This window comes from Streptomyces sp. NPDC059247, from assembly GCF_042754005.1.
GTDB lineage: Bacteria > Actinomycetota > Actinomycetes > Streptomycetales > Streptomycetaceae > Streptomyces.
On the sequence record NZ_JBHYZW010000021.1, the window covers coordinates 1 to 55340 of the forward strand.

Below are 55340 nucleotides of genomic sequence, written 5' to 3' on the forward strand. Positions count from 1 at the left end.
TTTGTTGGTGGTTGTTTTTTTTTTATATCCCCGGCCCCGCCCCCGCCCCCCCCGCCCCCCGGCCCCCCCCCCCCCCGCGCCCCCCCCCCCCCCCCGGGGGGGGGGGCCCCGCCCTTCTCCGTTCACGACGGCCTTTCCGCTCACGGCGGTCTCTCCGGCCATGGCGGCCCGCTCGGCCGGGGAACGGCCCAGGGTCTTCTCGCTCCCTGGCCCGGAGGCCACGCGTCCGCCGCCGCCGACGCGGTCACGGTCGACGGTCGCGGGACCCTCGGCGCGGACGCCACGGTGACCCTGTCCGGGACCTACCGCTGCCTCGGCGACGGCGCGGGCCCCGTCCTCGTCGGCTCCAACCTCACGCAGGGGAACCGCTCCGCCGGGATCGGCGGCACCCGGGCGATCTGCGACGGCCGTCCGCACCCATGGACCAACACGGGGGTCGTGAAGGACCCCGCCTACCGGCCGGGCGCCGCCCGGGTGCGCGCCACGCTCACCCAGATCGCCACCGGCCCGGAGGGCCTCCCGGTCCCCACGATCAGGGCCGTCCGGGAGGCGCCCGTCACGCTGGGCTGAACGCCCGGAAGCCCCGGGCCGGGGCGGGCGGGACCCGGGCGGGCCGGGACCGGGCCGAGTGGCGCCGGGCCGGGCGGCGCTGGTACGTGCCCCCTACCCGGCCCCGGCACGTCACGGAGGCCGTACGGCACCCCGCATCCGGCCCACTGTGACGGCCCGGACTCCCTCTCAGCTCAGGAGTTCCGTCAGGCCCTCGCGTCCCAGGGACGCCAGCGCGTCCAGGGCGGCGACGGCGCGTTCCGCCGCCTCCGGGTCGGAGGCGGCGAGCCCGCTCGCCGCGAACTCGTCCTCGTCCAGCCGCAGCACCTCGCTCCCGTCCGCCGACACCCACAGGTCCAGGTCCAGGTCCTCGACCACCACCCCCGCGTCCCCGATCACGGCGGGCCGGGTGATGTCGCAGTACCAGCCCTTGCGGGTGCCGTCGGCCGACCACACCTCCTTGACCGTGAACCAGCGGTCGCGCCAGTAGTGCTCCACGAAGACGTCGCCCGGCTCGAACCGCACGAAGCCGAAGTCCCGTATCCCCTCGGCGGCCCACGGGGCACGGACCGAGAGCCGGTCACCGTGCTCCCCGAGCACCTCCGCCGGGTAACGGATCTTCGTCCGGCCGGCCTTCGTCAGGGTGATCTCAACCGAGCGTCCTGGCATGGCGCACCTCCCGCGCGACGACCTCGTAGCCGAACCACTCGTTGATCGCGAGCATCGGCCCGTTCTCCGTGTCGTTCCCGGTGAACGCCTCCGTACAGCCCGCCGCGCGGGCCCGGTGCAGCGAGGCGTTCTTCGCGAGCTTGGCGAGTCCGCGCCCCCGGAACCCGGGCGCCGTGCCCGTCATCCCGCTGCCGAACCGGCCGAGCCCGTCCGTCTGCGCCGCGCTGAACGAGGCGGGCACCCCGTCCACCACCGCGACCGTCGTCAGCGCCCGGTCGAGCAGCGGATGCTCCCACGTGGTCGTCCGCCAGTGGTCGTAGTCGGCCAGCTCCGCCACCACGTCACCCGGCTCGTCGGCGGTCGTCACCGCGTCCAGCTCGAACAGCGGCCGGGGATCGGCCGCGAAGTCCTCGCCGGTGAGCAGTTCGACCCCGGCGGGCGGCGCCTGGAGCGGCGGCAGCCCGGCCGAGGCCAGGTCGAGCCGGAGGAAGTACGCGGACCGGCTGGGGGAATAGCCCCGGCGCCCGGCCCAGGCCAGGTTCTCCGGCGCGTCCAGGACCCAGCTGTACAGGGTCCGCGCACCCCGCTCGGCCAGGTGCTCCTCGGCGGCGCGCACCAGCAGCGTGCCCGCCCCCCGGCCCAGGTGCGCGGGGTCCACGTACACGTTGACGAAGCCGACGTCGGGCTCGGGGGAGTCATGGGCGATGCCCTGCTGAGCCGTCCCCACGACCTCGCCGTCCTCCGTCACGGCGACGAGCGGACGGGCATGGGCCCCGGGGTGGGCACGCGCCCAGTCGAAGGCGCATTGTTCGGCGGTCGTGAGCATGAAGGGGAGGGCGGCGCGCCGGACCCGGGCGAACCCCTCGGCGTCTTCGGAGCGCACATCACGGACGATCACAGTCATGTGGCCGGACGCTACGGGCGAGGGACGCTCCGCCGCCTCCCATTTTCCGGTGGCATGGGGGCAGAATCGGCGGGGTGACACTCACCATCGCCGTGGACCACGCATCCACCACCGCGCCCTACGAACAACTGCGTGCCCAGATCTCGGAGCGGGCCCGGTCGGGCGGACTGCCGGTCGGATACAAGCTGCCGACGGTACGCGGGCTCGCGGAGCAACTGGGGCTCGCCGCGAACACGGTCGCCAAGGCGTACAAGGCCCTGGAGGCGGACGGGGTGATCGAGACGCGCGGGCGTCACGGCACCTTCGTCGCCGCCGCCGGGGACGCGGCGACCCGCCGGGCCGCCACCGCCGCCGCCCAGTACGCCGAGGAGGCCCACCGCCTCGGCCTCAGCAGAGAGGCGGCGGAGGCGGCGCTCAGCGAGGCGCTGCGCGCGGCCTACGACGACTGACCCTCCCCGGGCCCCACCGCCCCAGAGACCGGGGCCCGCGCCGAAAGGGCCTACAGATACAGGCCCGCCCCCGCCGCACGGGGTTCCGGGAGTTCCAGCGGGGGCGTGCCGCGCCGCAGGGCGAACAGCTCCGCGAGCGTCGCGCCCTCGCGCGGCACGTCCTCCTCCCGGCCGAGCCACCGCACCGACTCGTCCCGGGTCAGCGGCCCGACCTCGATCCGGGCCAGGCAGCGGCCCGGCCGGACCACGGCCGGGTGCATCCGCTCCAGGTCCTCGTTGGTGGTGATCCCGACCAGGACGTTCCGGCCCTGCCCGAGCAGCCCGTCGGTCAGGTTGAGCAGCCGCGACAGGGCCTGCCCCGCCGTGTGCTTGGCCTCGCCCCGGATCAGCTCGTCGCAGTCCTCCAGGAGCAGCAGCCGCCAGCGTCCCTTCGCGGTGCCCTCGTCCTCGCCGATGGCGATGTCCATCAGATAGCCGACGTCGTTGAAGAGGCGCTCCGGGTCGAGCACGCAGTCCACCTGGCACCAGTCGCGCCACGACCGGGCGAGGGTCCGCAGCGCGGACGTCTTGCCGGTGCCCGGCGGACCGTGCAGCAGCAGGAGACGGCCGCTCACGGAGTCGGACGTGACCTTCATCAGCCGGTCCATGGAATCGGCCACCGGCGCCGAGTAGTTCGGCCGGACCTCGTCCCAGGTCCCCGCGCTGATCTGCCGGGTCGTCCGGTGCGGACCGCGCCGGGGCGACATGTACCAGAAGCCCATCGTCACGTCCTCCGGCTGGGGCTCCGGCTCGTCCTTGGCCCCGTCGGTGGCCTCCTTCAGGACGCGTTCGGCGAGATCGGTGTCGACGGCCGTCACGGTGACGTCCGCGCCCCTGCTCCAGCGGGTGACCAGCAGGGTCCAGCCCTCGCCCTCGGCGAGCAGGGCGCTGCGGTCGTCGTCCTTCGAGGCCCGCAGCACGGTGGCCCCGGCCGGGAGCAGCGTCGCCTCGGGCCGGACCCGGTCCAGGGTGGTGCTGTGCGAGTGCGGCTGCTCCCCGGTCGCGAAGCGGCCGAGGAACAGCGCGTCGATGACGTCCGAGGGCGAGTCGCTGTCGTCGAGGTTGAGCCGGATCGGCAGCGCGTGCTGCGGCGCCGGGGGGACCGGAGGGGTGTCAGCCATGGCGTCCATGATCCGGCAAGGGGTCGGGCCGCGCACCGGGTTTTGCCGGGGCCGCGCCCCGGCCGGGGCGTCAGATCCAGTGGCCCCGCACCGCGCCCCGGGCCCGCCGGACGACCGCGTACCCCTTGGTCATGGCCCGGTCGAGGGCGAAGTTCCGTCCGATCGCCCGGCCCTCCACGAGCCGGGTGAACTCCTCGGTGCCGGTGGAGCGGCGCACGGTGACCCGTTCGAGGGCGTACGGCCCCTGGCGGCGTCCGGCCCGCGCGTTGCCGACCGCGACCGCCTGGGTGAAGCCCGCCTCCCGGACGGCGCGGCGGACCCGGCGGCTGGAGTAGCCGTAGGGGTACGCGAAGGAGACCGGGGCGGCGGCGACCTCCTCGGCCACGATCTCGCGGCAGCGCAGGGTCTCGAAGCGGAGCCGCCGCGCGTCGAGCTGGTCGAGCTGCGGATGGGTGTGGCTGTGGCCGCCGATCTCCGTTCCCGCGTCGGCGAGTTCGCGCACCTGGGCCCAGTCGAGCATGGTGTCGGGCGCGCCGCCGGTGCCGTGCGGGCCGGGCAGCCAGCCGGTGGAGACGAAGACGGTGCCGCTGAAGGAGTGCCGGGCCAGGACCGGGAGGGCGTACCGGTGCACGCCCTCGTAGCCGTCGTCGAAGGTGATGAGCAGGGGACGGGCGGGCAGCGGGCCGCCGGTGCGCCAGGCGGCGGCCAGGGCGGCGGTGGTCAGCGGGGTGAATCCGCGGTCGGCGACGATCCCCATCTGCGCGGCGAAGGCCTCGGGCGTGACGGAGAGCCCCAGGGCCGCGGGCGCCGGGTCGGGGCCTATGGCGTGGTACATGAGGATGGGCACGGCGACGGAACACGGGTCGGGGCCGGAGAGGGCGCCGCCGGGGGTGCCGGTGCCGGTCGCGGTCCGGGGCGTGGCCCCGGGCGCGGGGTCGGTCCCGGGGGTGGTGCCGGGGGTGGTGCCGCTCATCGGGAGGCCCCCTCGGTGGTGGAGGCTCCGGAGGGCCCGGCCCCGTGGGGGCTCCCGGCTCCCGGTCCGGTCGCGGCGGTTCCGGTCGATACGGTTCCGACGGCACCGACGGCACCGACGGCACCGACGGCACCGGCTGCTCCGGCCGCGACCGCTCCGGCTCCGGCGGTTCCGGTCGGTACGGTTCCGGCGACCGCGTCCGGGGTGGTCTCGATCGGGCCCCAGGCGAAGGCCGTTCCGGCGCGCCTGGCCCGCAGGGTGCCCAGGGCGTAGCCCCCGGCGGCCACGGCGACTCCGGTGACGATGGCCCCGGCCCGGCCCGCGCCGCCGGGACGGCCGCGCAGTGCGTCCCGGAGCCCGCGCAGGACCCCGGCGGGCAACACCCGTGTGGTGTAGCGCCGTTCGGACTCAAGCCCTTTCTGCGCGCCGACGCTGCGGGCGACCAGGGCCTTGGAGAGGCCCTCGGCGTAGACCCGGGTGCGGAAGTAGCCGAAGCGCTCGCGGGCGGCGGGCACCTTGTGGTGGATGACGGCCCGGTCGTCGATGAGGAGGATCGCGTCGGGCCGGGCGGCGGCGAGCCGGATGCACAGTTCGGTCTCCTCGCCGCCGAGGGGCCGCCGGTCGCCGTCCCGGCCGATGCCGGTGGCGAAGCCGCCCGCCGCGTCGAAGGCGGTACGGCGGAAGGAGGCGTTGCCGCCGAGCACGTTCCGTACCCGGACGCGGCCGGGGGGCAGCCCCCGGTAGGTGCAGCCGACGACCCAGTCGAACTCCTCGGGGAACCAGGCGGGGCGTCGGCCGGACGCCCAGGCGGGCAGGGTCCGGCCGCCGACGGCCAGCACGCGCGGATCGTCGTAGGCGGCGGCGAAGTGGTGGAGCCAGTCCCGTTCGGCGACGGCGTCGTCGTCGAGGAAGGCGACGAACGCGCCGAGGGCGGCGGCGATGCCGGTGTTGCGTCCGGCGGAGAGACCTCGGGGGCCCGTGTTGGCGAGCACCCGCACCTCCCTGGTGGGCCGCCGGGCGTACTCCTCGGTGAGCCGGGAGCGGAGCCGCTCGTTGTGGTCGACCACGAGCAGGATCTCCAGCGGCGGCAGCGACTGGTTCCGTACGGAGGCGACGGCGGCGAGGGTGTCCTCCCAGCGCTCCTCCGTGTAGGCGCAGATCACCACCGAGAAGCCGGGCGGGGCCGTGCGGTCGTTCGACGGGGCCGTGCGGTCGTTCAAGAGGTCTCTCCCCGGGGGACGTTCACCGAGAACGGGGCGGGGCGGCGGCGGTCGGCCTTGCCGGGGGACTTCTCCCTGAGGATGACCTTGAGGACCCGTATCCCGTCGCGGACGGCGTTGAGGTTGCTGACGCCGTGGATGCGCAGGTATTCGTGACTCGGCACCTCCTGCACCTTGAGTCCCGCCTTGACGACCCGGATGTTGATGAGGGTCTCGATCTCGAAACCGGTGCAGTCGAGCGTGATCTTGTCGAGGCAGTGGCGCCAGAAGGCGTTGTATCCGTAGCAGAGGTCGGTGTACCGGGCGCCGAACTTGCGGTTGACGAGGGTGCACAGGGCCCAGTTGCCGAGTCTTCGGACGGTCGTCATGTCGTCCGTGCCGCCGCCGTTGGCGAAGCGGGAGCCCTTGGCGAAGTCGGCGCCCCCGACGAGGGCGGAGACATAGGAGACGATCTCCTGGCCGTCGGCCGAGCCGTCCGCGTCGACCATGACGATGATGTCACCGGTACAGGCGGCGAAACCGCTGATCAGGGCATCGCCCTTGCCCTTGCCGACCTGCTTGACGACCTTGACGTCCGGCCACAGGGCCCGCGCGACGTCCACGGTGTCATCGGTGGAATTTCCGTCGACGAGGACGACTTCGTGAATCCATTTCGGAAGCGTCTGGAAGACGTACGGAAGATTTTCTGCCTCGTTCATCGCGGGAATGACGACGCTCACCGGCGGAGTGATCGCCAGATGAGAGGTGATCGCCCGGTATTCGGCGGCTATTCGACTCGGCTCGGTCAATTCCTGATCCGTGGCGGTCGGGCGCGGGAACGAGCTCATGGGTCCGGTCTCCCTCTCGTCCGGTGGACCGCCCACCCCTTGGGCGGTCCGACGGTGTGTCCGGTGCGAAAGGGGGCTGCCCGCTCCGCCCGCGCAGGATCGATCTCCTTGCGGGACAAGCAAGTTGGCACGTCCGGCCGCGCGGTACCCGCGCCCCGGCGCATGTGCTGACACCGGTCACGGCACCCCCCTACCGCGCCCCGCCACGGAACCACCGGCGATGCCGGAGCCCTCCCCTGAGCCACTTCCACGCGATGGGCCGGTGCGGGTGATATGTACGACGGTATTGATGAGGGGGACTGTAGGGCAAGGACCGGATGCATGGTCCGCTTTTCCGAACTTTGACGAAGCTTCTATGGTCAGTTGGGCAACCGCCCCGATCGGATCGGGTCAATCCGTTTGTGTGCGGGGGTCGGTGGCGAGGGGCTTCCGGGTGTCTCTGCGGGTGTTTGTCGCGCCCCTGTCCGGACGCCGAGCGGGAGCGGAGTCTCCGCTTCCCCAACTGGCTGAAAAGTGATGCGTTTTGTCCGATGGCCGGAAGATCTTCACTTCTAGTTTTGACATGGACACTTCCGGTCTGGCCCATCCGCTGCTACTACCTGGTAACGCAGAGATCCTGCTACAGGGAGATGTCATGAGACTGCCTCGAATCACCGCCCTCTCCGCCTCGCTCCTGCTCGGTGCCGCTCTCGCCCTCACCGGGGCGGGCACCGCCCAGGCCGCCGGAACCGCCGCGATCGACTATGTGGCGCTGGGGGACTCGTACTCCTCCGGCGTCGGCTCCGGCAGCTACGACAGCGCGAGCGGCGACTGCAAGCGCTCCACGAAGGCGTACCCGGTGCTGTGGAAGAACGCGAACGCCCCCTCCTCGTTCGCGTTCACCGCCTGCTCGGGCGCCCGAACGGGTGATGTCACCGCCAACCAGCTCGGACCGCTCTCGGCCGCCACCGACCTGGTCTCCGTCACGATCGGGGGAAATGACGCCGGTTTCGCGGACGTCATGACCACCTGTGTGCTTCAGTCCGAAGCCACCTGCATCAACCGCGTGAATCAGGCCAAGGGGTACGTGGACACCACGCTGCCCGGCAAGCTCGACACCGTCTACACCGCGATCCGCGGCAAGGCGCCCTCCGCCCGCGTGGTCGTCCTCGGCTACCCGCGCTTCTACCAGCTGGGCGGCAGCTGTGCCGCAGGGCTGAGCGAGGCCGAGCGCAGCGCCATCAACGGAGCCTCCGACTACCTCAACGCCGCCGTCGCCAAGCGGGCGGCCGACCACGGCTTCACCTTCGCCAGCGTCGTCCCGGCCTTCACCGGCCACGAGATCTGCTCCGGCTCCCCCTGGCTGAACAGCGTCAACTGGCTCAACATCGGGGAGTCCTACCACCCGACGGCCGCCGGACAGTCCGGCGGCTACCTGCCCACCTTCAGGAACGCGGCCTGACCGGACGGCTCGCCCCCGGCGCCGGACCCGGCGCGACGGGTGCGCCCCGCACCCCGAGAACCGGGCCCGGCGTCAGCCCCGTACCGCGTGGTACGCCAGTGCCCCCGCGATCAGCAGGGCGCCGACCAGACCGGCCAGGAGCACGACCGCCCGGCGCGGTCCCGCCCCCCGGGCCGGTCGTCCGCCCCCGCGCGCGGCCGGTGGTCCGCCCCCGCGCGCGGCCGTACGGGCGCCGCCGCTCCCGGCGCCCTCCGGCTCCCGCCGCCCCCGCGTCCCGTCGGCGTCGCTCCCCGGGGTCCGGCCGCCGGGGGCGCCCCCGCCCGGCGCGGGCCCGTCCGTCCGCCGCTCCGCACGGGCGCCCCGCGCCCCGCCCGTGGCCAGCCGTCGCAGTTCCCGCTCGAACCGGTCCGCCGTCGGGGGCCGCCCGGGGGCCGGTCGGCGCACCTCGTCGACCAGGGCGCGCAGCGCCTCCGCGTCGTCGGCCGGTGTCTTCGCCCCGGCACCGGCGAGGAGTTCCGCCACGGACGCCAGGTCCTCCGCCTCCCCGGGAGCCTCCTCCGGCGCCGTGCCGAAGCCCGTCACGACGGTCCGCCCGTCGTTGGCGAGCAGCACGTGCCCCGGTTCGACGCCCCGGTGCGCGACGCCCTCCCCGCGCGCCGCCCGCAGCGCCCCGAGGACCTCCGCCCCGATCCGCGCCGCCTCGCGCGGCGGCAGCGGTCCGGCCGCCTCCAGCGTCTCCGCGAGGGTGAGTCCGCGCACCAGCTCCGTCACCAGCCACGGCCTGCCGTCCTCGGTGGCCACGCCGAGGGTCCGTACGACGGAGGGGTGCGAGATCCGGGCGGTCGCGCGGGCCGCGCTCTCCCGCCGCGCGTACAGCGGGGGCGCCTCGTCGGCGGGGAGCCCGTCCGGCACCCGGAACTCCTTGAGGGCCACCTCCCGGCCGTCCGTCTCGTCCAGGGCGCGCCAGACGGTGCCGGTCGCCCCCTCGGCGAGGACGTCCAGGAGCCGGTACCGACCCGCGATCACCGTCATGGATCCAGACGTAGCCCGGAGGCGGCCGTTCGAAACCCCGTCCGGCGGTCCGGCGCCACTCGAACGATCACTGGTGGCGGAGATCACACGCACCGGGGTCTCCGCAAGGGCGCACACCGGGGGCAGGATGGTGTGCGACGGTTCGGCAGGTGTTCGAAACCTGCCCGGTCCTGTCCAAGTCGCCCTGAAATCAGATGGATTCGGACAGTGGGCGTCAACCCCCGTACGCGTTCGACGGATACCGCCGCCGGGATACACGGGTGTCATGGCGGGGCGATAGGGTTAACCTGCCCTGGGTCGGGTGCCCTTGTACGGGTGGGGAGTGACATGGAACAGACAGCGATGCGTGGCAGGCCGCGAGTGCCTGCCATCACCTGCGGGAGCGGTGCGACCAGTTCGCGCCTCGACCGTCATCTCGCGGTGCTCGGCGGACCGGCGATACCGCAGCGCGAGGCGGCCGAGGCGACCCTGCTGATGCGGGAACTGACGACGCGTACGCACGAGGCGCCGGTGCACGGTCACCGCAGCCGCAGTGCGCGGGTCTCGCTCTTCGCCCCGCTCCGCCGTCTCCGCCGCTCCCTCTTCGGTACGCGCCGCTGACGACCGGGCGTGCCGGGCGGACGTGACCCCGAGCGTTCCCGCCCGCTCCCGCCCGGCCGCCCCGGCCCGTACCTCCGCAGACGACTAGTGAGAGCGCCGGACGCGTCCCCGCCCGTCCGGCGCTTCGCCCTGCCCGCCCGGAGACCGCCGCGCCGAGGCCGTCGGCTCGATGCCCGGTGCCTCTCGTGCCTCTCGTGCCTCCGGCGGGCTGCCCCCGCTCCGGACGGTCTCCGGCGGCCTTCCTCCGGGCGGACCCGGCGGCCCGCCCCCGGCCGCCTCTGCCCGGCCGCCCGTCGCCGGGGCGTCCTCAGGCGACCACCCCCGCGTCCCTCAGCTCCCGCACCTCCGCCTCCGGCACGCCGAGACCGCCGAGGACCGTGTCCGTGTCCTGTCCGAGCGCCGGAATCCGGTCCATGCGCGGCCCGGGACCGTCCGGGAAGACGATCGGCGGCAGCAGCGCGCGCAGCGGCCCCACCGGCGACTCCACCTCCCGCCACCGGTCGCGGGCCGTCAGCTGTGGATGGTCCGCCAGCTCCGCGACCGAGTTGAGCCGGGCGCAGGCGATGCCCGCCGCGTCGAGCAGGGCCAGCGCCCCGGACGCCGACAGCGGGGCCAGCGCCGCCGCGACCACGGCGTCCGTCGCCGCCCGCCCGGCCACCCGCGCCGTGTTCGTCGCGAAGGCCGGGTCACCGGCCAGCTCCGGACGCCCGAGGACCCGCTCCGCGAGCCGCCGCCACTCCCGGTCGTTCTGCACCGACAGCAGCACCAGCCCCCCGTCGGCGGTCGGATAGGCGTCGTACGGGGCGATCACCGCGTGCGCGAGCCCCGTACGCGCCGGGGGAGTGCCCCCGTGCATCCCGTGGTGCAGCGGATGCCCCATCCATTCGGCGAGCGAATCGAGCAGGGAGACCTCCACCGGACCGCCCCCACCGGTCGCGCCGCGCCGCACGAGCGCGGCGAGGACACCGGAGAAGGCGTACACGCCCGCCGCGATGTCGGCCGCCGGGATCCCGGACTTGACCGGCCGCTCGGGGGTGCCGGTCACCGACACGAGGCCCGCCTCGCACTGCACGAGCATGTCGTACGCCCGCCGGTCCGCGTACGGCCCCTCCGGCCCGTACCCCGAGACGTCCACGGCGATCAGGCGCGGATGCGCGGCGCACAGGGTGGCGGCGTCCAGTCCGAGCCGGGCCGCCGCGCCCCGGGCGAGGTTCTGCACGAAGACGTCCGCCCCGGCCACGAGGCGGCGGGCCAGCGCGAGGCCCCTGGGGTCCCTGAGGTCGATCGCCACGGACTCCTTGCCCCGGTTGCACCACACGAAGTGGGAGGCGAGGCCACGGGCGGCGGTGTCGTACCCCCGGGCGAAGTCCCCGCCGTCCGGGCGCTCGATCTTGACGACCCGGGCGCCGAGGTCGGCGAGCTGCCGGGTGGCGAAGGGGGCGGCGACGGCCTGTTCGACGGCGACGACCGTGATCCCTTCGAGGGGGAGTGGCTGAGTGCTCATGGCAGCTCTGCCTACCGTGCCGGGGCGCCCTTGTCACCAGGGGCCGGGTCGCCCGTGGGCCGCGGCCGGTCAGCCCCGGGAGTGGCGGCGCACCGCGAGCGGGGCGGCGACGGCGATCAGGGCGAGCGACCAGAGGAGCGCCGCCGTCACCGGGTGGGTCACCGGCCAGGCGCCGTCGGCGGGTACCGGCGCGTTGCCGAAGAGGTACCGGGCCGCCGTGGTGACCGCCGAGATCGGGTTCCACTCGGCGAGGGTCCGCAGCCATCCCGGCAGGTTCTCCGTCGGGATGTACGCGTTGGACAGCAGCGGGAGCACGAACGTGACGCTGGCGAGCTGTCCCGCCGCCTCCTCGCTCTTCGAGGCCAGGCCGAGCAGGATGCCGACCCAGGTCGCCGCGAACCGGAAGAGGAGCAGCAGGCCGAACGCCACCGCCGCCTCCACCGCCGTCCCCTCGATCCGCCAGCCCATCGCGAGCCCGACCAGGACCAGCGGCACCGTGCCGACGGCGCAGGTCACCAGGTCGGCGAGGGCCTGTCCGAGGGGGACGGCGGCCCGGCTGACCGGCATGGTCCGGAAGCGGTCCGTGACGCCCCGGTGCGCGTCCTGGGCGGCCTGGAACATACCGGTCATGAGCCCGCCGGCGGCCGTCGCCACCAGCAGTCCCGGTACCAGCCGGGCGCGGTACTCGTCGCCGGGGAGGGCGAGGGCGCTGCCGAAGACGTACCCGAAGAAGAGCAGCATGACGATCGGCATCGTCTGGGTCATCACGGTGAGGGCGGGCGCGTTCCGGACCCGCCGGAGGTGGCGGCCGAGGACGGCGGCGCCGTCGTGGACGAGGGCGGTGCTCACGGGGCGGGTTCCTTCCGGTCGGTGAGGCGCAGGAACACCTCGTCGAGGGTGGGCGGGCGCAGGGAGGCGTCGACGACGAGGACCCCGGCCGCGTCGATCTCGCGGACGATCCGGGGCAGGGTGAGCGTGGGGTCGGTGGTCACCGCGCCGACCGTGCGCCGCTCCGGGTCCAGGACGGGCGCCGAGCCGGTCAGCCGGTCCAGGACGGCGGCTGCGGCGTCGAGCGGGGCCGAGGGGGCGAGGGAGACCTCGGCGTAGCCGCCGACCAGCGCCTTGAGCTGGGCCGGGGTGCCCTGCTGGGCGACCCGTCCGCCGTCGATCAGGACGATGTCGTCGGCCAGCCGGTCGGCCTCCTCCAGGTACTGGGTGGTCAGCAGGACGGTGGTGCCGCCGGACGCCAGTTCCCGTACGGCGTCCCACATGCCGTTGCGGCTGTGCGGGTCGAGCCCGGTCGTCGGCTCGTCGAGGAAGAGGACCCGGGGCGGTACGAGGACGCTGGCGGCCAGGTCGAGGCGCCGCCGCATCCCGCCGGAGTACGTACGGGCCGGGCGTCCGGCGGCCGTCGTGAGGCCGAACCGGTCCAGGAGTTCGTCGGCGCGGGAGCGCGGGGCGCGCAGCAGCCGGGCGAAGAGCCGCAGGTTCTCGGCGCCGGTCAGATCGCCGTCGACGGAGGTGTGCTGTCCGGTGACCGCGATCGCCCTCCGTACCCCCGCCGGGTCGCGCACCAGGTCGTGCCCGGCGATCCGGGCGCTTCCCGCGTCGGGCCTGACGAGGGTGGTGAGGACGCGGACGGCGGTGGTCTTGCCCGCGCCGTTGGGGCCGAGGACGCCGCAGACCGAGCCCTCGGGGACGGCGAGATCGAGCCCGCGCAGGGCCTGGACGTCGCCGTAGCGCTTCCGCAGACCTTCACTAAGTACAGCGTACGTAGTTGTCATGGCGTGACCGTACCCCATTACGTACGCCGTACGTAACTACGATGGGGGGCGAGGTGATGATCCATGACGGGCCGAGCGGCCGAACCGGAAGTGATCTGGACCCGGCCCGAACGCGCGGGCCGGGGCCCGAGACCCGCGTACAGCAGACGGGACGTGGTCGACGCGGCCGTCCGCATCGCCGACGCCGAGGGCGTCGAGGCGGTCTCCATGCGCCGCGTCGCCGCCGAACTCGGCTGCGGCACCATGTCGCTCTACAACTACGTCCCCCGCAAGGAGGACCTCCACGAGCTGATGGTCGACGCCGTCAGCGGCGAGTACGAACTGTCCGGGGAGCCCAGCGGCGACTGGCGCGCCGACATGACCGCCGTCGCCCGCCAGGCCCGCGCGCTCGTGCACCGGCACCCCTGGCTCCCCCGGATGACGACCACCGCCTACGGCTTCACCCCCAACACCCTGCGCTTCCTGGAATGGTGCCTGGGCTGTCTCGCCCCCCTCGACGTCCCCGCCGGGGTGAAGATGCAGCTGATCGCCATGGTCAACGGCACGGTCATGGCGACCGTCGGCGACGAGCACGCCGTCGCCGAACGGGCCAGGGGGCTGCCCTGGACCGAGCAGGAGGAGCAGGCGGTGCGCGGGAGCTACCTCGAGGGGCAGATGGCGAGCGGGCGGTACCCGCGCCTCGCCGCCCTGCTCGCCGGGTCGCCCGTACCCGCCGACACGGAACAGATCTTCGACCTGACCATCGGCCGTCTCCTCGACTCCTTCGACCCCGCGCACGGCGGGGGGGACCGGGGCGGGATCGGTGGTCCGGGTGGGGACGCTCGGGCCGGGGGCGGTTCCGGCTGAGGCGGCTGGGGCGAGGGTGCTCCCGGTGGGGACGCGCGGGGCCGGGGCGGTCCTGGTGGTGCCCGTGGTCCCGGTGGTCCCCGTGCTCCCGGTGGGGGCGGCCGGACGGGGTGCGGTCCTGACGGGGACGCTCCGGCCGGGGGCGGTTGCCGGTGGGAACGCTCCGGTCCCCGGAGCCGTCCCCGCCGGGCCGTCACAGCAGCATGAACTGGCCCTCCGGGCCCTCCTCCCGATGGTCCAGTACGGAAGCGGGGCGGCGGGCCCGGTCCGGCGGCGGCAGGACCCCCGCCGCCCGCAGCGCCGCCCGCCCCGCCGTGCCCGCCGACAGGACCGCCGCCTCCGCGAGGCGCGCCCGCTCCCGTTCCCGTACGCCGACCAGCGCGAGCACCGTGATCAGGTCGAGCAGCTCCGAGGTCCGCTCCTGCGGCCACTCCGCCGGGCCGATCGCCTCCAGCGACCCGGGCTCCGGCCGGGCCGTGCGGTGCGCGAACCAGCGCTCCAGGACCCGCACCCCGCCCACCCGGAACTCCCACGCCTCCGCCGGGACGGGCGAGACGCGCCCCTCGCCGAGGCACAGCGTCTCGTCCCCCGCCTCGTACGTCATCGTCTCCGGCCGCGCCGGGACCGCCGCCCGCACATAGGGCCGCCGCCCGCCCGGCAGCCGGGGCTTCGTCCCGCTGAGGGCGCCCCGCGTCTGCGCGTCCACGAGCTCCCGGCCCAGGGCCACCCCCGCCGCCCACACCTCCGGGTCCCCGGGCAGCGGCACCCGGCACCCGGCGGGGGAGGGCAGGGCCGCCGCCACGGTCCACGCGAGCCACGCGTGGGCGTCGGCCCCGGGCCCGTACCGCGCCCCGAGGAAGGCGAGGAGGCCCGGCGCCAGATTGGGCTCCCGGCCGTCCGGGCGCCGGAACAGCGGCCGGATGCGGCCCGGCCGTCCGGCGGGCGAGCGGCCCTCGGGCAGCACGCCCGTCACGACGAGTGCCGGGCCCGCCGCCCCGGGCACGTACCCCTGCTCCACCACGAAGAGCTGCGGCGGCCCGGCGACCCGCCACAGCTCAGGGCGCGCGACGTCGATCAGCCGGTGGTCGGGCAGCAGCCACTGCTCGTCGAACGGCTCCCGCGCGATCCGCACGGGCTCCGGGCACGGGCCGGGCTCGCGGGACCAGCGGGCGGTCCCGGTCCGCTGGCCGGGAAGGGCGCCGACCGCGCTCGACGGGGTGCGCGCCCGGCTGGGCCGGAACAGGGCCTCCCGCTCGGACCCCTCGGCCGAGGCCAGCCGGTCCCAGCGGGCGCGCAGCGTCCGCGCGTCCGGTGCCGCGATCCACGGACGGCCGAGGCGCAGGGGCGCGACGGACCACGGCATGAGGTCGTCGAGGAGGGGCGGACCGTCGTCGGGCGCTCCGGGGGCTTCCGTCACGCCCCGTATGCTAACGAGGGCGTTCCGTACGCTTCCACCGTCCGCCCACGGTCCGTCCGCCGGACCCCTCACGGCCACGGGCGGCTCGGGGGCCGGATCTCTCGCGGACCCGGACCCCTCAGCGCCGCGGGCGCCCGACCGGAGCCGGGGCGGGGGCCGTGGAGGCGGTCGTCATCGGGCCTCGACCGTGACCGTGAAGGAGAACCGGTCGCCCCGGTAGCGGATGCGGGCCACGTCCACGACCCGGCCGTCCTCGTCGTAGGTGACGCCGGTGTAGTGGAGGATCGGCGAGAGCAGCGGGACCTGGAGCAGCCCCGCCGTCTCCGGATCGGCGAGCCGCGCCTCGACCGTGTCCGTGATGCGGCTGATCCGCACCCCGACGACGTCCCGCAGGACCTTCGTCATCGGCCAGCGCTCCAGGTCCGCCGGGTCGATCGCGGCGCCCAGCTCCGGAAGCACGGCGTTCTCCGCCCAGTTGGTCGGCTCGCCGCTCTCGCCGTCCCGGCGCAGCCGCCGGTACGCCATCACCTCCGGCACCCCGGGGAAGTGCTCCGCCAGTTCCCCGGGCACCGGCTCGACGCCGTGCCCGAGGACCGTCGTCCGCTCGCCCGACTGCTGGGCCACGATCGCGTCGATCGAGCCCAGCAGCCGGCGCGGGGTGGAGCGCCGGGCGCCCGGCTCGATGAAGGTGCCGCGCCGCCGGTGCCTGCTGATCAGGCCCTCCGCCTCCAGCTCCTTCAGGGCCTGGCGCATGGTCAGCACGCTCACGCCGTAGTGGGCCGCGAGCTGCTCCTCGGTGGGCAGCCGCAGCGGGGCGTCGGGCACGCGGCCCAGTATCGAGGCGCGCAGCGACTGCGAGACCTGGTACCAGAGCGGCAGCTTGCGGTTCAGGACCAGGGAGTCGGGAGCGAAGGCGGTCACGGTTTCTCCGTATGAGGGCTACGGGCTTACGGCCGGGACACTACGGCCGAAAGTGGCGCTCCAGACCCTGCCACACGTCGTCGTACCCGTGCTGGAGATGATCGCTCTCCGCCGCTTGCGGGGTGGTGACCAGCGGCCAGCGGGTCTCGAACATGAAGGCCAGACCGTCGTCGATCTTCTGCGGACGCAGTTCGGCGGCGCTGGCCCGGTCGAAGGTCTCCCGGTCGGGACCGTGCGCCGACATCATGTTGTGCAGCGAGCCGCCGCCCGGCACGAACCCGCCCTTCCCCGCGGTCTTCGCGTCGTACGCGCCCTCGATCAGGCCCATGTACTCGCTCATCACGTTGCGGTGGAAGTACGGCGGCCGGAAGGTGTCCTCGCCGACCAGCCAGCGCGGTGCGAAGACCACGAAGTCCACGCCCGCGAGCCCCGGGGTGTCCGACGGCGAGGTGAGCACGGTGAAGATCGACGGGTCCGGGTGGTCGTACGAGATCGTCCCGATGACATTGAAACGGCGCAGGTCGTACACGTACGGGGTGTGGTTGCCGTGCCAGGCGACGACATCCAGCGGGGAGTGGCCGTACGTCGCCGACCAGAGGTTGCCGCAGTACTTGTTGACCACCTCCACCGGGCCCTCGACGTCCTCGTACGCGGCGACCGGCGCCCGGAAGTCCCGTGCGTTGGCCAGGCCGTTGGCGCCGATCGGGCCGAGGTCGGGGAGCTGGAACGGCGCGCCGTAGTTCTCGCAGACGTAGCCGCGCGCGGTCGCGTCGAGCAGCTCCACCCGGAACCGGACCCCGCGCGGGAGCAGCGCGACCTCGCCGGGACGGACCGCGAGCAGGCCCAGCTCGGTGCGGAGCAGCAGCCCGCCCCGCTCCGGCACGATCAGCAGCTCGCCGTCCGCGTTCCCGAAGACCCGTTCCATGGCGGCGTTGGCGTGGTAGAGGTGCACGGCCATGCCGGTGCGCTGGGTCGCGTCACCGTTGCCGCCCAGGGTCCACAGACCGGCCAGCCAGTCGGTGCCCGGGGCGGGCTCGGGCAGCGGGTCCCAGCGCAGCCGGTTGGGATCGGGCACCGTCTCGGTGAACGGCGTGCCGCGCAGCCCCCCGTTGTCGGTCCGCGTGAACGGCGGGTGCGCGGCCGAGGGGCGGATCCTGTAGAGCCAGGAGCGGCGGTTGTGGGCCCGCGGCTCGGTGAAGGCGCTGCCGCTGAGCTGTTCCGCGTAGAGCCCCAGGGGGGCGCGCTGCGGTGAGTTGCGGCCGTCCGGCAGTGCTCCGGGGACCGCCTCCGAGCCGTGCTCGTTGCCGAAGCCCGTGGTGTAGCCGAGCGTCTCGGCCGTCTTCCTGGCCTGCTCCGTGGTCATCGCCCGCTCCTGTCCTGAGTCCGCAAGGGAATCCTATGCATGACCGTAGGATTCCGCGCGCCCGCCGTCAACGGGGCGCCCCGTGAAGGCTGTCCGTCCGGATGTCCGCGCGGTCGACGGGGCGCTCGGTGAAGGCCGTCGGTCCGGATGTCCGCGCGGTCGACGGGGCGCCCCGTGAAGGTCGTTCGTCCGGATGTCCGCGCGGTCGACGGGGCGCCCCGTGAAGGTCGTTCGTCCGGATGTCCGCACGAGGGGGGTCAAAAAAGATGAACATTGCTCTACTCTCACGCGCATGTCCTGGACCCGAAGGTTCGTCCTCACGCTCTCGGCCGTGCTCGCCGCACTCGCCGCGACCCTGCTCGCCGCACCCGGGGCCCAGGCCCACGAGGAGCGGCCCGTCACCTTCCCCGACGGCTCCGGCAGTGTGCCGAAGCTCCGTACCGGAGAACCCGACCTCCTCGTCTGCAAGACCGACCGGACCGACTTCACCCGCCGCGTCTCCGGTTTCCCCGCCACCCTCAGGACCCGCAACCTCGCCCTCTTCGAGCGCTGCGTCCGGAACGGCTACCGCCACCTCCAGCAGGCCGTCGACGCCGTCGACCGGCCCGGCCTCACCATCGCGATCCTCCCCGGGCTCTACGAGGAGGAGCCCTCGCAGCCCCCGCCCACCGGAGCCTGCGCCACCCTCAAGGCCCCCAAGTCCTCCCTCGGCTACCAGATCCTCAGCTACGAACAGCAACTGCGGTGCCCGCACAACCAGAACCTCGTCGCCATCCTCGGCAAGAAGGACCTCCAGATCGAGGGCACCGGCGCCTCCCGGCTCGATGTCGTCATCGACGCCAAGTACCGCAAGCTGAACGCCCTGCGGGCCGACGGCACCGACGGCATCTACTTCCGCAACTTCACCGCCCAGCGCACCACCTTCAACTCGCTGTACGTCCTCGCCGCCGACGGCTTCGTCATCGACGACGTCCTCACGCGCTGGAACGACGAGTACGGATTCCTCACCTTCGCCTCCGACCACGGCCTCTACAAGAACTGCGAGTCCTACGGCAACGGCGACTCCGGCATCTACCCCGGCTCGGCCTCGAACATCAACGACGGGCGCGGCTACGACGTCCCCCGCTACTCCATCGAGATCACCGGCTGCCGCAGCCACCACAACATGGTCGGCTACTCCGGCACCGCCGGAGACTCCGTCTGGGTCCACGACAACGAGTTCGACCACAACATGGGCGGCGCCTCCATGGACTCCGCCTTCCCCGGCCACCCCGGACTGCCCCAGAACCACGCCCGCTTCGAACGCAACCTGATCCACGACAACAACGCGAACTACTACCCGTACGTCGCCGACGGCACCTGCGCCAAGCCGCCCGTCGACCGGGGCTACGAACAGGGCGTCGTCTGCCCCCAGATCTCCATGCCCCCCGGCACCGGCATCATCACCGCGGGCGGCAACTGGAACCTCTACGAGGACAACTGGATCTACGGCCACCAGCGCACCGCCTTCTTCCTCAACGCCGTCCCCGCCTTCATCCGGGGCGAGTCCGCCTGGGCCAAGCAGGCCGACACCTCCCACCGCAACCGCTACGCGGGCAACCGCCTCGGCGTCGACAAGGCGGGCGTCTCCCGCCCCAACCGCACCGACGTCTGGTGGGACGGCCAGGGCAGCGGCAACTGCTGGCAGACCGACACCGGCGCCACCACCCCCGGCGCCCTCCCCGGCTGCGGAGCCCGCAGGGGCGACGTCTCCGGCGACACCGACCGGCTCGTCGGCGAGCCCGTCAAACTCGCCCAGCTCCTCGTCTGCGCCGACTACAACGTCCAGGCCCGCCGCCTCCCGGCCGGCTGCGACTGGTACGGCGCCCGGGGCGTCCAGCGCGTCGAGACCCAGCTCGCCCTCGGCAGCGCCCTCGTCCTCGCCCTGGCGGGCCTCGCTGTCTGGTGGCGCCGCCTCCGCGGCAGCCGCCTCGCCGCCGTCGCCTCCCTCCTCGGCCTCGCGGGCCTCGTCCTCGACGTGGCGGGCTCGACCCTCGCCCTCACGCCGACCGTCGTCCCCGCCCTCGCGCTGCTCCTCACCGGCGCCTGGTGGACCCTGCTCGGCCTCGCCCTCCGTCCCACCCGCCCCGTCTTCGCCTGGACCACCGTGGTCCTGGGCGCCCTCACCCTCCTCGACGCCTTCGACAAGGCGATCCTGATGGTCCCGGGCATCCCCCTGAGCCCGGCCTGGCTCCGTCTGCTCCTCGGCGTCGTCTGGGTCCTCTGGGCCGTCGTGGCGGCGGGCGGGCGTAGCTCCGCCGCCCCGTCGTCCCCGGAACCGCCGTCGCCCACGGGCCCCGGCGGAGCGCGCCCCGGTGAGGACGCCGACGGGGTCGCTGGTGTCGGCGCCGCCGCAGACACCGGGGGCGGAACCGGCGCCGTGGGCGGCTCACGCCCTGGCCCCGGTTCCGGTTCCGGGGCTGGTACCGGCATCAGCCCCGCGCAGGCCCGGCCCGGCGAGGAGGGGACGGCGTGACCCCGATCCGTAACCCCCTCCGTATCGCGGCCCGTACGGTCGTCCGTACGCCTATCCGGATCGGGGCCCGTACGACCGTCCGTGCCCCCGCCCCCGCTCCCACTGCTGCCCCCGCCCCCGCCGCTGGCCGTAAGGCCGCCCGTACGGCCGCTCCCACCGCTGGCCGTGTCCCCGTCCTCCCCGCCGCCGGAGGGGCCGCCCACGGGCGGCTGGCGCGGCGGCCTGCCGTGGCTCCCCGGGCGCTCGTCATGGGCGTCCTGGTCGCGGCCCTGGCCCTGGTGGGCTGTGGCGGCCGGGCCACCACCCACCACAAGCCGGGGACCAGCCACCAGGAGGCCACCGGGAGCAACGGCACCCTGCTCCCGGCCCGCGACGAGGGCGGACACCGGCTCCGGGAGCTGCCCGTGGCCGACGCGCCGACCGTCCGGGCCGAGGCCGTCCCCGACAGCGAGGGCGGCTGGAACGTCCACCTCACGGTGGAGAGGTTCCGCTTCACCCCCGAGAGCACCGGCGGCGGGGCCCTCCCGGGCCGTGGCCATGCCCGTCTGCTGGTCGACGGCCGGGAGACCGGCCGCCTCTACGGCCCCTGGGGGTACGTGCCTCCGGGGGCCCGCACCCTGACCGTCCGGCTCCACGCGGACGACCACACCGTCTGGGCCGTCTCTGGTGCCCCCGTCCAGACCACCCTGTCCCTGGGCGCCGCGCCCGATCCGTCGGACCCCGGGAAGCCCCCGGCCGCCACCCCCGGTTCCACCGCCCCGGGGACCCCGCGCCCCACCGGTTCCGCCGCCCCCGACCCCGGCCGGACCGTCACCCTCACCGTCACCGGCAAGACCGTCTCGCCGCCTCCGTCCCGCATCGAGTTGAAGAAGGGCGACCGCCTCACCCTCCGGGTCACCGCCGACCGCGCCGACACCGTCCACGTCCACGGCTACGACCGCGAACTGACCCTCGCCCCCGGCGAACCCGCGACCCTCACCTTCACCGTCGACCGCACCGGTCTCTTCGAGGTGGAGACCCACGAGTCCGGACTCGTGCTGACCCAACTCGTCGTCCGATGACCGGCCCCCTCGCCCAGACCGCCCAAGCGGTCTGGGCCCCGGCCCCCGCGTCCGGCCTCACCGCCGGAACGCCCCTCACCGCCGGAACACCCTTCGACTCCGGGATCTCCCTCGCCCACGGCGTGGGCTCACAGCACGACCTCCCCCTCTCGCCGTTCTACGCCTACGCGGGCGCCTTCGCCGCGCTGCTCGTCTCCTTCCTCGCCCTCGGCCTGCTCTGGTCCACCTCCCGCTTCCGCGGCGACCTCGCGGGCCGCCCGCTCCCCGCCGCCCTCCAGCGGGCCGCCGACGCCCCCGCCACCCGCACCGCGCTCCGCCTCCTCGGCGCCGCCGCCGCTCTCGTCGTCCTCCTCCACCTCCTCCTCGGTCCCGACGACCCGGACCACAACCCCGCGCCCGGCGCCCTCTACGTCCTCCTCTGGGTCGGACTCGTCCCCGCCTCGCTCCTCCTCGGCCCCGTCTGGCGCCTCCTCAACCCCCTGCGCGCCCTCCACTCCCTCCGCCCGCCCCGGACACCGCGCCCCCTCCCCGCCGCCGTCGGCATCCGCCCGGCCGCCGCCGGGCTCCTCCTCTTCACCTGGCTCGAACTCGTCGCCCCCGACAACACCTCCACCACCACCCTCCTCGTGGCCCTCGCCGTCCACACCGGCGCGCAGCTCCTGGGCGCCGCCCGCTACGGCGACCGGTGGTTCGCCCACGCCGACCCCTTCGAGGTCTACTCCTCCCTTCTCGCCCGGCTCTCACCGCTCGGCCGCCGCACCGACGGCCGACTGGTCCTGCGCTCCCCCTTCCACGGTCTCGACGCCACCCCGCAGACCCCCGGACTCGTCGCCACCGTCTGCGTCCTGCTCGGCTCCACCGCCTACGACGGCCTCTCCGACAACCCCCGCTGGATCACCACCCTCCAGACCTCGCCCCTCGGCCCCACCCCCACCGCCACACTCGGCTTCCTCGCCGCCGTCGCCCTCGCCGCCGCCTGCTACGGACTCTGCGCGGGCGCCCTGCGTCTGATGCACCGCGCCGTCACCACCCCGCTCACCTCCTTCGCCCACTCGCTCCTGCCCATCGCCCTCGGCTATCTCGTCGCCCACTACTTCTCGCTCTTCGTCACCGAAGGACCACGTACAGTCATGATGGCAGGGGGCACTGACAACGCCCTTCCACCCGCCCCGCTCCTGGGTCCCGCGGGCCTCGCCACGCTCCAGGTCTCCGCGATCGTCACCGGCCACGTCCTCGGTGTGATCGCCGCACACGACCGGGCGGTCCGGCTGTTCCCGCCCGACCGGGCCGTCGCCGGCCAACTCCCGCTGTTCGTCCTGATGATCGCGTACACCCTCGGCGGCATCGGCCTGCTGATCGCCTGAGGGGCGTTCCTCGCCCGACCACCGACCGGAGCGGCATCATGGTCCCCGTGCACCAGACGCGACCCCAGACCCCGCCCGCCCTCCGCCGTGCCCCCGTGCAGCAGCGCAGTGCCGAGCGGCTCGCCCGCATCCTCGACGCCTGCGCCGCGCTCCTCGACGAGACGGGCTATGAGCAGCTGAGCACCCGGGCCGTCGCGGGCCGCGCGGGGGTCCCCATCGGCTCCGTCTACCGCTTCTTCGGCAACAAGCGGGCGATGGTCGCCGCCCTCGCCCACCGCAACCTCGACGAGTACGCCCGGCGGGTCTCGCGCCGCCTCGCCGAGACCCCGGCCCTCGACGCGCACGGGGCCATCGACGGCGTCCTCGACGAGTTCATCGCGATGAAGCGGACCGTCCCGGGCTTCGCCCTCGTCGACTTCGGCGTCCCTTCCGCCGCTCCCGGCGAGAACGCGGGCGAGCACGAGGAGGGCCCCGGCGGAGGCGGCGACGCGGAGGGACGGGACGAGGGAGCCGGGACCCGCAGGGCCGGGGGCGCCGGGACCGGAACCGAAGACGACGGTGACGGCGACGGAGGCAGAGGCACCGGAAGCGAAGGCACCGGAAGCGCCGGAACCGGAGGCGAAGTCGACGACCCCAACCGGCTCGTCGCCGAGCGGATCTGCGTCCTGCTCGCCGCCCATCTGGACCGGCCCGCCGACACCGATCTGCGCCGGAAGGTCCTGGTCGGCGTCGAGACCGCCGACGCCCTCGTCCGGCTCGCCTTCCGCACCGACCCCGCCGGAGACCCCGCGCTCGTCGACGAGACCCGTCTGCTCCTCCACGCCTATCTGGCGCCCTCGCTGGCGTGACGCATCCGGCAGGTCCCGGGGGCCCGGGATGCCTTCGAGGCGCACCCGGGGCCCCGCGCGTCCCCCGCGCACCCCTCTCGTACGTGCCTACTGGTCGGTACGTACGGCGCCACCCGACGCCCCAGGGAGCCGCCAGGGCTGTGACCCAGGAGCGCCCGGCCCGGGCACCCTCCGGCTCGCCGGGCGCCGCCGTCCGCGCGACGGCAGTCGGCCGTACAACACCCCGGCGCTCGGCGGAGGTTCGAACCGGCGCGCCCTTCAGGCGCCTCCCGAGGCCGCGGCCCGGCCGCGGCCGGTTGACGGCTGGCTGACCCTGGTGCGGGGCGAGGGCGGTGAGCCGGAGGCCCCCGTGGAGCTGTCACCCCCGCCTTGACCTGGGGTTTTGCTCGTATTGCTCACACGTCAACATCTTGTTAACAACAGAAGCGGGCACCTACGGTCATCCGGACCGCCGCTCGGCGGCAGTTCAAGGGTGAACGTGAGGTGTCCTCCATGCTGACCGTCCTCGGCTTCGCCATGATCGCAACCTTCCTGGTTTTGATCATGATGAAAAAGATGTCGCCGATCGCGGCGCTCGTACTCATTCCCGCGCTCTTCTGTGTCGCGGTCGGCCAGGGGGCCCAGCTCGGCGACTACGTGATCGAAGGGGTCGGCAAGCTGGCTCCGACGGCGGCGATGCTGATGTTCGCCATCGTCTACTTCGGCGTCATGATCGACGTCGGTCTCTTCGACCCGATCGTCCGGGGCATCCTGCGCTTCTGCAAGGCCGACCCGATGCGGGTCGTCGTCGGTACGGCGGTGCTCGCCGCGATCGTCTCGCTGGACGGCGACGGCTCCACCACCTTCATGATCACCGTCTCGGCGATGTATCCGCTCTACAAGCGGCTCGGGATGAGCCTGGTCGTCATGACCGGTGTCGCCGCGACCGCCAACGGCGTCATGAACACCGTGCCCTGGGGCGGCCCCACCGCTCGCGCCGCGACCGCGCTGAAGCTGGACGCCGGAGACATCTTCGTCCCGATGATCCCCGCGCTCGGCGTCGGCCTGCTCTTCGTCTTCGTCCTCGCGTACGCCCTCGGTCTGCGCGAGCGCAAGCGCGTCGGCTACCTCACGCTCGACGAGGCCCTCACGTCGGAGAGCGAGACCGTGCTGGTCGGGACGGGCGGCGGTACCTCGGGCACCTCCGCGAAGTCGGGCAAGGCCGGGAAGTCCGGCAAGGCGGGCAAGGCGGGCAAGGCGGGCAAGGCCGGGAAGTCGGCCGCGGGTTCCGGCGCCGCCGCCCTCGGCTCCTCCGCTTCCGCCTCTGCCTCTGCCTCTGCCTCTGATTCCGCCTCCGGCCCGGCCGGTCCCGCCGGTTCCGTCGCCGTCCTGGGTGACGACGAGGGCTTCCAGGGGCTCGACCCGAACCGTCCGACGCTCCGCCCGAAGCTGTACTGGTTCAACGCCGGTCTGACCGTCGCGCTGCTCGCCGCGATGATCCTCGAACTGATGCCGATCCCGGTCCTCTTCCTCCTCGGCGCCGCGCTCGCGCTCACCGTCAACTACCCGAAGATGAGCGAGCAGAGGGAGCGGATCGCCGCCCACGCGGACAACGTCCTCAACGTCACCGGCATGGTCTTCGCCGCCGCCGTCTTCACCGGTGTCCTCACCGGTACGGGCATGGTCAAGCACATGGCCGACTGGCTGGTCAACACCATCCCCGAGGGCATGGGCCCGCACATGGCGCTGGTCACCGGTCTGCTGAGTCTCCCCCTCACCTACTTCATGTCGAACGACGGCTTCTACTTCGGCGTGCTTCCGGTGCTCGCCGAGGCGGGCGCGGCCCACGGCGTCTCGCCCCTGGAGATCGCGCGGGCGTCGCTGGTCGGCCAGGCGCTGCACATGTCGAGCCCGCTGGTGCCCGCCGTGTACGTCCTCGTCGGCATGGCGAAGGTGGAGTTCGGCGACCACACCAAGTTCACCGTGAAGTGGGCCGCGCTGACCTCGCTGGTCGTCCTCGCGGCGGGCATGGTCTTCGGCATCATCTGATCCGGACGCGGGGGCCGGACCCTGCCCCGCCCCGGAAGACCCGACGCGGGTGCCGGACCCCCGCCCGGCCCCGGAAGACCCAGGCCCGCCCCTCCTCGGGGGCGGGCCTGCGGCCGGACGGGCGACATCGGGGGGCGGTGCGGGCATGTTGCGACCCTCCGTGGTCATGTCATGACAGATAGTCCGATTATCGGATCATCCACCTGACTTTGCCCTTCCGGAGGACCCCCGCATGTCCCCTCGCACCGTCCGGCCCCTCGCCGGGCCCGCCGCCGTGACCGCCGCCGTGCTCGCCGTCGGCGGCCTCGCCCTGACCGGGGCGCAGACCGCGTCCGCCGCCCCCGGCGACAACGGCGACGTGAAGATCCACGCGGTCGGCACGCCCTTCGGCGACTCGAAGGACGAGCCGAAGGTCTGCAAGTTCTACCTCGCGGCCTTCGACTTCGACGCGCTCCAGCAGGTCAGCTGGGCGATCACCGCCCAGTCGGCCAGGGTCGCCGTCCCGCAGCTCAGCGGTCTCATCGACCTGGGCACCGGGACCGGGCACACCGCCCCGCTGTCGCTGCCCGACGGCCAGTACAAGCTCGTCTGGACCTTCCTGGGGGAGACCGGGGCGGCCAAGCAGAAGGTCTTCAAGGTCGACTGCGGCACCATCTCCCCGACGACCGGCGGGAACGGCCCCGGCAAGCCTCCGCACGGCCCGGTCGGCGCGGGCGGCGGCGGCAGCGCGGAGCTGGCCGCCGACGACGGCTCCTCCCTCTTCGGCATCGGGACGGCCGTGGCCGCCGCTCTCGCCGGTGCGACCGGACTGGTCCTGATCCGCCGCTCCCGCCGCCGCGACGATGGCGTCGCGTAGGTCCGCCCGCCTCGCGCGCCGACGGCGGCGCCTCTTCCGGCTCGCGAGGACCGTGACGGTGACGGTGGTCCTGGTGGGCGGGGGCATCTGGTGGGCCGGAGGCGAGGAACCGGCCGAGCCGCAGCTCGCCGTCGGACCGGCGGCCCCCGGTCTGAACGCCACGGCGGCCGGTGCGGCGACCGCGCTCGACCACAAGGCGAAGGCCAGGGAGCACCCCGGAGCCCCGCCGCACGGCACCAGCGGCCCGAACGGGGTGCCCGCGCAACGGGCGAGGACCGTACCCCCGCCCCGTCCGGGACCCCCGCCCGCCCCGCTGGCGCGTTCGCGTCCCACCGCCGTCGCCGTCCCGGCCATCACCATCGAGGCACCGGTGGTCGAACTCGGTCTCGACGGTCAGGGACGGCTCGCGACCCCGCCGGTCGACAACCCCCGGGCGGTCGGCTGGTACGCGAGGGGAGCGACACCGGGGGAGCGCGGGACCGCGGTCGTCGTCGGCCACCGGGACACCCGTACCGGACCCGCCGTCTTCCTCAACCTGAACTCGCTCAGCCCCGGCAACACGGTCCGGATCGCCCGCGCCGACGGCCGGGTCGCCGTCTTCACGGTCGATCGCGTCCAGACGTACACCAAGGCCGAATTCCCCGACGAGCAGGTCTACGGCTCCACCGGGCGCCCCGAACTGCGCCTGCTGACCTGTGGCGGAACCTTCGACCGCAGAACGGGCTACGAGGCGAACATCGTCGTCTTCGCCCATCTCACCGACATCGCCCAGAAGATCTGAGCCCAGATCTGAGCCCAGAAGATCTGAGCGCAGAAGCCCTGAGCCCAGAAGCCCTGAGCCCAGAAGCCCCTGGGCCCCAGAGCGCCCGGGTCTCAGAAGCCCTGAGTCCAGGAAGAGCCGACCCCTCAGGAGGCCGACCCGCACCATCGCATCCCGGTTCCGACGGATTCCAGCCGTTCCGTCGGCCCCTTCCCGCCGCGCCCGGCGGGCCGCGCCGCCCGGTGCGTGCCCGCCGGGCGCGGCCTGTGTGCCCCCCGAGGTGGACGCCCCCGCCGGACACGGACGGGCCTCCGTCGGACGGAGGAAGGGTCTCCGCCGGACAGGGACGGCACCCCCTCCGTCCCGTGGCGGGCTCCGCGACCCGCGCCGCGAGCCGCCGGGCCGCATGAGACCGGGGGCACCCCCGAAGGCCCTGGCGCCCAAAAACTAACGGCGCTAGTTTGGGGCGACGGCGGACCTGTCGGCAGTGTGAGGAGACAGCGGATGAAGGCGCACGACGCGATGTACATCGGCGGGGAGTGGCGTCCCGCCACGGGCTCCGGCACCATCGCCGTGATCAACCCGGCGGACGAACAGGTCATCGGCCACGTCCCCGCCGGTACCGCGGAGGACGTCGACGCCGCCGTACGGGCCGCCCGCGCCGCGCTGCCCGGCTGGGCCGCGACCCCGCCCGCCGAGCGCGCCGCCCGCATCGCCGCCCTGCGGGACGCCCTCGTCGCCCGCGCGGAGGAGATCGCGGCCACCGTCACCGCCGAACTCGGCGCCCCGCCGAGGTTCGCCGCCGCCGTCCACACCGGACTGCCGATCGCGGTGGCGGGCTCGTACGCGGAACTCGCCGCCACCCACCCCTTCGAGGAGAGGATCGGCAACTCCACCGTGTACGCCGAGCCGGTCGGCGTCGTCGGGGCCATCACCCCCTGGAACTACCCGCTCCACCAGATCGTCGCCAAGGTCGCCCCGGCCCTCGCCGCGGGCTGCACCACCGTCCTCAAGCCCGCCGAGGACACCCCGCTCACCGCCCAGCTCTTCGCCGAGGCGGTCCATGACGCGGGCCTGCCCGCCGGAGTCTTCAACCTGGTCACCGGAGTCGGCCCGGTCGCGGGACAGGCGCTCGCCGAACACCCCGGCGTGGACCTCGTCTCCTTCACCGGCTCCACCGCCGTCGGCCGCCGCATCGGCGCCCTCGCGGGCGGCGCCGTCAAGCGCGTCGCCCTCGAACTCGGCGGCAAGTCCGCCAACGTGATCCTGCCGGGCGCCGATCTCGCCAAGGCCGTCGCCGTCGGCGTCGCCAACGTGATGTCCAACTCCGGCCAGACGTGCAGCGCCTGGACCCGGATGCTGATCCCCGCCGACCGGTACGAGGAGGCCGTGGCGCTCGCCGCCGAGGCCGTCGCCGCGTACGTCCCCGGCGAGCGCGTCGGCCCGCTGGTCAGCGCCAGGCAGCGGGAACGCGTCCGCGGCTACATCGAGAAGGGCATCGAAGAGGGCGCCCGGCTGGTCGCGGGCGGCCCCGGGGCACCCCGCGAGACCGGCTACTACGTCTCCCCGACCGTCCTCGCCGACGTCACCCCCGAGATGACCGTCGCCCAGGAGGAGATCTTCGGGCCGGTCGTCTCGCTCCTGCGCTACGAGGACGTGGAGGAGGCGCTCCGCATCGCCAACGGCACCGTCTACGGTCTCGCCGGAGCCGTCTGGGGCGAGCCCGAAGAGGCCGTCGCCTTCGCCCGCCGGATGGAGACCGGCCAGGTCGACATCAACGGGGGCCGGTTCAACCCGCTCGCCCCCTTCGGCGGCTACAAGCAGTCCGGCGTCGGCCGGGAACTCGGCGCGCACGGCCTCGCCGAGTACCTCCAGACGAAGTCCCTCCAGTTCTGATCCCCCGGTCCCGAACGCAGAAGGAGCAACGAGCGTGATCCGCGCCGCAGTCCTGACCGCCGTCGGCTCTCCCCTGGAGATCACCGGCATCGAGCTTCCCGAGCCCGGCCCCGGACAGGTCCGGGTCCGCCTCGCCGCCGCCGGGGTCTGCCACTCCGACCTCTCCCTGTCCGACGGCACCATGCGCGTCCCCGTCCCCGCCGTCCTCGGCCACGAGGGCTCCGGCACGGTCGTCTCCGTCGGCGAGGGCGTCACGCACATCGCCCCCGGCGACGGGGTCGTCCTCAACTGGGCGCCGTCCTGCGGCCGTTGCCACGCCTGCTCGCTCGGCGAGGTCTGGCTCTGCGCCGAGGCCCTGACCGGAGCGGGGAACATCCACGCCCACACGGCCGACGGCACCGCACTGCACCCCGGCCTCAACGTCGCCGCCTTCGCGGAGGAGACCGTCGTACCGGCGGGCTGCGTCCTGCCGCTGCCCGAAGGGGTGCCGCTCGCCGAGGCCGCGCTGCTCGGCTGCGCCGTGCTCACCGGCTGGGGCGCGGTCCACCACTCCGCGCGGGTCCGGGCGGGCGAGACCGTCGCGGTGTTCGGGGCCGGCGGGGTGGGCCTCGCCGCGCTCCAGGCGGCCCGGATCGCGGGCGCCGGGACGATCGTCGCCGTGGACGTGTCCCCGGCGAAGGAGGCGCTGGCCCGAGCGGCGGGCGCCACCGAGTACGTCGTCGCCTCCGGCACCACCGCCCGGGAGATCCGGGCGCTGACCGGCGGCCACGGCGTCGACGTGGCGGTCGAGTGCGTCGGCCGGGCCGTCACCATCCGCACCGCCTGGGAGTCCACCCGGCGCGGCGGCCGGACCACGGTCGTCGGCATCGGCGGCAAGGACCAGCAGGTCACCTTCAACGCCCTGGAGATCTTCCACTGGGGCCGCACCCTCTCCGGCTGCGTCTACGGCAACGCGAACCCCGCCGAGGACCTGCCCGTGCTCGCCGGGCACATCAGGGCGGGACGGCTCGACCTCGGCGCCCTCGTGACCGACCGCATCCCCCTGGACGGCATCCCCGGCGCCTTCGCCGACATGCGCGCGGGCAAGGGAGGCCGGGCCCTGGTGGTCTTCCCCGCCTGACGGACCCGGCCCGGGAGGAGCCCGTACCGCTCCGGGAGCACGGGAACGGCCCCGGCGCGCGGACGCGTGCGGGGAGCCCGTACCGGCCACCGCGCCGGTACGGGCTCCCCGCGTCTCACACGTCCAGGACGAGGCGGGGGCCGTGCGCACGGCCCACGCAGATCATCATCGTCGTCCCCGACCCCCTCTCGTCCTCACCGAGGACCGAGTCGTGGTGCTCGGGCACCCCGGCGAGCACCTTCGTCTCACAGGTGCCGCACCAGCCCTCCTCGCAGGAGTACGCCACCCCGGGCACCGCCTCGCGCACCGCGTCGAGGAGCGTCCGGCAGGGCTCCACCCACAGGGTCAGCCCGCTCCGGCGCAGCTCCACCTCGAAGCCTTCCGGACCCGCCGGACCCGCCGGACCCGCCGGACCCGCCGGACCAGCGGGAACCACTGAGTCCGCCGGACCCGCCGGGCCCTCCACTTCCGTAGGAGACGCCGGGACCGCCGCACCGAACAGTTCCGTGCGCAGCGGCCCCCGCCACCGTTCCGCCACCGCCCGCAGCAGCCCCTCGGGGCCGCAGCAGTAGACGACCGTGTCCGGCGCGAGCCCGCCGAGGACCGTGTCCAGATCGGGCCGCCCCGCCGTGTCCTGCGGGACGAGGGTGACGCCCGGGAGCCCGGCGAGTTCCTCGCGGTACGCCATCGAGGCCAGGCTCCGGCCCCCGTACACCAGGCTCCAGGTGCCCGGCGGCAGGGCGCGGACCATCGGCAGCAGCGGAGTGATGCCGATGCCGCCCGCGAGGAACAGGTACCGCTCGGCGGGCACCAGCGGGAACCGGTTGACCGGCCCCCGGACCCGCAGGACCGTGCCCTCCCGGACGGAGGCGTGGATCTCCTCGGAGCCGCCCCGGCCCGCCGGTTGGCGCAGCACCCCGAGCCGGTACGCGCTCCGGTCCGCCGGGTCGCCGCAGAGCGAGTAGTGCCGTACCGCGCCGGACGGCAGCGTCACCTCCAGGTGCGCGCCGGGCTCCCACGGGGCCAGCGCGGCGCCCGTGGGATCGGCGAGCAGCAGGCCGAGGACGTCCTCGGCCTCCCGGACGACCGACCGGACCGTGAGGGGGAGCGGGGACATGGATCACCTCGGAGCGGGGACGGAAGGACGGGAACGGGAACGGGAACGGGACAAGGGCTCGGCGGGCGACGGCGGTGGTGGCAGCGGCTCCGGATCCAGCTCCGGCCGGAGCCGGCAGAGCACCCCGTACAGCGTGGCGGCGACCGTGAACGAGGCCGGCAGGCTCAGGTCCACCCCACCGGTCACCCCGGTCAACGGCCCGGTGTACAAAGGGTTGTTGACCCACAGGACACCGACGACGGAACCGGCCGCGAAGGCCGTGACGGCGCGCGGGTCGAACCCGCCCGCGTACCAGTACCGCCCGCCCCCGCCGCTGGTGAAGGTGCGCAGCGCCGCCGCGTCGTACCGCCCCCGGTGGCGGGCGTACCCCACCGAGAGGACCGCCGCCCACGGGGCGACGACCGTGAGCAGCAGCGTCACGAAAGCCGACATCGCGTCCATGGCGTCGTACACCACCGCCCCGAGGTACAGCACGCCCGCCGCGAGCAGCGCGACCACCGTGGTCACGGCCGCCCGGGAGGAGCGCCAGAACACCGAGTTGGCGGAGAGCCCGGCCGCGTACAGGCACAGACCGGCCTGCGGGAGGGTGCCCGCGAAGCCGAAGACCACGACCGCCACCGCGAACCAGCCGGGCACCGCGTCGGTCAGCCCCTGGAGCCACGGCTCGTCCGGGACCGGGAAGAGCGTCGTCACGTACGCGCCGGTGAGCAGCGCGGCGAGACTGCTGAGGAGCATCGAGGCACCGCTCGCCCGCACCACCCGGCCCGGGGAGGTCGACGCGGGCATGAACCGCGTGTAGTCGCCCTGGAAGGTGGCGTAGGAGAGGGGCACGGTCGCGGACGCGGTCGCCGCGAGCAGCCAGGTGTGCAGCGGGCTGTCGAGGGCGAGCGTCCCCCCGGCGTACCCGGCGTCGAAGTCGGGCGCGAGGACGAGCACCGTCCCGAGGAGGACCGCGCCGCCGGTGACCGCCGTGACCTTGTAGGTGCGCACCAGGGTCTCGTGGCCCCGGACCGCGACCAGCGCGACCGCCGCCGCCGTCACGGACATCGCGGCCGTCAGCGCGCCCGGTCCGGTCGGGGTGGAGAACAGCCGGTGCCCGGCGACCATCACCGCCGTGCCGCCGGTCCACACCGCGATGGCGAAGAAGCCGAGTGCCGTCACCACCGTGATGGTGCTGCCGACGACCCTGCCCCGCACCCCGAAGTGCGCCCCGCTCGACACGGGATCGTTGGTGCCGGTGCGGACGCCGAACCGGGCGAGCGGCGCGAGCAGCGCCGTGCCGACGGCGACGCCCGCCGCTATCGCGCTCGCCGAGGCCCACCAGCCGAGACCGAAGACGACCGGGAGCGCGCCGAGGACGACGGTGCCGAAGGAGAACTGCGCGGAGGGCCAGATCCAGCCGAAGTCGCGCGGTGACGAGGTCCGTTCGGCCTCGGGCACCGGGGCGATGCCGTCGTGGTCCGCCGCCGCGCGGGGCGGCGCCGCGAAGGACGCCGCCCCGGTCGGTGTGGTCGTCATGGGGCGCCCCCGGACGGGGCCGGGCCGGTACCGTCCTGACCGGGCAGGACGTCGACCACGCGGAGGGAGGCGCACATCGCGCCGGAGGTGCGCTCCCCGCTGGTCAGATCGAAGGTCGTGTGGTGCAGGGGACAGGTGATGCGGAGCTTGTCCCCGTCGACCCGGGAGTACTTGAGCCTGCCCCCTCGGTGCGGGCAGACGGCGGACGCGAGGACCTTGCGTCCGGCGACCTCGACCAGGATCAGTTCCTCGGTCACCTGGCGTACGGCGGGTCCGGTGCCCCGCCGCCGCCCGGCGGGCACGGCCGTCACGCGGCCGTCCCCCTGGCCCGTGCGACGGCCGCCTCGTTGGCGGCGCCGACGATGTCGGACGCCAGTCGCACGCCCGCCCAGATCTTCGCCAGGTCCGGCTCCTCCAGCGAGCGGATCGCCGTACGCATGTGACCGCTGTGGTACGAGTCGATGTAGAGGTGCTCGGTGTAGTAGGCGTCGTGGACGATGCCCAGCCGCCGCGCCGCGCGGGCGAAGCTCTGGAAGGCGTACAGGACGCTGGTCTCGAAGTAGGCGTACGCGCCCAGGAAGTACTGGGGCGAGGGCGCCCGGCTGGCCAGCCAGTGGAACATGTTGACGTAGGCGAAGCACTCGGGAGTCGTCTCGTCGAGGTAGTCGTCGGGCCGCAGGCTCAGATCCAGCTCGGTGAGCAGGTCGCGGTAGAGCTGGGAGTGCGCCTTCTCCTCGTTGCCGCAGCCGAGTTCGTCGATGAGGACCCGGAAGACCGCCATCGCCGAGCGGTACGGCAGCCGGGGGACGACCGGCAGCAGCGACTCGGACTCGGTGAGCCCGTCGAGGGCGAACTGCCGGACCACGAGCTTGAACTGGTCGAGCGTCGCCCGTTCGGCGAGGAAGGTCGCGCTCTCGGGGAGCGCGGCCCCCTCCTCGGCGAGGAACTCCTTGAGGGCCTGGAGCAGTTCGCCCGCCGAGCCGAAGCGCGGCGCGGCGGCCTCGTACGCCCGTGCCTTCGGCAGGATCCACCGCTCCTCGATCGCGGTCATCGATCCGTAGTCGCCGAGGTGGGGGACGCGCCGGTACAGGGCGTGCAGTTCGCGCTGGGCCGTCGCCGGGGGAGCCGTGATCGAGTGCGCGGCGACGGGGGCGGCGGCGGGCACGGGGGGTGAAAGGGTGACAGGGGGTGAAGGGGTGGCGGGGGTGGTGCTCATGCCGCCTTCGCCTCCTCGTGGACGGTGGGGGAGCTGATCACACCGCGCCGGTGCAGTTCCCGCTTGACCCAGCGGTACCAGTCGTCCTTGAAGACGCCGTACTCCTCGCAGACGGAGTTGATCTCCGCCTGCCGGTCGGGGGTGGGGTCGACCAGCATCGCGTTGCACAGACCGGGTTCCAGATTGGCCAGCGGGCCGATGAAGCCGTCGATGCCCCGGGCGTCGACGAGCAGGTTCTCCCAGCCCTCGAAGACCGGGATGCCGGTGCCCGCCTCGGCCGTCTTGCGGGTGAAGGCGGCGTCGCCGCTGGACTCCTTGATGCCGACGATCCCGGGGATCTCGCAGATCCTCAGCAGGGTGTCGAACTCGATGCGGTTGCCCGAGAGCGCCTCCTCGTTGTAGAGGAAGACCGGGACGTCGACGGCCGCGCGGAGCGCCCGGTAGTGCTCGACGATCCGGTCCTGGGTGACCTCGGTGCCGAACGGGGTGGTCACGACGACCGCGTCCACGCCGATCGCGGCGGCCGTGCGCGCCCGTTCGATCACCGCGTCGGTGTCGGGGAGCTGGATTCCGGCCAGTACGGGCAGTCCGCCCGCGTGCCGGACGGTGTAGGTCACGACGTCCTGCCACTGCCGGGCGTCGAGCTTCCAGCCCTCGCCGGAGGTCAGGGCGGGCATGAAGCCGGTGACCTCGGCCCTGATGTGGTCCAGGAGACGGACGAGGCTCTGCTCGTCGACGGTGCCGTGCTCGTCGAGGGGGGTGATCAGCGGGACGACGGTCCCGGAGTAGGTGCCAGGCATGAGTGGGGTGTCCTTCGCAGATCGGTCAGAGGTTCGCGGACGCGACCGTGAGGACCAGCGACCGCTGGTAGAGCTCCTCCAGGTACGCGGGGAACGTGGGCTCCACGAGGGGAGCGGGCGCGTCGGCCGCCGCGCGGGGGGAGACCGGGACGACGGGCAGTCCGCGCGCCGCCTCCACCAGCCGGGGGCTGGCCGTGTGCAGGACGCCGCCGCGGCCGAGGACCTGGGCCAGCAGCAGCCGTTCGTGCGCGGGCAGTCCGCCGAGTCCGGGCGAGGTGAACGCCCGGCGGACGTCGTCCTCGTCGTACGGGACCCGGTCGACGGCCAGATCGGTGTGGAGGACGTCCATGAACGGGTAGTACTCGTCCTGCGTCCGCCGCTCGTAGCCCCAGACGAGGTCGTCGCAGCGGCCGACCTGCTCCCAGTTCATCAGGACCCGGCCCGCCTCCCCGGCGGCCAGCCGGTCGGCGAAGAAGGCCTTGCAGCCGGTCCGGACGGCCTCGTCCTCGCTGTGCATCCCCATGAAGAGGGTGGCGTCGACGAAGACGGGGGCGTTCGCGTCAGGCCGCATAGCGCTCGAGGACCTTCCGCATCCGCTCCATGGCACCGGCGAACACCTCGGGCTCGCGGGCCAGGGCCAGCCGGACGAAGCGCTCGCCCTTCTCCTTGGTGTTCCAGTAGAAGAAGGTGCCCGGCAGGACGTACACCTCCTCGTCGAAGAGGACTGCCTGGAGCTGGGAGGCCGTCACGTGCTCGGCCGTGATGCGGAACCAGGCGACGCTGGTGCCGACCACCGGCTCCTGGAACTCCAGGATCGTGCCGTCGAGCGCGGCGCGGGCGGCGTCGCCGTTGGTCCTGATGATGCCCCGGACGGAGGCGAAGCCGTCGGTGATGGAGTCCTCGACGTACTGGGTGACCATGTTGAGCACGAACGGCGAGACGTTGAGCAGCACGCTGGTGTGGAGGTTGTAGACCTCCTCCTGGATGTTCCGGCTGGCGGTGATCATGGCGCACTTGGCGTCCTGGATCGGCCAGGTCTTGCCGGTGTCCTCCATGACCATGTAGGTGACGCCCGACTCCTCCAGGAGCCGGTAGATGTCCACCCGGCCGATGTTCTCGTCGCAGAGCGCGAAGGACGCGAAGCAGAAGTCCATGACGAGGACCTTGTCGTGGTCCACGCAGTAGCGGACGACCTCGCGGAAGCCCTCCAGCTTCTCGGCGAGCAGGGTGAAGCCGGTCGGGTTGTTGGGGTCCACCAGGTAGATCGCGTCCGCGTCGATCTGCTCGACGAGCCGCTCGTAGATGGCGTCCTTCTCGTGCAGTGCCGACTCGGCGAGCGGGGAGATCGGCACCTGCATGTTGCGCAGCAGGTCGACCAGGTTGTCGAAGCAGGGCTCGACCAGCTGCACGGACATCCCGCGCTGTTTGAGGAACATGCCGGCGACCATCGTCGACACGCTGGCCGAGTAGGAGAGCAGCGTGCGGTCCATCGCACGGGCGGTGGGCTGCTGGTGCAGCCGGAAGAAGGCGTCGACGAACTGGCGCTCGAAGTGCGCCTGCTGCTTGGACTCGGACTCGTGCCACAGCTCGGGCAGCCGCGAGACGATCCGCTCCTGCGAGACGGACTGGCGCTGGTGGGTGTGCGCGTCGGCCAGGTTGAACCGGGTCTTCAGGGCCTCGATCTCGTGCTGGGTCAGGTCGACGAACGTGCTGACGTCCGCCTTGTCGGTCAAGGACACGAGGAACTCCCGCTGTCGATACGAATGTCCGTCCGGAATTCCGGCGGCATGAATGACTTTAGGAGCTTCGAGCGGCCTTGCGAATAACGGCCGGGTCACGCAATTAATAATCACGGCGATGTTCTGCCGGAGAAAAAAAAGAACGACGTCCAGGCATTCCTCGAACAGGAATGCCTGGACGTCGTTCTCGTTCTACGGCCGCTTTTCGCGGGCTTTTCGGTTATTCGGTGGCGGCCTTCAGGAGGATGTCCTCGTACACCTTCGGGTCGTCCGAGGAGATCACCGGCCAGCCGATGCCGTACGCGCCCTCCCAGCCCACGTCGATGCCCGGGTTGGCGTGGTCGGAGCCGTCGGGCAGGAACAGGTGCGGGCTGCAGTTCACCCGGTCGCTCGCGGACAGCGCCGCCTGGTCGGCGAGGGTCCTGCGGGCCCGCCCGTCGTCCAGCGCCTCGGTGAGGGCGCCGACGTCCACGACGCCGGTGGCGGCGGCCACGTCCAGGATCACCTTGCGGTGGCTGATGCAGCGGGACTCGGCCCAGAAGGCCCTGCGCAGTCCGAGGTCGAGCTGTTCGGAGGCGTTCAGGCTCTGCTCCTTGGCGGCGAGCACCGCCTCCAGGGCGGGCAGGGTCGTCGAGGGGTAGAGCCAGTCCTTGGCCTGCCACAGCTGCCAGCCCGCGGCAGGCTCCAGGCTGGCCATCCGGGCGACCTCGCTGTCCGTGCCGGGGCGCGGGCTCGGGGCGTCGTTCAGCAGTTCCAGCGGGAAGGCGCGCAGGTCGAAGGAGACCTGCTCCTCAAGACCGAGACGGGTCCGTGCGGCGTGCAGCCGGTGGATCGCGATGTGCGCGAAGGAACACCAGATGTCGGAGAAGACGGTGACGACTCCGCGCGGCGGGGTCAGATCGGCGGTGGTCGGGTCGGACATGGTTCTCCTCGGTTCGTACGCGGGCGGGGCGGGGCTCAGCCCGCCGGGGACTCCACGGCGTCCAGCGCCGCCTCCAGGTCGAGGTCGGCACCGGGCAGCCAGGCGGGCAGGGAGGGGATGCGGGCCATGGCCTCGAAGAGCCGCGGCACGGCGTCCCCCCGGACGGTCGGTCCGTGGGCGCTCAGCAGCTTCGCGGGCCGCAGCCCGGCCAGTTCGCGCACCGGCCGGAGGAACTTCGCCTCGTCGACGAGCGCGGTCCAGGGGGCTATCGCCCGGTTGAGGACCTCGAAACCGTGAAAGAATTCCTCCTCGGCGAGGTCGGTGAGGTCATGGGCGATTTCCTCGACCACGGTGCCGAAACTGTCGGAGCTGTAGAGCGTTCCATCGGAATGGTCGAACACGGCGAGGGTCCCGGGTGAATCGAAAGTGGGCGGGCGGTGGAAACTCAGTTCGCGGTCCCCGAGCTTCACACGACTGCCCGGGTTAGCAGTTACTACCCGGTCCTGCGGAATGCTGAACTCTTCGGATATTCGAGTCAGTGATATCGCGTTGGCGAGCACCTTCGCGTTCGGTGCCTCCGCCAGGACGCGGACCAGGGCGCCGGTGTGGTCGCGGTCGTCGTGGGTGACGACGACCCAGCGCAGGTCGGCCGGGTCGATGAGCGACCAGAGGGCGTCCGTGAAGCCCTCGCGGTCCACCGGCATCCCGGTGTCGACCAGGAGCGGCTGGCCGGACCGCAGGAGGAAGCCGTTCACCGGCTGGTCGCCGAGGCCCGGGATGGGCAGGGCCGAGGGGAGGACATGGATGTCCGGCCCGGCGGTGTAGGACGCTTTCATGACACACCTTTCATGACGCGGCGAGTTGCGTGACGCGGCGGGCGGGTCCCCCGGCGCACCGGGCGGGCGGCGGGGGCTCCGGGGCGGCGGGCTTCCGGGGCGGGCCTGGCCCCCCGGGCGGCTCCCGGGGGGCGGGTGGCCCGGATCCGGACGACCCGGACCGTCCGATCCGGGTCGGACGGGCTGGCCGGGCGAGCCGGTCCGGACGAGCCGGATCAGACGAGCCGGATCAGACGAGCTGGATGGTGAGCGAACCGGCGATCAGCAGGGCGAGGCCCAGGGCGCGCGGCTTGGTGAGCGAGCGCTGCGGGAGCTTGAAGAGGCCCTTGTGGTCGATCAGGGCCGAGGTCAGCTGCTGGCCCGTCACGGTGAGCGCGATGGTGACGGCCGCGCCGATGGACGGGATGAGCAGGAAGGTGCCGGTGACGTACACGGCGGCGCAGGCCCCGCCGAGCCAGCCCCACCAGGGCATCTTCTTCAGCGGGGCGATCTTGGGCTTGGGGGTCCTGCGGGTCGCGTAGAGCACCAGCAGGACGACGGCGATGGTGAAGGTCGCCACGGCGAAGCTGATCACGGCGACGGTGATGGGCTCCTTGATCTGCGCGCGCAGCTGGGCGTTGACCGCGCCCTGCACGGGCAGCACGGCACCGGCGAGCACACCGAGCGCGAGCCAGCCGGCGCGTCCGGCGCCGGACATCCTGGGGGCGCCGGGAGGGGCCGCGGCCTTCATGCCGCGGATGATCACGACGATGCCGGCGAGGACGGCGAGGGCGCCGATGACGATGCCCGCGCTCAGGTCCTTCCGCTGGAGGCCGAGGAGGCCGAAGAGGTCGAGCGCGAGCGAGGCGAACATCTGGCCGGTGACGAAGAGCCCGACGGCGGCGAGGGCGCCGAGCCGTGGGAAGAGCAGGATGCCGCTGGTGATGTAGAGCGGACTCGCCAGTCCGCCGAGTAGCTGCCAGGGCTCGACATCGGGAAGTTTGCCGAGCGCGCCGAGGGCTCCGGCGACGACGGCGAGCACGGTCAGCAGGCCGGTCGCGACGCCGAGCTGGATGGTCGAGGCGCCGTACGGAGTGCCGACGGCCGAGTTGAGCTGGAGGTTCACCGAGGCCTGGACGGCCAGCAGGCAGCCGACCAGCAGGGCCGCGGCGAGGAGCGCGGTGTGCATCGTGATCTCCCTGGGACGGGGTGACGAGCGGTTAAGTGGACACTGAGTCCGTTTAGCATCGCATGAGAGATGGCAAACGGACAAGGTGTCCACTTGGCTTCGAGGGAAGTAAGGTCTGGCGTATGAGCGACGACGAGCAGCGCGGGCGTGGCGCCGTGCCCGTGCACCGGGTCGGCGGGCTCCTCGGCGACCTCCAGGCGGCGGACGAACAGCCCGTCGCCCCGCGCAGACGCGCGGACGCGGAACGCAACCGCGCCCAGATCCTGACGGCGGCGGAACGGCTCTTCGCGGAGCAGGACCCGCGGACGGTCACCATGGACCGGATCGCCAAGGCGGCGGGGGTGGGCCGCGCCACCCTCTACCGGAGCTTCCCCGACCCGTCCTCGGTCGCGGTGGCGCTGCTCGACGAGCACGAGCGCAGGCTCCAGGGGCAGCTCATCTACGGTCCGCCGCCGCTCGGTCCCGGCGCACCGGCGGGGGAGCGGCTCGCCGCGTTCTACCTCGCGATGCTGGACCTCCTCGAACGGCACCTGCCGCTGGCCCTCGGGGCGGAGACCGGCGCGGCCCGCTTCCGGACCGGCGCGTACGGCTTCTGGCGCGTCCATGTCCGGACGCTCCTCGTCGACCACGGCGTCCGGGACCCGGACCCGCTGATCGACATCGCGCTCGCTCCGCTGGCGCCCGAGCTGTTCCAGTTCCAGCGGCATCAACTCGGCCTGTCGACCGACCGCATCGGCCACTCGCTCGCGGGCTTCGCCAGAGAACTGCTGCGCTCCGGAACCTGATCCCGGACGACGGGACGGGACCGGACCGGGCGACGGTCCGCGGGGACGGTGCCGCGCGCCACGGGCCCGCGCGCCACGGGCCCGCGCGCCACGGGCCCGCGCGCCACGGGCCCGCGCGCCACGGCGCCGGGCTGTGGGGCGGGACCGGTCGGCGGCACGAGACCGAGTGCGACGGGACCGGGTCGTACGGGAGCGAGAGTCAGGTCGTACGGGGCTGACGGCCGACGCCGGAGCGGCGGTGGCGCCGAGCGGGGCCGTACGGGAGGGGGCCGGGCCGGTCGTACGACCCCGGGCCCGGGGTCGTACGGTGGCCCCGGGCCGGGTCGTACGGGACCGGCCACCAGGTCGTACGGGACCGGTCGGTGGCGCGCCGCCGGGCCGGGGCGTCCGGCGGACGGGCCCGGCGGGGGCGGATCAGGCGCCGTGGCGCCGGACGGTCGGCTGCCGCACCAGGACCGGGAGGATCAACTCCCAGATGCGGGCGAGCCGTTGCTCGGCCGGTCCCGGCAGCGCGCCGCTCTCGGCGGCACAGCGGGGCTCCCGGGCCTCCTCCACGGGCCAGGTCTCCTCGACCCGTACGTCCGGAGAGCGCATCTCCAGCTCCACCCCGGTGATCACGTACCCGATGAGCGCCGCGACCGCCGTCGCGTCCACCCCGGGCCGCAGCGCCTTCTCCGCCGCCGCGAACCGGGCGAGCCGTGCCACCTCGCGCCGCCAGGGACACTCCCTCGACTGCCCGGGGCCGGTCGACTGCAGTTCGCGCGCCAGCCGTTCGCCCGCCCGCGCGGTCGGGTCCGTCTCGAAGAGCCGGATCAGCGCGTGCGTCGCGATCACCAGCTTGTCGATCGCGGTGCCGCCCACGCCCTCCGTCGACAGGCACGCCGACTCCACCGTGACGCGGGTGACCGCGCGGGCCCGCACCCGTACCTCCGTCGCCAGGTCCGCCTTCGTCGCGAAGTGGAAGACCAGCGCTCCCGTGGTGACCCGCGCCTCGCCCGCGATCCGGGCCAGCGAGGCCCGTTCGTACCCCAGCCCGTCGAAGACCCGCGCGGCTGCCGACAGGATCTCCCGTCTCGTCCGCTCGGCCCGCTGCTGAACCGCCATGAGCTCCCCCGTCGGCTTGCGAGAAGGTGCCGGAGCGTCATGTTCCGGCCCGCGCCTGTGACCGTCTCGAAACTATCCGGCCGGGCCGAAACTGGGGCTTGACGTGCTCCTCCCCTCCTGGTGAGGGACGCTTCCCCGCCACCGCAGGGCCGCGAAGTGTCCGGAACCAGTGGTAGGGCCTGTCAGGTGGATCCGGCCGTTCCGGCGTCCGGCGAGGCCTTCGGACGTGACCGGGAAACAGCCACGCCCGCCAGGCAGAGCGCGCCCCCGACGAGGGTCAGCGGCCCCGGCAGCTCCCCCAGGAACCCCCAGGCCATCAGCACGACCAGAGCGGGTACGGCGTACGTCGTCGCGCCCATCCGCCCCGCGGTCGTACGGGCCAGGGCGTAGGCCCAGGTGGTGAACGCGAGAGCGGTCGGGAAGACCCCCAGATAGACCATGTTCAGGGTGGCCGTCCAGGGGGCCGCCGCGGTCTCCCGGACCAGTTGTCCGGCGAACGGCAGACAGGCCACCGCGCCCACCAGACACCCGAACGCGGTCACCTGGAGCGCGCTGCCGTGCGCGAGGGCGGGCTTCTGCGCCACCACCCCGCCCGCGTACGCCACCGCGGCGACCAGGCACAGCAGCACCCCGAGCGGCGAGGCGTGCCCGGCGGAACCGGACGTCGACAGGCCCACGGTCACCGCGCCCGCGAAGGACACCGCCATGCCCGCGAGCAGCCGGGGCGGCAGCGACTCCCGCAGGAAGCGGGCGCCGAGCAGGGCGATCAGGATCGGGCCGATGTTGACCACCATCGCCGCCGTGCCCGCGTCGACCTCCTGCTCGCCCCAGTTGAGCGCCACCATGTACACCCCGAACCAGAGCAGCCCCGAGGTCGCGATCCCCGGCCACGCGGCCCGGGGCGGGAGGCCCTCCCGGCGGATCAGGAGGAAGACCCCGAGGACCAGGGCGCCGGTGAGCAGCCGCCCGAGCGCCAGCGCGCCGGGGGAGTAGGCGGTGCCCGCGCTGCGGATGGAGACGAAGGCGGACGCCCACAGGACGACGGTGACGCAGGCGGCGGCGACCGCCGGACGCGAGGTTGGCTTCTGCATGTCCCCGACGCTATGCGGCGGACGTTTCGGCACCCGCCGCAATGTCGTACGGACACGGGCGAGGGCGCCGACAGGGACAGGGACATGAACAGAGGCACGGGCACGGGCAGGAACAGAGGCGCGGGCAGGGGCGGAGGCGCAGGGGGCCGGTCCGCGTCCCGGGCCCCAGGGGGAGCGGGCCCCCCGGGGGTGAGGCGCGGGTCCGGGTCAGCGCAGGGATTCCGGGGCGATGCCCAGGGACGCGTACAGCGCGCGCTCGCCCTCCTCGGTCACCCGTACGGCCCGCTCGGACCCGATCCGTACGCACCACCCGGCGTCGAGCGCGTGCGCGCACAGCGCGGCGCCCGCGAGCCCGGCCAGGTGCGGACGCCGCTCGGTCCAGTCGAGGCAGCCCCGGGCGAGGGGCCTGCGCCCCCGGCCCGTCAGCGGGACGCCGAGCCCGTCGTACCAGGCCAGACCGCGGTCGGTGAGGGCGAACCCGGTGTCCTGGCGGAGGAGTCCGCGCCCGGTCATCGCCTCCGTGATCGTGATGCCGAGGCGCCCGGCGAGGTGGTCGTAGCAGGTCCGGCCCCTGGCCATCGCCCGTCCGGCGTTCGCCGCGCGCAGCGAACGGGGCGGCGGGGGAACGGCCGGTTCGGAGCGGGCGGCGAGGTCCTCGACGAGGTGCGCGACCCCGGGGTCGGCGAGGCGGACGTACCGGTGACGGCCCTGCCGCTCCTCGGTGAGCACCCCGCCGCCGACCAGTCTGCCGAGGTGCTCGCTGGTGGTGGAGGGGGCCACTCCCGCGTGCCGGGCGAGTTCGCCCGCCGTCCAGGCCCGGCCGTCGAGGAGCGCGAGGAGGAACGCGGCACGGGTCTCGTCCGCGAAGAGCGCCGCGAGGGCGGCGAGGTCACTGGCAGCCATGCTCCCAGGCTGCCGTACTCACCCTTCGGCCGAGGCCGAAACGTCCGGAACCGAACCGTCGCCCACCGGAGCCCCGTCTCCATCCCCATCCCCATCTCCGCCCCCGCCCCCGGCATCGGCATCCGCTCGCGCTCGCGGGGACGCGTCCGTCCCGTCCTGTCGCGGGCGCGGCTCCCGGGCCTCGTACTGGAGCCTGAGGCCGTCGAGCAGGGCCCGCAGGCCCGTGTCGAAGGCGCCCTGGTCCACCTTCTGCCGGTGTTCGGCGAGGAGGTGGGCCCGGCCGAGGTGGGGGTAGGCCGCCGGGTCGTACGCCGTCTCGTCGTCGACGAACCCGCCCGCGAAGGAGCCGAGCGCGGAGCCGGTGACGAAGTACCGCATGAGCGCCCCGATCGAGGTGGCCTGGGCCGGGGGCCAGCCCGCCCGGACCATCGCGCCGAAGACCGCGTCGGCCACCCGCAGGCCCGCCGGGCGGCGGCCGGGCCCCCGGGCGAGCACCGGCACGATGTGGGGGTGGTCGGCCAGGGCGGCGCGGTAGGACACCGCCCAGTCGCGCAGCGCCGTCAGCCAGTCGCGGCCGTCGTCCTCGTCGAACATCGACAGGTCGACCTTGGCGCTGACCGCGTCGGCGACCGCGTCGAGGATCTCGTCCTTGGTGCGGAAGTGGTTGTAGAGCGAGGGCCCGCTCACCCCGAGTCCGGCCGCGAGCCGCCGGGTGGAGAGCGCGTCGAGACCCTCCGCGTCCACCAGCGCGCCCGCCGTCTCGACGATGCGGTCTCGGCTGAGCAGGGGCTTGCGCGGTCGGGCCATGGCGCACATAGTAGGCCCGGACATCGAAAACTAGCAGTGGTAATTAACGGTGGGCGGGGTGGGCGCGGTGGATCTGGCACTCAGTGAGGAACAGGAGGCCGTGCGGCGGCTCGCCGAGGAGTTCGTCGCCCGCGAGATCGCCCCGCACGCCGTCGCCTGGGACCGCGCCGAGGAGGTCGACCGGGCGATCGTGCGGAAGCTCGGCGCGCTCGGCTTCCTCGGGCTCACCGTCCCCGAGGAGTACGGCGGTTCCGGCGGCGACCACCTCGCCTACTGCCTGGTGACCGAGGAACTGGGGCGCGGCGACTCCTCCGTGCGCGGGATCGTCTCGGTCTCCCTCGGGCTGGTCGCCAAGACGATCGCCGCCTGGGGCGACGAGGCGCAGAAGCGCGCGTGGCTGCCCCGGCTCGCCTCCGGCGAGGCGCTCGGCTGCTTCGGTCTCACCGAACCCGGCACCGGCTCGGACGCGGGGAACCTCGCCACCCGCGCGGTCCGCGACGGCGGCGACTACGTCATCGACGGCACCAAGATGTTCATCACCAACGGGACCTGGGCCGATGTCGTCCTGCTCTTCGCGCGGACCGGGGCCGCCCCCGGCCACAAGGGCGTCTCCGCCTTCCTGGTCCCCGCGGACGCCCCCGGACTCACCCGCCGTCCGGTCCACGGCAAGCTCGGGCTGCGCGGCCAGGCCACCGCCGAGCTGGTCCTGGAGGGCGTCCGGGTCCCCGCCTCCGCGCTGCTCGGCCCCGAGGGGAAGGGCTTCTCCGTCGCCATGTCCGCCCTCGCCAAGGGGCGCATGTCGGTCGCGGCGGGCTGTGTCGGCATCGCGCAGGCGGCCCTCGACGCCGCCGTGCGGTACGCGGGGGAGCGCGAGCAGTTCGGCAAGCCCATCGCCTCGTACCAGCTGGTGCAGGAGCTGATCAGCGACATCTCCGTCGACGTGGCCGCGGCCCGGCTGCTGACCTGGCGGGTCGCCGATCTGATCGACCGGGGCCAGGACTTCGCCACCGCCGCCTCCCAGGCGAAGCTGTACGCGTCCGAGGCGGCCGTCCGCGCCGCGAACAACGCCCTCCAGGTGTTCGGCGGCTACGGCTACATCGACGAGTACCCGGTCGGGAAGCTGCTGCGCGACGCCCGGGTGATGACCCTGTACGAGGGCACCAGTCAGATCCAGAAGCTCATCATCGGACGGGCCCTGACGGGCGTCTCGGCCTTCTGAGTACCCGGGGCGCCCGCCTGAGTAGCCGGACGGATGGGACGCCCGCCCCGTCCGCCCGATGCTGGGCGGCATGAGCGACACACCGGTCAAGCAGCAGAACACCGCCGCCTACTACGCGCAGGCCGTCATCTCCTTCGGGATCGCCGTCGCGGCGGTGGCCGTCGGCGTCTACCAGCTCGACGCGAGCGCCTGGGTGCGGGCCTTCCTCGCCGTCTCGGTCCTCTACCTCACGACCTCGGCGTTCACGCTCGCCAAGGTCGTCCGGGACCGGCAGGAGGCCGGGCAGATCGTCAGCCGGGTGGACCAGGCGCGCCTGGAGAAGCTCCTCGCGGAGCACGACCCCTTCCAGAAGCTCTGATCCCCGGCCCCGCGCGGAGACCCCGGCCCGGGGGAGGCCGCCTTTGAAGTGCGCACCTCATGGACCGCCTCTAAGCGCTTGCTCAGGTTCGTTGTATGGTGTTCGTCCTGACGGGGTCCGAGAAGGGGTAGTGGGATGAGCACGGCGGAGGAGACGCCCGGGGGCGAGGACGCGCCCTGGGGCGAGGTCACGCCCGAGGCGGCCCGTCGGCTGCTCGTGGCCGCCGTCGAGGCCTTCGCCGAGCGCGGCTACCACGCCACCACCACCCGGGACATCGCGGGCCGCGCGGGGATGAGCCCCGCCGCGCTCTACATCCACTACAAGACGAAGGAAGAGCTGCTCCACCGGATCAGCCGGATCGGGCACGACAAGGCCCTGGAGATCCTCCGGGCCGCCGCCGACGGGGAGGGCACCGCCGCCGAGCGGCTCGCCGGAGCCGTCCGTTCCTTCGTCCGCTGGCACGCCGAGCGGCACGCCACCGCGCGGGTCGTCCAGTACGAGCTGGACGCCCTCGGCCCCGTACACCGCGCCGAGATCGTGGAACTGCGACGGGAGTCCGACGCGGTGGTGCGCGGGATCATCGCCGAGGGCGTCGCGGCGGGCGAGTTCGACGTGCCGGACGTCCCCGGCACCACGGTCGCCGTGCTGTCGCTGTGCATCGACGTCTCCCGCTGGTTCACCACCCAGGGCCGCCGGACGCCCGACGAGGTCGGCGCGCTCTACGCCGACCTCGTGCTGCGGATGGTCGGCGGTCAGAAGTAGTAGCGCGAGACCGACTCGGCGACACAGGCGGGCTTCTCCGCGCCCTCGCGCTCCACGGTCACCCGCGCCGTCACCTGGACGCCGCCGCCCGCCTCCGTGACCTCCGTCAGGACGGCGGTGGCCCGCAGCCGTGAGCCGACCGGCACGGGGGAGGGGAACCGCACCTTCCCGGTGCCGTAGTTGATGCCCATCCTCATGCCCTCCACGGACATCACCTGCGGGACGAGGGCGGGCAGCAGCGAGAGCGTCAGGTAGCCGTGCGCGATGGTCGCGCCGAACGGCCCCGCGGCGGCCCGCTCCGGATCCACGTGGATCCACTGGTGGTCGCCGGTGGCCTCGGCGAAGAGGTCGATGCGCTTCTGGTCGATCTCCAGCCAGTCGCTGTAGCCCAGTTGCTCGCCGACCCCCGCGCGCAGCTCCTCGGCGGAGGTGAAGATCCTCGGCTCGGCCATGTCCCTGCTCCCTCTCGTGCCTCGCGTCCCGCCCTCCCGGCACCCCGTGGGCGGCTCCCGGTCGCGCTGTCCAAGCGCTTGCTCAGCATGTGGGGCACGGGGTGCGGTGTCAACGGACCAGTAGGGTGCACCGGGTGCCGCAGATTCCAGAGAAGATCCACGAGCTCACGGTCGGCCAGCTCTCCGCCCGTAGCGGGGCGGCCGTCTCCGCCCTCCACTTCTACGAGGCGAAGGGGCTCATCAGCAGCCGCCGCACCTCGGGCAATCAGCGCCGCTACGGCCGCGACACCCTCCGCAGGGTCGCCTTCGTACGGGCCGCGCAGCGGGTCGGCATCCCGCTCGCCACGATCCGCGACGCGCTCGCCCGGCTCCCCGAGGAGCGCACCCCCACCAACGAGGACTGGGCCCGGCTCTCCGTCGCCTGGCGCACCGAACTCGACCAGCGCATCAAGCAGTTGGGGCGGCTCCGTGACCATCTGACGGACTGCATCGCCTGTGGCTGCCTGTCCCTGGAGACCTGCGTCCTGTCCAACCCCGACGACGTCTTCGGCGAGCGGATGGCGGGTTCCCGCCTCCTCGGGGTCAGCCACCCCGCCCCGGAAGCCCCGCAAGGCCGGGAAGCCCCGCAAGCCCGGGAAGTCCCGGAAGTCCATGATTCCGGGGAGTGCCGGGACCGCTGAGGGAAGAGTGATCCTCTCCTGCTCGATTGACCCCAATTGACACGAAAGAGTGTGTTTGGGGGATTTCGTGCGAAGGGTCGTGATGTGTCGATCATGATGGTGCGGTCGTTCCGCCCGAGCGTTCAGCTCGCCCATCCCGTCGATTCCCCGAGGAACCATGAAGCTCTTCCGCACCCTGTCGACCGCGGCCTCGGTCGTTCTGCTCGGCTCCCTCTCCCTGGCGGGCCAGACCGCCCCGGCCGCCGCAGCCGGCTCCTTCGTGGTCAGCGAGGGCCAGTTCCACCAGATGTTCCCGAACCGGAACTCCTTCTACACGTACCAGGGGCTGGTCGACGCCCTGAGCGCCTATCCGCAGTTCACCACCACGGGCGGTGACGCCGTCCGCAAGCGGGAGGCCGCGGCGTTCCTCGCCAACGTCAGCCACGAGACGGGCGGGCTCCGCTACGTCGTCGAGCAGAACACCGCCAACTACCCGCACTACTGCGACACCTCGCAGCCGTACGGCTGTCCCGCCGGACAGTCCGCCTACTACGGCCGCGGGCCCCTCCAGCTGAGCTGGAACTTCAACTACAAGGCCGCGGGGGACTCCCTCGGCATCGACCTGCTGAACGACCCCTGGCAGGCGGAGAAGAACCCGGCCACCTCCTGGAAGACCGGCCTCTGGTTCTGGAACACCCAGTCCGGAGCCGGATCGGTGACCCCGCACAACGCCATCGTCGACGGCAAGGGCTTCGGCCAGACCATCCGCAGCATCAACGGCGCCCTGGAGTGCGACGGGAAGAACCCGGACGAGCGCAACGACCGCATCAACCTGTACCGGCAGTTCGTCGGCGTCCTGGGCACCGACGTCGGCGGCGGCGACATCTCCTGCTGACGAGCGGCTCCTCGGTCCGGGCCGGACCTCTCCGGGGTCGGCCCCGACCGGCTCCGTGGCGTCCCGGGCCGGGCCGCCGTCCGGCGAGCGCCTCCGGCACGGCCCCGGCGCGGTGGCCGGGTCCCCCGTACCCGTCCGGACCGGCCCGGGGCGGCGCGTCACCGCCCGGGTTCACGCGGCGGAGGCCAGCGTGTGGTCCCGCCTCCTGGCCCGTGCCAGCGCCTCCGGCGTCAGCACCGCGCGGGGCACGTCCACCCCGCAGTCCCCGCACACCGGGCCCAGCCTCGGCTCGTACGGGTCACCGGGGGCGGCCCAGGCGACGCGGGGTCCCGCGCAGACCGGACAGTCCTCGCCCGGCGCGCCCTCCAGGGCGGTGACGAGCCGTCGCAGCACCTCGGGCAGCGGGGCCGAGGGGTGCACGGACGGGTCGCCGCACCGCACCACCCCGTTGCCGCCCCAGACCCGCCGGTGCCAGTCGTCCAGGGCCCCGAGCCGCCGGAGCCCCTCCTGCTTCTCGCGCCGCCGCCGGGCGGCGAACCCCTCCTCGTACGCGAGCCACACGGCCCGCGCCTCCTCCAGTTCGTCGAGCGCGGCCGTCAGCCGCCCAGGGTCGAGCTCCCGGTCCTCGGGACCGAACCCGTGCCTGCGGCACAGATGGTCCCACGTGGCCCGGTGCCCGTACGGCGCGAACCGCTCCAGGCACTTGCGCAGGGAGTACCTGCGCAGCGCGGTGTCGCACCCCGGATCGCGCACCTGTCTCGCGAGACTCCGGAAACCGGCCATCTCCCGCCACCTCCGTCGCTGGTCCTTCCGCGGTATCAGAGGGACGAACGAGCGGCCCCGGGTGTTCCATCGGAATTCGGATGGCAGGCATCAGTGGGACGGGAGAGACGGAAGGGGACCACCGGAACCACGGCGTCCGCTGTGCTCCCGACCCCGGACCCGCTCCCGGCCCCCTACCGTCCCGCCCCCGCCGCCGACACCACCACCCGGGCCAGCTCCGCGTGGCAGATGTCCGCGTGCGAGCGGACCACCTCCGCCGCGTCCACGTTCACGCACCCCGACCCCGGCACCCCCTCGCGCAGCACCCGCGCCAGCGTCCGCGCCGCCGTCCCCGGGACGGCCCGCACCCCGTCGTGCCCGATCGCCCCCCAGCGCGGGTCGTCCACGCCCGACAGCCGGGAGACGGCGGAGAGGGCCGCGCCGGGCACCCCGACGGCGGTTCCGGCGGCGGTCCCGGCCGGGGAAGGGCCGGGCCCCCCGGCGACGGCGGCCAGCGACGCGGACTCGTCCGCGAGCCGGGACGCCAGCGGGTACATCACCCCCAGCGCCGTGTCGTGCCGCGAGTAGCAGGCCACCACCGGCCCCCGCACCCGCGACCGGACGTCCCGCAGCGCGCCGGAGCGCCGGGGATCGTGCGGGAGCCGCTCCGCGAACGCGTAGTGGGAGAAGGCGCCCTGGAGGAGCGTCACCGAGGCCACCGGCCGCGCCCCCGGCGGCAGCCCCTTCAGCGCGTACGCGACCAGCCGGGCGCCCATGCTGTGGCCGACCAGGTGCACCCGTAGTCCGGGCGCGGCGCGGGCCACCTCGCCGAGCAGCGGGCCGAGCCCGAACTCGCCGACCCGGCCCGCCCGTTCCCGCATCAGGTAGTACGTGGTCTGCCGCAGCGCCTCCCGGGCGCCCCGCCAGTACGCCCCGAGGTCCACCCGGAACCCCTCCGGCGCCGGGCCCGCCCCGCCCCGCCCGCACGCGTCGAGCGCGGCGGTGAACAGCGCGCACGTCTCCACCGGGTCCGCGAGCAGGAACTCGGGGACCCGCGCCGGGGGTCCGGCCGCGCCCTCCCCCGGCGCCATGTCCGCGAGCTCCCGCAGCAGCGCCCCGAACCGGGCGAACGCGGTCTCGTCCGGAGCCGCCGCCACCAGCAGGTCCGTGATCCGGTCGAGCACCTGCTCCTTCTCCGGCAGGACGGTCACCAGGGCCCGGTAGTCCGGGGCCGGTTCGCCGCTGAACATCATGGACGGCCAGATCAGGCCCGCGTACCCCGCCTCCACGCCCGGCGCGAGCAGCTCGGGGAAGGGGGCGAAGAAGTCGGAGCAGAGCCGGGTGGCGCCGGACGGCGAGCTGTTCCACCCGTGCGCGAACACGATCAGGTCGCCGACCCCCTGCCGGGCGAGCGAGGCGAGGGCGCCGGCCTGCCCGGCGGGACCGTCACCCTCCTTGTCGAAGAGGAGCTCCCGGTACGGCTCCACACTCATCCCGGTCACGGCCCGACCGTCCCTCCGCGTCGAGGGGCCGTCGCGCCCGGTGCGCGGTGCGCGGGCGGCGGCTTCCCGGGCGAGCATTCCCGTGCCGGGCCCCGGTCAGACCTGGACGGTGTCCGGAAAGCGCCGCCGGAGCCGAAAACACCCGGGACGGTGACGGGCCCGGCTCACCGCAGTCGGGCCGCCGTGACCCGGGGGAAGTGCACCAGGAGGTCGTACGAGGTGGCGAGCCGGACCGGGGCGACGTTGCCGGGCCAGGGGTACGCGGTGCCGATCCTCCAGGTCGGCCGGTGGACGCCGAGCCAGTCGCGCGCCGCCGGAACGGCGCGCCGCAGGTCCAGGTAGAAGGCGCCGGACGAGACGCGGTCCAGGACGGCGGAGGTGCTGTCCGGTCCCAGCGGGCCGACCGTGAAGGACCGGAGGGGTTCGCCGGGGACCCCGATCTCGTGCGCGTTGAAGGAGCCCTGCCCGAAGGAGGCGCCGACGCTGACGTAGCCGTCGCCGAGGGCGTCCCGGAGGAAGGCGCCCTGGAGCCTCGGATACTGCTCCGGCGCGGTGGTCTCGTAGCCGACGTGCCCGTTGTGCGCGGAGAGCACCATGCGGTCGCCGGTCCGCCGCTGCCACCAGACGGTGTTCTCGGCCATGGTCCGGTCCCGGTAGAGCATCGCCGCCGCGATCCCCTCGTCGGTCCCGAAGTCGTGCGCCATCTCGGTGCCGACCTGGGCGATCGCCCGCGCGTGCTGGACCGCCCAGGCGGCGGCCTCGCGCGCGCCGGGGTCCGTGGCCGGGCGGCGGCGCTCCAGGAGCGCCAGGGCCCCGTTCACCTCGGCGGCCATCCGCCGCCGTTCCGGAAGGGGCCTCGCCATGTACCCCTTCATCCAGCTCTCGACGCTCCCGGTGGGCCGCGAGGCCCGGTACAGCTCCCGGAACCGGGGGAGGAGTGCCGGATCGGTACGGGCCACGTGGGAGGTCACCGCGTCGAAGAGGTTCGGGCCCGCGTACCCCAGGTCGTTGCCCATGAAGCGGACCTGGTGCCCGGGGTGCAGCTGGTTGTGCCGCCGCATCCAGCGGAACAGGTCGAGGTACTCCTCGGTGTTCCACAGGCGGTACGACTCCTGGAACTCGTCCCGCATGATCGCCCGGATGTCGCCCCGGCCGGTGCGCACCCATGCGTCGACGAGCAGTCCGGTGGACCAGTTGGCCTCCAGGGCGAAGGTGGTGAAGCCCCGCCGCTCCACCAGGTGTTCGAAGATCCGGTGCTTGGCGGTGAAGAACTCGGCCGAGCTGTGCGTGGCCTCGCCGACACCGACGACCCTGGCCGAGCCGATCATCCGGTCGAGCGGTGCCAGATCCGTGAACGGCACTGCCGTACGGGCGAGTTCGCGCGCCGGATCGGGGCCGTCCGGGGGACCGGCCGCCCCGGCGGCGGGCGTCAGGGCGCCGAGACAGGCGGCGACCAGCAGCCCCACGAGGGGGAGTCGACGGCGGAGGGGGAGTGCGGTGGGCTTCATGGGGCCAGCCTGGTCGGCGTACCGGCCGGGCGACATCCCGCCGTCCCCCGGCCGTCGCCGGGGGACAACCCCCGTCAGCGGTAGAGCAGGTGCTCCTTCCGCACCGCCCGGAACGCCCCCAGGTCCGCCTCCCAGGCACCCGTCACCTCGTCGACGCCCGCCCCCGCGTCGATCAGGGTCCGCACCCGGGCCGACCCGGTCAGCTTGTCGATCCAGTGGTCCGGCCGCCAGGCGAAGCCGGACCAGGAGGCGCGGGCGGTGACGAGGAGTCCGATGCCGGTCCGCACCGGGTCGAACGACTCCCGGTCGTGGACGTGCAGCTGGACCCCGCCCACGGTCCTGCCCTGGAACTTGGAGAAGGTCGGCGCGAAGTACGCCTCGCGGAAGCGGACCCCGGGCAGCCCGAGGGCGTTCGCCGCCTCCGCCCACCGGCGGTCCACGCCCTCGGCGCCGAGCAGTTCGAACGGGCGGGTGGTGCCCCGGCCCTCCGAGAGGTTCGTCCCCTCGAAGAGACAGGTTCCGGAGTAGACGAGCGCGGTCTCCGGGGTCGGCATGTTGGGGCTCGGGGGCACCCAGGGCAGCCCGCAGGCGTCGAAGAAGTCCGTGCGCCGCCACCCCGCCATCCGTACCGTCTCCAGGTCGACCGGCGAGGTCAGGAACTCGGCGGCGAAGAGCCGGGCCAGCTCCGCCACGGTCATCCCGTGCGCCTGCGCGATCGGCTCGCGCCCCACGAAGGTGGCGAACGCCCGGTCCAGGACGGGGCCGAGCGCGGCCCGCCCGGTCACCGGGTTCGGCCGGTCGAGGACCACGAACCGCCTCCCGGCGAGCGCGGCGGCGGCCATGCAGTCGTACAGCGTCCAGATGTACGTGTAGAAGCGGGCGCCGACGTCCTGGATGTCGAAGACGACCGTGTCCACGCCGGAGGCGGTGAAGACGTCCGCGAGCGGCTGCCCGCTCTTCAGATAGGTGTCGTGGACGGGCAGTCCGGTCGCCGGGTCGTCGTACCGGCCCTCCGAACCGCCCGCCTGGGCCGTGCCCCGGAAACCGTGCTCGGGGCCGAAGACGGCGGTCAGCTCCACCCGGTCGTCGGCGTGCATCACGTCCACCACGTGCCGGGCGTCGGCGGTGATCCCGGTGGGGTTGGTGACGATGCCGACGCGCTCCCCGGCGAGCAGCGCGTACCCGTCGGCGGCGAGCCGGTCGAAGCCCGTCCGCACCCGGCCGCGCCCCGGGGGCCGGTCCGTCGCGGGGACGGCGGGAGCCGCCGGAGCGGCGGTGGCGGCCGGAGCCGCCGGAGCAGCGGGGGCGGTGGCGGCCACCGCCCCGAGGGCGCCCCCGGCGGCCAGCAGACTCCGTCGCGTCAGACCCATGCGCAGACCTCCTCGTTCGCCGCCCCCGGCCGGGGTACGTGACATGGGCACGCACGCTAGCGCTCCCGGCGCCGCCGGGGAACGAGGCGTGCGGGACCGGGCGGGCGGGACGGGAAGGGGGCTTCCGTCCGCCGCCGCCGCGCGGCCGGGGGCTCCGCCGCGCCCGAGCACGGCACGGCCGGGAGCCCCGCTCGCCCGCCGTCATCGGGCCGGGGCTTCCGCCCGGCCCGACCGCTGCGGGGTCGCGGTCGCGGTCCCGGTACGAGTCCGGCCCCGGCCTTGCCGGACTCGTTTCCCGCTCGACCGGTACGGGACCGAGGGCTCCGCCGCGCCCGACCGCCGAACGGCCGGGGCCTCCATCCGCCGCCGGTGTCCGGGCCGGGGGCTTCCGCCCGGACCACCGACCACCGACCACTGCCCGGCCCTGGCTCCCGGCCCTGGCCTTGACTTCGGCCCCGACCCCGATCCCGATCCCGGCCTTGGCCCTGGTCCCGGCCTGGGTCCCGGTCCCGATCCGGCCCTGGCCTGGCCCCGATCCGGCCCTGGCCTGGCCCCGATCCGGCCCTGGCCTGGCCCCGGCCCTGGCCTGGCCCCGGCCCTGGCCTGGCCCCGGCCCTCGGCCTGGGCCCTGGGTCGAGGGCTCGACTCCGGCCCTGGCCCCGGCCCCGATCCCGGCCTTGGCTCTGGCTTCGGTCTCGGCCCTGGTCCCGGCCTCGGTCCCGACCCTGGCCCCCGGCCCCGATCCCGACCCTGACCCCGATCCGGCCCGGTCCCGGCCCTCGGCCTGGGCCCTGGGCCGAGGGCCCGACTCCGGCCCTGGCCCCGACCCCGGCCCTCGGCCAGGACCGTTCCTGCCCGACCATCAGCGCCCGGTCCCGGTCCCGGCTGCCGACTCAGCCCCGCCCCTCCCGCCAGGCCCCGGCCCGCTCGGCTCCCGCCAGGCCCCGGGCTCCCGCCAGGCCCCGGGCTCCCGCCAGGCCCCGGGCTCCACCCGGCCCCCGGCTCCCGCCAGGCCCCCCGGCTCCACCCCACCCCCGCCCCTTCCCCCGTGACATACCGACCGGTTAGTCTGCCGTCCGGAAGGTCAGGGCCGTCACGTCGACGAGGTGGACATGAGCGCGGGCACGAGCGGGAGCACGGGCATCGACGCCGTCCGGGGCGCCGGAGTCGTCGTCACCGGAGCGGGCGGCGGCATCGGCGCCGCCCTCGCCCGCAGGTTCGCCGCCGAGGGCGCCAGGGTCGTCGTCAACGACCTCGACCCCGCCCGGCTGAAGGCCGTCGCGGAGGAGACCGGCGCCCTCGCCGTCCCCGGCGACGCCTCCGCCGTCGTCGAGGAGGCCCGCGAGGCCCTCGGCGGCACCGTCGACATCTGGTGCGCCAACGCCGGACTCGCCTCGCCCGGCGACGCCTTCGCCGACGAGGACGTCTGGGCCGCCGCCTGGGACGTCAACGTCATGGCCCACGTCCGCGCGGCCCGCGCCCTCCTCCCCGCCTGGTTGGAGCGCGGCAGCGGCCGGTTCGTCTCCACGGTCTCCGCCGCCGGGCTGCTCACCATGATCGGCGCGGCCCCCTACAGCGTCTCCAAGCACGGCGCGTACGCCTTCGCCGAATGGCTCTCGCTCACCTACCGGCACCGGGGCCTCTCCGTCCACGCCATCTGCCCCCAGGGCGTCCGCACCGACATGCTCACCGCCGCCGGATCCGCCGGGGAACTCGTCCTCGTGCCCACCGCGATCGAGC

The 55340-nt window shown here is 73.9% G+C and carries 52 protein-coding genes and 1 pseudogene (1 of these 53 running past the window's edge); 21 read left to right on the forward strand and 32 right to left on the reverse strand.

The features are described from left to right. The first annotated feature begins 24 nt into the window (after positions 1-24). Complete coding sequence (locus ACFXGN_RS27235) at positions 25-570, forward strand: DUF6299 family protein (protein ID WP_384864384.1); 546 nt, start codon at positions 25-27, stop codon at positions 568-570. A 168-nt stretch (positions 571-738) separates the two neighbouring features. On the opposite strand, the gene ACFXGN_RS27240 is transcribed toward ACFXGN_RS27235, so the two are convergent. Together ACFXGN_RS27240 and ACFXGN_RS27245 are read right to left on the reverse strand one after the other, a co-directional pair. Beyond that, the gene (locus ACFXGN_RS27240; protein WP_384864232.1) at positions 739-1218 is read right to left on the reverse strand and encodes a DUF402 domain-containing protein; all 480 of its coding nucleotides are present in this window, start codon (positions 1216-1218) and stop codon (positions 739-741) included. After that, positions 1199-2122, reverse strand: a complete 924-nt coding sequence (locus ACFXGN_RS27245) for a GNAT family N-acetyltransferase (RefSeq protein ID WP_384864234.1) — start codon at positions 2120-2122, stop codon at positions 1199-1201. Before ACFXGN_RS27245 ends, ACFXGN_RS27240 begins: the two co-directional genes overlap by 20 nt. Before the next feature lie 74 nt (positions 2123-2196). Between ACFXGN_RS27245 and ACFXGN_RS27250 the strand changes: the two genes are divergently transcribed. Beyond that, the gene (locus ACFXGN_RS27250; protein ID WP_366444086.1) at positions 2197-2571 is read left to right on the forward strand and encodes a GntR family transcriptional regulator; all 375 of its coding nucleotides are present in this window, start codon (positions 2197-2199) and stop codon (positions 2569-2571) included. A gap of 50 nt (positions 2572-2621) precedes the next feature. On the opposite strand, the gene ACFXGN_RS27255 is transcribed toward ACFXGN_RS27250, so the two are convergent. From ACFXGN_RS27255 to ACFXGN_RS27270, 4 genes are all read right to left on the reverse strand, one after another. Beyond that, a complete protein-coding gene (locus tag ACFXGN_RS27255) occupies positions 2622-3740 on the reverse strand; it encodes a DUF5925 domain-containing protein (protein ID WP_384864235.1) in 1119 nt (372 codons plus the stop codon). Positions 3741-3801: 61 nt separating this feature from the next. Next, positions 3802-4566, reverse strand: coding sequence for a polysaccharide deacetylase family protein (locus ACFXGN_RS27260; RefSeq protein ID WP_384864386.1), 765 nt, complete (start codon positions 4564-4566; stop codon positions 3802-3804). 134 nt (positions 4567-4700) lie between these two features. Next, positions 4701-5924: a glycosyltransferase family 2 protein gene (locus tag ACFXGN_RS27265; RefSeq protein ID WP_384864237.1), complete on the reverse strand. Its 1224-nt coding sequence runs from the start codon at positions 5922-5924 to the stop codon at positions 4701-4703. Beyond that, positions 5921-6751 carry a glycosyltransferase family 2 protein gene (locus tag ACFXGN_RS27270; protein WP_384864239.1) on the reverse strand — a complete coding sequence of 277 codons (831 nt, stop codon included), beginning with the start codon at positions 6749-6751 and terminating at the stop codon, positions 5921-5923. Before ACFXGN_RS27270 ends, ACFXGN_RS27265 begins: the two co-directional genes overlap by 4 nt. Positions 6752-7385: 634 nt before the next feature. Between ACFXGN_RS27270 and ACFXGN_RS27275 the strand changes: the two genes are divergently transcribed. Then, a complete protein-coding gene (locus tag ACFXGN_RS27275; protein ID WP_384864241.1) occupies positions 7386-8192 on the forward strand; it encodes an SGNH/GDSL hydrolase family protein in 807 nt (268 codons plus the stop codon). Between the two features lie 72 nt (positions 8193-8264). Here the strand turns inward: ACFXGN_RS27275 and ACFXGN_RS27280 are convergent, their stop codons facing one another. After that, positions 8265-9224, reverse strand: a complete 960-nt coding sequence (locus ACFXGN_RS27280) for a serine/threonine-protein kinase (RefSeq protein ID WP_384864243.1) — start codon at positions 9222-9224, stop codon at positions 8265-8267. A gap of 327 nt (positions 9225-9551) precedes the next feature. Here ACFXGN_RS27280 and ACFXGN_RS27285 point away from each other — a divergent pair, with 327 nt between their 5' ends. Continuing rightward, a complete protein-coding gene (locus ACFXGN_RS27285) occupies positions 9552-9824 on the forward strand; it encodes a hypothetical protein (protein ID WP_366444092.1) in 273 nt (90 codons plus the stop codon). Between the two features lie 307 nt (positions 9825-10131). Here ACFXGN_RS27285 and ACFXGN_RS27290 read toward each other — a convergent pair whose 3' ends face one another. The 3 genes from ACFXGN_RS27290 to ACFXGN_RS27300 all read right to left on the reverse strand — a co-directional run bounded on the left by ACFXGN_RS27290 (position 10132) and on the right by ACFXGN_RS27300 (position 13112). Then, a complete protein-coding gene (locus ACFXGN_RS27290; protein WP_384864245.1) occupies positions 10132-11328 on the reverse strand; it encodes a CaiB/BaiF CoA transferase family protein in 1197 nt (398 codons plus the stop codon). Between the two features lie 69 nt (positions 11329-11397). Then, complete coding sequence (locus ACFXGN_RS27295) at positions 11398-12177, reverse strand: ABC transporter permease (RefSeq protein WP_384864247.1); 780 nt, start codon at positions 12175-12177, stop codon at positions 11398-11400. Then, on the reverse strand, positions 12174-13112 hold the full coding sequence (locus tag ACFXGN_RS27300) for an ATP-binding cassette domain-containing protein (RefSeq protein WP_384864249.1): 939 nt from the start codon (positions 13110-13112) through the stop codon (positions 12174-12176). The genes ACFXGN_RS27295 and ACFXGN_RS27300 overlap by 4 nt, the downstream gene beginning before the upstream one ends. Positions 13113-13175: 63 nt before the next feature. On the opposite strand from ACFXGN_RS27300, the gene ACFXGN_RS27305 reads away from it, so the two are divergent. Continuing rightward, positions 13176-13958, forward strand: a complete 783-nt coding sequence (locus ACFXGN_RS27305) for a TetR/AcrR family transcriptional regulator (protein WP_384864251.1) — start codon at positions 13176-13178, stop codon at positions 13956-13958. Positions 13959-14151: 193 nt separating this feature from the next. On the opposite strand, the gene ACFXGN_RS27310 is transcribed toward ACFXGN_RS27305, so the two are convergent. From ACFXGN_RS27310 to hmgA, 3 genes are all read right to left on the reverse strand, one after another. Beyond that, positions 14152-15384: a type ISP restriction/modification enzyme gene (locus tag ACFXGN_RS27310; protein ID WP_384864388.1), complete on the reverse strand. Its 1233-nt coding sequence runs from the start codon at positions 15382-15384 to the stop codon at positions 14152-14154. 162 nt (positions 15385-15546) lie between these two features. Next, the gene (locus ACFXGN_RS27315; protein ID WP_351788850.1) at positions 15547-16296 is read right to left on the reverse strand and encodes a GntR family transcriptional regulator; all 750 of its coding nucleotides are present in this window, start codon (positions 16294-16296) and stop codon (positions 15547-15549) included. Positions 16297-16336: 40 nt separating this feature from the next. After that, the gene (gene hmgA / locus ACFXGN_RS27320) at positions 16337-17659 is read right to left on the reverse strand and encodes a homogentisate 1,2-dioxygenase (RefSeq protein WP_384864253.1); all 1323 of its coding nucleotides are present in this window, start codon (positions 17657-17659) and stop codon (positions 16337-16339) included. A 292-nt stretch (positions 17660-17951) separates the two neighbouring features. On the opposite strand from hmgA, the gene ACFXGN_RS27325 reads away from it, so the two are divergent. The 9 genes from ACFXGN_RS27325 (at position 17952) to ACFXGN_RS27365 (ending at position 30107) form a co-directional block, all read left to right on the forward strand. Beyond that, positions 17952-20174 (forward strand): right-handed parallel beta-helix repeat-containing protein, encoded by a 2223-nt coding sequence (locus ACFXGN_RS27325; RefSeq protein WP_384864255.1) that lies wholly within the window; start codon positions 17952-17954, stop codon positions 20172-20174. Then, the gene (locus ACFXGN_RS27330) at positions 20171-21235 is read left to right on the forward strand and encodes a hypothetical protein (RefSeq protein ID WP_384864257.1); all 1065 of its coding nucleotides are present in this window, start codon (positions 20171-20173) and stop codon (positions 21233-21235) included. The genes ACFXGN_RS27325 and ACFXGN_RS27330 overlap by 4 nt, the downstream gene beginning before the upstream one ends. A gap of 104 nt (positions 21236-21339) precedes the next feature. After that, on the forward strand, positions 21340-22599 hold the full coding sequence (locus ACFXGN_RS27335; protein ID WP_384864389.1) for a hypothetical protein: 1260 nt from the start codon (positions 21340-21342) through the stop codon (positions 22597-22599). Between the two features lie 38 nt (positions 22600-22637). Then, on the forward strand, positions 22638-23447 hold the full coding sequence (locus ACFXGN_RS27340) for a TetR family transcriptional regulator (RefSeq protein ID WP_384864259.1): 810 nt from the start codon (positions 22638-22640) through the stop codon (positions 23445-23447). A gap of 492 nt (positions 23448-23939) precedes the next feature. Beyond that, positions 23940-25475: a CitMHS family transporter gene (locus tag ACFXGN_RS27345; protein WP_384864261.1), complete on the forward strand. Its 1536-nt coding sequence runs from the start codon at positions 23940-23942 to the stop codon at positions 25473-25475. Positions 25476-25707: 232 nt separating this feature from the next. After that, on the forward strand, positions 25708-26331 hold the full coding sequence (locus ACFXGN_RS27350; RefSeq protein ID WP_384864263.1) for a hypothetical protein: 624 nt from the start codon (positions 25708-25710) through the stop codon (positions 26329-26331). Then, positions 26318-27112: a class F sortase gene (locus ACFXGN_RS27355; RefSeq protein ID WP_384864264.1), complete on the forward strand. Its 795-nt coding sequence runs from the start codon at positions 26318-26320 to the stop codon at positions 27110-27112. The genes ACFXGN_RS27350 and ACFXGN_RS27355 overlap by 14 nt, the downstream gene beginning before the upstream one ends. Before the next feature lie 483 nt (positions 27113-27595). Continuing rightward, complete coding sequence (locus ACFXGN_RS27360; RefSeq protein ID WP_384864266.1) at positions 27596-28987, forward strand: aldehyde dehydrogenase family protein; 1392 nt, start codon at positions 27596-27598, stop codon at positions 28985-28987. A gap of 34 nt (positions 28988-29021) precedes the next feature. Then, the gene (locus tag ACFXGN_RS27365; RefSeq protein WP_384864267.1) at positions 29022-30107 is read left to right on the forward strand and encodes a Zn-dependent alcohol dehydrogenase; all 1086 of its coding nucleotides are present in this window, start codon (positions 29022-29024) and stop codon (positions 30105-30107) included. Positions 30108-30222: 115 nt separating this feature from the next. Here ACFXGN_RS27365 and ACFXGN_RS27370 read toward each other — a convergent pair whose 3' ends face one another. The 10 genes from ACFXGN_RS27370 to ACFXGN_RS27415 form a co-directional block, all read right to left on the reverse strand. After that, a complete protein-coding gene (locus tag ACFXGN_RS27370) occupies positions 30223-31224 on the reverse strand; it encodes a PDR/VanB family oxidoreductase (protein WP_384864269.1) in 1002 nt (333 codons plus the stop codon). Positions 31225-31227: 3 nt separating this feature from the next. Then, entirely contained in the window at positions 31228-32742 is a 1515-nt protein-coding gene (locus tag ACFXGN_RS27375; RefSeq protein WP_384864271.1) for a purine-cytosine permease family protein, read from the reverse strand. After that, positions 32739-33053 carry a Rieske (2Fe-2S) protein gene (locus ACFXGN_RS27380; RefSeq protein WP_384864273.1) on the reverse strand — a complete coding sequence of 105 codons (315 nt, stop codon included), beginning with the start codon at positions 33051-33053 and terminating at the stop codon, positions 32739-32741. The genes ACFXGN_RS27375 and ACFXGN_RS27380 overlap by 4 nt, the downstream gene beginning before the upstream one ends. After that, positions 33050-33958 carry an iron-containing redox enzyme family protein gene (locus tag ACFXGN_RS27385; protein ID WP_384864275.1) on the reverse strand — a complete coding sequence of 303 codons (909 nt, stop codon included), beginning with the start codon at positions 33956-33958 and terminating at the stop codon, positions 33050-33052. Before ACFXGN_RS27385 ends, ACFXGN_RS27380 begins: the two co-directional genes overlap by 4 nt. Then, positions 33955-34758 carry a dihydrodipicolinate synthase family protein gene (locus ACFXGN_RS27390; protein ID WP_384864276.1) on the reverse strand — a complete coding sequence of 268 codons (804 nt, stop codon included), beginning with the start codon at positions 34756-34758 and terminating at the stop codon, positions 33955-33957. The genes ACFXGN_RS27385 and ACFXGN_RS27390 overlap by 4 nt, the downstream gene beginning before the upstream one ends. 25 nt (positions 34759-34783) lie before the next feature. Beyond that, on the reverse strand, positions 34784-35329 hold the full coding sequence (locus ACFXGN_RS27395; RefSeq protein ID WP_384864278.1) for a DUF6190 family protein: 546 nt from the start codon (positions 35327-35329) through the stop codon (positions 34784-34786). After that, positions 35319-36497, reverse strand: a complete 1179-nt coding sequence (locus ACFXGN_RS27400; RefSeq protein WP_384864280.1) for an aminotransferase class I/II-fold pyridoxal phosphate-dependent enzyme — start codon at positions 36495-36497, stop codon at positions 35319-35321. The genes ACFXGN_RS27395 and ACFXGN_RS27400 overlap by 11 nt, the downstream gene beginning before the upstream one ends. A 220-nt stretch (positions 36498-36717) precedes the next feature. Continuing rightward, entirely contained in the window at positions 36718-37419 is a 702-nt protein-coding gene (locus tag ACFXGN_RS27405) for a DsbA family protein (RefSeq protein ID WP_384864282.1), read from the reverse strand. A gap of 35 nt (positions 37420-37454) precedes the next feature. Next, positions 37455-38255 (reverse strand): MBL fold metallo-hydrolase, encoded by an 801-nt coding sequence (locus ACFXGN_RS27410; RefSeq protein ID WP_384864284.1) that lies wholly within the window; start codon positions 38253-38255, stop codon positions 37455-37457. 229 nt (positions 38256-38484) lie between these two features. Next, positions 38485-39423: a DMT family transporter gene (locus ACFXGN_RS27415; protein WP_384864286.1), complete on the reverse strand. Its 939-nt coding sequence runs from the start codon at positions 39421-39423 to the stop codon at positions 38485-38487. Positions 39424-39545: 122 nt separating this feature from the next. On the opposite strand from ACFXGN_RS27415, the gene ACFXGN_RS27420 reads away from it, so the two are divergent. Then, positions 39546-40208 carry a TetR/AcrR family transcriptional regulator gene (locus ACFXGN_RS27420; protein ID WP_384864288.1) on the forward strand — a complete coding sequence of 221 codons (663 nt, stop codon included), beginning with the start codon at positions 39546-39548 and terminating at the stop codon, positions 40206-40208. 414 nt (positions 40209-40622) lie between these two features. On the opposite strand, the gene ACFXGN_RS27425 is transcribed toward ACFXGN_RS27420, so the two are convergent. The 4 genes and pseudogenes from ACFXGN_RS27425 to ACFXGN_RS27440 all read right to left on the reverse strand — a co-directional run. Next, positions 40623-41312, reverse strand: a complete 690-nt coding sequence (locus ACFXGN_RS27425) for a TetR family transcriptional regulator (protein WP_384864290.1) — start codon at positions 41310-41312, stop codon at positions 40623-40625. Positions 41313-41494: 182 nt separating this feature from the next. Beyond that, the gene (locus ACFXGN_RS27430; RefSeq protein ID WP_384864292.1) at positions 41495-42403 is read right to left on the reverse strand and encodes a DMT family transporter; all 909 of its coding nucleotides are present in this window, start codon (positions 42401-42403) and stop codon (positions 41495-41497) included. Positions 42404-42610: 207 nt separating this feature from the next. Beyond that, positions 42611-43306, reverse strand: a complete 696-nt coding sequence (locus tag ACFXGN_RS27435) for an ArsR/SmtB family transcription factor (protein ID WP_384864294.1) — start codon at positions 43304-43306, stop codon at positions 42611-42613. Between the two features lie 180 nt (positions 43307-43486). Continuing rightward, a pseudogene (locus ACFXGN_RS27440) lies at positions 43487-44113 on the reverse strand (TetR/AcrR family transcriptional regulator); the annotation flags it as partial. 67 nt (positions 44114-44180) lie between these two features. On the opposite strand from ACFXGN_RS27440, the gene ACFXGN_RS27445 reads away from it, so the two are divergent. The 3 genes from ACFXGN_RS27445 (at position 44181) to ACFXGN_RS27455 (ending at position 46452) form a co-directional block, all read left to right on the forward strand. After that, positions 44181-45332, forward strand: coding sequence for an acyl-CoA dehydrogenase family protein (locus ACFXGN_RS27445; protein ID WP_384864296.1), 1152 nt, complete (start codon positions 44181-44183; stop codon positions 45330-45332). 70 nt (positions 45333-45402) lie between these two features. Next, positions 45403-45690: a YiaA/YiaB family inner membrane protein gene (locus ACFXGN_RS27450; RefSeq protein ID WP_384864298.1), complete on the forward strand. Its 288-nt coding sequence runs from the start codon at positions 45403-45405 to the stop codon at positions 45688-45690. A gap of 135 nt (positions 45691-45825) precedes the next feature. Continuing rightward, positions 45826-46452 (forward strand): TetR/AcrR family transcriptional regulator, encoded by a 627-nt coding sequence (locus ACFXGN_RS27455; RefSeq protein WP_384864300.1) that lies wholly within the window; start codon positions 45826-45828, stop codon positions 46450-46452. On the opposite strand, the gene ACFXGN_RS27460 is transcribed toward ACFXGN_RS27455, so the two are convergent. Beyond that, positions 46443-46904 (reverse strand): MaoC family dehydratase, encoded by a 462-nt coding sequence (locus tag ACFXGN_RS27460; protein ID WP_384864302.1) that lies wholly within the window; start codon positions 46902-46904, stop codon positions 46443-46445. The genes ACFXGN_RS27455 and ACFXGN_RS27460 overlap by 10 nt on opposite strands. Positions 46905-47038: 134 nt before the next feature. Here ACFXGN_RS27460 and soxR point away from each other — a divergent pair, with 134 nt between their 5' ends. Together soxR and ACFXGN_RS27470 are read left to right on the forward strand one after the other, a co-directional pair. Continuing rightward, complete coding sequence (gene soxR / locus ACFXGN_RS27465) at positions 47039-47584, forward strand: redox-sensitive transcriptional activator SoxR (protein ID WP_384864304.1); 546 nt, start codon at positions 47039-47041, stop codon at positions 47582-47584. A 157-nt stretch (positions 47585-47741) separates the two neighbouring features. Continuing rightward, positions 47742-48458, forward strand: a complete 717-nt coding sequence (locus ACFXGN_RS27470; RefSeq protein WP_384864306.1) for a chitinase — start codon at positions 47742-47744, stop codon at positions 48456-48458. Positions 48459-48629: 171 nt separating this feature from the next. On the opposite strand, the gene ACFXGN_RS27475 is transcribed toward ACFXGN_RS27470, so the two are convergent. The 4 genes from ACFXGN_RS27475 to ACFXGN_RS27490 form a co-directional block, all read right to left on the reverse strand. Continuing rightward, a complete protein-coding gene (locus ACFXGN_RS27475) occupies positions 48630-49241 on the reverse strand; it encodes a hypothetical protein (protein WP_384864308.1) in 612 nt (203 codons plus the stop codon). 173 nt (positions 49242-49414) lie between these two features. Beyond that, positions 49415-50713 carry a serine-threonine protein kinase gene (locus tag ACFXGN_RS27480; RefSeq protein ID WP_384864391.1) on the reverse strand — a complete coding sequence of 433 codons (1299 nt, stop codon included), beginning with the start codon at positions 50711-50713 and terminating at the stop codon, positions 49415-49417. A gap of 173 nt (positions 50714-50886) precedes the next feature. Then, positions 50887-52230, reverse strand: coding sequence for an erythromycin esterase family protein (locus ACFXGN_RS27485; protein ID WP_384864310.1), 1344 nt, complete (start codon positions 52228-52230; stop codon positions 50887-50889). Between the two features lie 74 nt (positions 52231-52304). Then, the gene (locus tag ACFXGN_RS27490) at positions 52305-53600 is read right to left on the reverse strand and encodes an exo-beta-N-acetylmuramidase NamZ domain-containing protein (protein ID WP_384864312.1); all 1296 of its coding nucleotides are present in this window, start codon (positions 53598-53600) and stop codon (positions 52305-52307) included. 1112 nt (positions 53601-54712) lie between these two features. Here ACFXGN_RS27490 and ACFXGN_RS27495 point away from each other — a divergent pair. Then, positions 54713-55340, forward strand: the 5' portion of a protein-coding gene (locus ACFXGN_RS27495) for an SDR family oxidoreductase (protein WP_384864314.1). Its footprint extends 167 nt past the window's final position; only the first 628 of its 795 coding nucleotides appear in the window; it begins with the start codon at positions 54713-54715; its stop codon lies off the right edge, out of view.

What these genes read in the sequence shown, in the direction of transcription:
- ACFXGN_RS27240 (WP_384864232.1), bottom strand. Translation starts at nt 1,218, where the DNA reads ATGCCAGGACGCTCGGTTGAGATCACCCTGACGAAGGCCGGCCGGACG.
- ACFXGN_RS27245 (WP_384864234.1), bottom strand. Translation starts at nt 2,122, where the DNA reads ATGACTGTGATCGTCCGTGATGTGCGCTCCGAAGACGCCGAGGGGTTC.
- ACFXGN_RS27255 (WP_384864235.1), bottom strand. Translation starts at nt 3,740, where the DNA reads ATGGACGCCATGGCTGACACCCCTCCGGTCCCCCCGGCGCCGCAGCAC.
- ACFXGN_RS27260 (WP_384864386.1), bottom strand. Translation starts at nt 4,566, where the DNA reads ATGTACCACGCCATAGGCCCCGACCCGGCGCCCGCGGCCCTGGGGCTC.
- ACFXGN_RS27270 (WP_384864239.1), bottom strand. Translation starts at nt 6,751, where the DNA reads ATGAGCTCGTTCCCGCGCCCGACCGCCACGGATCAGGAATTGACCGAG.
- ACFXGN_RS27275 (WP_384864241.1), top strand. Translation starts at nt 7,386, where the DNA reads ATGAGACTGCCTCGAATCACCGCCCTCTCCGCCTCGCTCCTGCTCGGT.
- ACFXGN_RS27280 (WP_384864243.1), bottom strand. Translation starts at nt 9,224, where the DNA reads ATGACGGTGATCGCGGGTCGGTACCGGCTCCTGGACGTCCTCGCCGAG.
- ACFXGN_RS27285 (WP_366444092.1), top strand. Translation starts at nt 9,552, where the DNA reads ATGGAACAGACAGCGATGCGTGGCAGGCCGCGAGTGCCTGCCATCACC.
- ACFXGN_RS27290 (WP_384864245.1), bottom strand. Translation starts at nt 11,328, where the DNA reads ATGAGCACTCAGCCACTCCCCCTCGAAGGGATCACGGTCGTCGCCGTC.
- ACFXGN_RS27300 (WP_384864249.1), bottom strand. Translation starts at nt 13,112, where the DNA reads ATGACAACTACGTACGCTGTACTTAGTGAAGGTCTGCGGAAGCGCTAC.
- ACFXGN_RS27305 (WP_384864251.1), top strand. Translation starts at nt 13,176, where the DNA reads ATGACGGGCCGAGCGGCCGAACCGGAAGTGATCTGGACCCGGCCCGAA.
- hmgA (WP_384864253.1), bottom strand. Translation starts at nt 17,659, where the DNA reads ATGACCACGGAGCAGGCCAGGAAGACGGCCGAGACGCTCGGCTACACC.
- ACFXGN_RS27325 (WP_384864255.1), top strand. Translation starts at nt 17,952, where the DNA reads ATGTCCTGGACCCGAAGGTTCGTCCTCACGCTCTCGGCCGTGCTCGCC.
- ACFXGN_RS27340 (WP_384864259.1), top strand. Translation starts at nt 22,638, where the DNA reads ATGGTCCCCGTGCACCAGACGCGACCCCAGACCCCGCCCGCCCTCCGC.
- ACFXGN_RS27345 (WP_384864261.1), top strand. Translation starts at nt 23,940, where the DNA reads ATGCTGACCGTCCTCGGCTTCGCCATGATCGCAACCTTCCTGGTTTTG.
- ACFXGN_RS27350 (WP_384864263.1), top strand. Translation starts at nt 25,708, where the DNA reads ATGTCCCCTCGCACCGTCCGGCCCCTCGCCGGGCCCGCCGCCGTGACC.
- ACFXGN_RS27355 (WP_384864264.1), top strand. Translation starts at nt 26,318, where the DNA reads ATGGCGTCGCGTAGGTCCGCCCGCCTCGCGCGCCGACGGCGGCGCCTC.
- ACFXGN_RS27360 (WP_384864266.1), top strand. Translation starts at nt 27,596, where the DNA reads ATGAAGGCGCACGACGCGATGTACATCGGCGGGGAGTGGCGTCCCGCC.
- ACFXGN_RS27370 (WP_384864269.1), bottom strand. Translation starts at nt 31,224, where the DNA reads ATGTCCCCGCTCCCCCTCACGGTCCGGTCGGTCGTCCGGGAGGCCGAG.
- ACFXGN_RS27375 (WP_384864271.1), bottom strand. Translation starts at nt 32,742, where the DNA reads ATGACGACCACACCGACCGGGGCGGCGTCCTTCGCGGCGCCGCCCCGC.
- ACFXGN_RS27385 (WP_384864275.1), bottom strand. Translation starts at nt 33,958, where the DNA reads ATGAGCACCACCCCCGCCACCCCTTCACCCCCTGTCACCCTTTCACCC.
- ACFXGN_RS27390 (WP_384864276.1), bottom strand. Translation starts at nt 34,758, where the DNA reads ATGCCTGGCACCTACTCCGGGACCGTCGTCCCGCTGATCACCCCCCTC.
- ACFXGN_RS27395 (WP_384864278.1), bottom strand. Translation starts at nt 35,329, where the DNA reads ATGCGGCCTGACGCGAACGCCCCCGTCTTCGTCGACGCCACCCTCTTC.
- ACFXGN_RS27405 (WP_384864282.1), bottom strand. Translation starts at nt 37,419, where the DNA reads ATGTCCGACCCGACCACCGCCGATCTGACCCCGCCGCGCGGAGTCGTC.
- ACFXGN_RS27410 (WP_384864284.1), bottom strand. Translation starts at nt 38,255, where the DNA reads ATGAAAGCGTCCTACACCGCCGGGCCGGACATCCATGTCCTCCCCTCG.
- ACFXGN_RS27415 (WP_384864286.1), bottom strand. Translation starts at nt 39,423, where the DNA reads ATGCACACCGCGCTCCTCGCCGCGGCCCTGCTGGTCGGCTGCCTGCTG.
- ACFXGN_RS27420 (WP_384864288.1), top strand. Translation starts at nt 39,546, where the DNA reads ATGAGCGACGACGAGCAGCGCGGGCGTGGCGCCGTGCCCGTGCACCGG.
- ACFXGN_RS27425 (WP_384864290.1), bottom strand. Translation starts at nt 41,312, where the DNA reads ATGGCGGTTCAGCAGCGGGCCGAGCGGACGAGACGGGAGATCCTGTCG.
- ACFXGN_RS27430 (WP_384864292.1), bottom strand. Translation starts at nt 42,403, where the DNA reads ATGCAGAAGCCAACCTCGCGTCCGGCGGTCGCCGCCGCCTGCGTCACC.
- ACFXGN_RS27435 (WP_384864294.1), bottom strand. Translation starts at nt 43,306, where the DNA reads ATGGCTGCCAGTGACCTCGCCGCCCTCGCGGCGCTCTTCGCGGACGAG.
- ACFXGN_RS27450 (WP_384864298.1), top strand. Translation starts at nt 45,403, where the DNA reads ATGAGCGACACACCGGTCAAGCAGCAGAACACCGCCGCCTACTACGCG.
- ACFXGN_RS27455 (WP_384864300.1), top strand. Translation starts at nt 45,826, where the DNA reads ATGAGCACGGCGGAGGAGACGCCCGGGGGCGAGGACGCGCCCTGGGGC.
- ACFXGN_RS27460 (WP_384864302.1), bottom strand. Translation starts at nt 46,904, where the DNA reads ATGGCCGAGCCGAGGATCTTCACCTCCGCCGAGGAGCTGCGCGCGGGG.
- ACFXGN_RS27470 (WP_384864306.1), top strand. Translation starts at nt 47,742, where the DNA reads ATGAAGCTCTTCCGCACCCTGTCGACCGCGGCCTCGGTCGTTCTGCTC.
- ACFXGN_RS27475 (WP_384864308.1), bottom strand. Translation starts at nt 49,241, where the DNA reads ATGGCCGGTTTCCGGAGTCTCGCGAGACAGGTGCGCGATCCGGGGTGC.
- ACFXGN_RS27480 (WP_384864391.1), bottom strand. Translation starts at nt 50,713, where the DNA reads ATGAGTGTGGAGCCGTACCGGGAGCTCCTCTTCGACAAGGAGGGTGAC.
- ACFXGN_RS27485 (WP_384864310.1), bottom strand. Translation starts at nt 52,230, where the DNA reads ATGAAGCCCACCGCACTCCCCCTCCGCCGTCGACTCCCCCTCGTGGGG.
- ACFXGN_RS27490 (WP_384864312.1), bottom strand. Translation starts at nt 53,600, where the DNA reads ATGGGTCTGACGCGACGGAGTCTGCTGGCCGCCGGGGGCGCCCTCGGG.